A 57035-nucleotide genomic window follows, 5' to 3' on the forward strand; every position below is an offset into this window, starting at 1 on the left:
CGGCGCCGGCAATATGGATTCGATTATGACGTTCTTGCCGTTCTTTCTCGTTGGACTTGTCATCGCCATTTTTGCGGCACCATCGTTGAATATTTTAGGGCTTGGGGAAGAACTCGCCAAAGGACTCGGGGTTCGCATCGGCACGCTTAAACTGATCGCCTCGTTCGCCGGTGTGATTTTATGTGGGGCGGCGACGGCACTCGCAGGACCGATCGGTTTCATCGGGCTGCTCGCGCCACACTTGATTCGCTTGACGATTGGTCCAGACGAACGGCTCGTCATCCCGATGTCAGCGCTCGCCGGGGCAATCCTGCTCACATTCGCGGACGTGACGGGACGGCTACTCGGTAGCCCGGGCGAACTTGAAGTCGGGATCGTCACGGCCTTTATCGGGGCGCCGATTTTAATCGCGTTGACGATGAAAGTGAAGGTGCGTGACCTATGATGACAAAACCATATCAACCGATGATTCAAAATAGCAGACGGCGTCGGCAACGAACCGTCGTTGTGACGCTCGTTCTTAGTGTCCTCGCGCTCGCTTTAAGCGTGACGATGCTCATGCTCGGTAACACGATTTATCCGGTCGGGGATGTCGTTCGCGTCTTGTTCGGCGCGGACGTGCCAGGGGCATCGTTTGCCGTCAACACGATTCGCCTGCCGCGCATGCTTGCCGGTGTGTTCGCTGGGATCGCGTTCGGCGTCGCCGGGACCGTGTTCCAGACGATGCTACGTAACCCACTCGCCAACCCGAACGTCATCGGGATCACAACCGGTTCGAGCGCGGCGGCGGTGTTCGGCATCGTCGTCTTGCAGGCGAGCGATACGTTCGTCTCCATCATCTCGATTATCGGTGGACTGTTGACCGTCCTCGCCATCTACTTCTTGTCGAAAGGCGCTGCTTTCTCAATCGGCCGGCTCGTTTTGGTCGGAATCGGGATTCAAGCGATGCTCACGGCCGTCATCAACTATTTGCTCCTCATCAGTCGTCAAAACGACGTCGGGACGGCGATGCGTTGGTTGAGCGGAAGTTTGAACGGCGCCAAGATGGAGTCGCTGCCGCCGCTCATGATTACGGTCGCGCTCTGTCTGCCCGTCGTCATTTGGCTCAGTCGTCAGCTCCAGATTTTAGAGCTCGGGGAGATGACGGCAACGTCACTCGGTGTCCGGACGAACCAGACGCGGGTGCTCCTCATTATCGCCTCGGTGCTCATGCTCGCGCTCGCGACAGCGACGACCGGGCCGATTGCCTTCATCGCCTTTCTCGCGGGACCGATTGCGAAGCGGCTCGTCGGGGACGGGCGCTCGACGATTATTCCGGCGGGTCTTGTCGGTGTCGTCTTGGTGCTTGCCGCCGATCTGATCGGCCAGTTCGCCTTCACGGCCCGCTACCCTGTCGGGGTCATCACCGGCATGGTCGGGGCACCGTATTTGATTTTCCTCTTGATTCGGATGAACAAAAAAGGGGAGTTATAAGCTGAGAGTCATATCTAAAGATGTGACTCTTTTTTATGTGAAAGCGCCATCAAAAAGTCGTTGACTTTGCTTCGCTCGGGGTGTATGCTAAAAATCCTGCCCAAAAAAAGAGAGGCCGGGAACTGGCATCAGTTCATTTCGAGTCAGAGAGGACCATGATCCCATGAACCAACAACAATTAGTCGAACGCGCCCGCCAAGTGAAAGAGAACGCCTACTCCCCGTATTCGAACTTCCGTGTCGGAGCGGCACTCCTCATGAAAGACGGAACGGTCATCAACGGTGTCAACGTGGAAAACGTCTCGTTCGGTGCGACGAACTGTGCCGAGCGTACGGCGATTTATACAGCCATCGCGCAAGGTTATAAAAAAGGTGACTTCGAAGCCGTAGCGGTGTCCGGTGACACGGTCGACTTCTTGCCGCCATGCAGTATCTGCCGCCAAGTACTCGTCGAGTTCGGCGACCCGGACTTCAAAGTGTTGATGACGAACGGCGAAGCTGAGATTAAAGAAGTGACGCTCGACGAACTCGTCCCGTTCGCGTTCACAGAGCTTGAGATGTAAGTAAAAACGCTGAGTCGCGCGACTCAGCGTTTTCTTATTCATTTGGTTCCCACGGATTGAAAAAGTTGTAGGGGGGATGCACCCCATCTAACGTCCGGAACTCATAGTCACGTTCTTTCGCATAACGGATAATCGTGTCGAGCGCTTTTGGTGTCATTGAATGATCGTGCGCCAAGATGATGGAGGCGATATTCATCTCGTAATTCGCCTCGAGCCGGTTGAACACCCGTTGCTCGATCGGTGCGTTGTTTTTCTTATAGATGTGATCGAGACTGCCGACGTTCCAGTCCCAAATCTCGAAACCGGCCTCGTCCATCGCTTGCCAGTGCGCAGGTGTCATGCCTGCGTCACTACCGTAAATCGTGCGGGCCATATTCGTATGGATGCCGGTCACGTCGTAAATGAGTGCTTGCACTTCCTGCATCTGGCGCACGGCCGTCATCGGCGACGCATAAAACTCCTCACGCACGTGGGTCATCCCATGCAAGGCGATGAGATGGCCTTCGGCGACAATGCGGTGGAGCAGATGCTCATTCCCCTTGATGTTCTTCCCGAGGATAAAGAACGTCGCCTTCACTTGATGTTTCTTCAAGACGTCGAGCAATGCTGCCGTCTTCCGATTTGGTCCGTCATCGAGTGTCAAATAGATGAGGCTCCGGTCGTTATAAGCTTTCGGTTTTGGAATCGCCGCCTGTGTTAGGGAGCTGATTAACAAAAAGATGGATATGAGCAATAAGACGCGTTTCTTCATCCGAACAAAACTCCCTCGAGCCAAAAGTCAGGTGACGTGGTATCGGTGTGAAGGATAGATTACCACATCTCCGATGAAAGGATGAAGAGAAACATGAATCATCAAGGTATGTCATGTCGTGGTCCTTTATATCGGCTCACGTCGAATTGATAAATCCGTTCTTTATCCTCTGTCGTCAAGTAGACGAAGTTCAGCTTTTTCAAGAGTGCGATCGACGCCTCGTTTGTCGGAAGACAACCGGCTTTAATCGTCTCAACTCCTTGGTCGGACAAGTGACGAATCAGTCCTGATACGACCTCGGACGCGTAGCCTTGGCGTGCGCGGCGGGGTGAAATCGTATAGCCGATCCAGTACGTCGTCCTGTCTTGTTGCACATACAAATCACCAATTAATTCATTCGTCTCCTGGTCGATGATGGCGAGTTGCATGCCTTGCGTGATGGCTTGTTCGCCGAGTAAAGCGCGTTCATATGCTTCGTAAGTCAATCCTTTGAACGATTGGTGCTGCATCCATTCCAAGTCGTTCCGATATGCCATGAACGGTTCGATGTCCTGTTGCGCGAACGGTCGGATGAGGCAGCGGGTCGTCGTGAATGTCATGATGAACCCCCTCCTGATTTTCTTTATAATGAGTGAATTGTCATGGACGGCAAAAGGACCTGTGAATGAAACGATTCACGGGTCCTTCTTTTAATGTCTCCGTCCGGCGCGGATGATGAAGCGGTATTCCTCGCTCTTGAAATACGTCTCGGTGAACTCGAAACGGCTGCCGTCCATAAGGAACGAGTAGAGCTGGACTTTGAGCACGGGTGTCCGTTCGCTCACCCCGAGCATCTCGGCGATATCTTTTGATGGGAGCACCGGGATGAATTCTTGGACGCTGTCCGCGATTTTGAGTCCTTTCACGTCTTCGATATAAGCGTACTTCGACTGCGTCATCACTTCATACGTCAAGTCGGGGAAGAGTTTGAGCGGAAGGTACGTGTCCTCGACGATGAGCGGCTCGCCGTCGGCGAACCGTTGCCGTCGCACGTAAAAGACGAGGTCACCTTCTTCGAGTTCGAGTGCTTCCCGGACTTTCTCACTCGGTGGCTGCAAGGTGAACGTGAGCACTTTGTTCGTCACATCTTTCCCTTCACGCCTCATATCTTCGGTAAAACTTTTCAGCTCATACATATTGTGCTCGATCTTTTCGGACTGGACGTACGTGCCGCTCCCTTGGCGCTTCCACAATAGTCCTTCCTCTTGGAGAAGTTTGACCGCCTGACGGACGGTGACCCGGCTGACGCCGAACTCTTCGACGAGCTGTGCCTCGGTCGGGATTGCCTCGCCGGGCGCCCACGTGCCGGACTCGATGAACGCACGCATTCGTTGCGCGACTTGCTGATAAAGCGGTGACTTTGCTTTCATGGTGGATCCTCCGATGCGACTTGGATTCATACGTTCAGTATACACGAAATAAAACTTTTTCAAAATTAGTGTTGACGATTAAGATAATATGTATTAAATTTGTATTGTAATCAATGAGATATGTATTTGAAAGGGGAACGCACACATGAAACAAGGACAACGCCTCGTCGTCGTCGGTGGCGGCAGCACGTACACGATCGGTATGATCATGAGTTTGATTGAAGAGAAGGCTCACTTCCCACTACGTTCAATCACGTTTTACGATACGGACGGTGACCGCCAAGAGCGCGTCGCCAAAGCGACTGAGGTCATCTTGCGTGAGCATTATCCAGAGCTCGAGCTGTTCGAATATACGACGGACAAAGAGTACGCCTTCCGCGATAAAGATTTCTTCTTCGTCCAAATTCGGACGGGCGGTTTGGAAATGCGCGAAAAAGATGAGCAGATCCCGCTCCGTCACGGCGTGGTTGGACAAGAGACGTGTGGACCGGGCGGGATGTCGTATGGGATGCGCTCGATCGGGGACATGATTGATCTCGTCGCCGACATCCGTCAAGGTTCACCGGACGGTTGGATTTTGAACTATACGAACCCGGCCGCCATCGTCGCCGAGGCGTTGAAGCGTGCCTACCCGAACGATAAAAAGATTTTGAACATCTGTGACATGCCAGCCGCGATCATGGTCAGTTACGCGAAGATTCTCGGCAAAGAGATTTGGGACCTCGTGCCAGAGTACTTCGGACTCAACCACTTCGGTTGGTTTACAGGCATTTATGACAAAGAAGGCAATGAGCTGACAGAAGACATCAAGCGCGCCATCTTGGAGGACGGGTTCATCCCGGAAGACTCGGAGATCGCCAACGATCCGTCTTGGATCAAGACGTTCAAACAAGTCGAGAAGATGCTCACCGACTTCCCGGAATACTTGCCGAACACGTATCTCCAGTACTACTTGTATCCGTCGGACATGGCGGAGAAGGAAGACGTGGAAAACACGCGGGCCCGTCAAGTCATCAACGGCCGCCAACAGCGCGTCTTCTCGATGTGCGATCAAATCATCGCCGACGACTCGCTCGAGAACGCGCATCTTGAAGTCGATATTCACGGCTGCTACATGATCCGCGTCGCGGCGTCCCTTGCCTACAACAACGGCGACATCTTCATCGTCATGGTGAAGAACGACGGCATCATCGCCAACTTGCCGGACGATGCGATGGTCGAAGTGCCGGCGATGCTGACGAACCGAGGGCCAAAGCCGTTCGCGGTCGGGCACATCCCACGCTTCTATAAAGGGATGATTGAAGGACAACTCGCTTACGAACAGCTCGTCGTCGATGCCTACTTCGAGAACAGCTATGAGAAAGCGCTCCAAGCACTGACGCTCAACCGGACCGTCGTCGACGCGCCGGTCGCCCGTCAAATCCTTGACGATTTGATCCACGAGAACGAGAACTATTGGCCGGCCCTCAAACAACGGGAGACGGTCGCACGCTAAAGACGAAGGGGATATCTTCCCCTTTGTTCATTTTTTTGAATTGATAACGCTTACACATAAGGAGTGAATCAGATGAGTCAATGGTTCGGTGTGTTTCAAAAGTTCGGGAAGGCGCTTATGGTGCCGGTGGCGCTCTTACCGGCGGCCGGGATTTTGCTCGGTCTCGGGGCGGCGCTGACCGGTCCGCTCGCCGAGAGTTGGACGTTTCTACAAAACGGGACGATCGAGGCAATCAGTGCCGGGATGCTACAAATCGGGTTAAGCATCTTCGCCAACTTGCCAATCATCTTCGCACTCGGCGTCGCGGTCGGTCTGTCCGGTGGATCAGGGATTGCGGCACTCGCCGCCCTCGTCGGCTACGTCATTATGAACACGACAATCTCGATCGCGCTCGGAATCACGCCAGCGATGGCGGCCGAGAGCGGAGAGTACGGCATGTTGCTCGGCATCCCGTCACTTGAGACGGGCGTTCTCGGCGGGATCGCGGTCGGCTTGCTCGCCGTCTGGGTGTACAAGAAGTTCCATACGTTCAATCCGCCCGAGATGCTCGGATTCTTCGCCGGAGATCGCTCGGTCGGGATCGTCATGGTCTTCTTCTCGATCATACTCGGCTTTGTCATGATGCTCGTCTGGCCACCGATTCAGTCTGGGCTCACGGCGATGGCGAACGTCATCGCGAGCGACGCGACGAATCCGGCCTACGTCGGTCTATACGGGATGCTCGAACGGCTGTTGATTCCGACCGGACTGCATCACATTTGGTATGCCCCGTTCTTATGGACATCACTCGGGGGTACGGCGACAGTCGGCGGCTCAATCGTGAGCGGGGATCAATATATCTTCCTCGCCCAAATCGCCGAAGGTGTCGACGTCACGGCCGGTCGTTTCATGGCCGGGAAATTCCCAATCGTCATGTTCGGCCTCCTCGGTGCGGCGTTCGCCATGTACCGTCAGGCAGACCCGGACAAGCGCCCGGTCGTCCGTGGTCTGTTGCTTGCTGCGGGAGGGACGGCGTTCTTGACCGGGATCACGGAACCGATTGAGTTCACGTTCTTATTCATCGCACCACTCCTTTACGTCGTACACAGCGTGTTGACGGGAGTGTCGTTCGCACTCATGTACGCACTAGACGCCCATATCGGTTGGGCCGGCGGTTCGGGATTGATTGACTACGTCTTGGTGAACGTGTTGCCAGGGACGCCACGTTGGTGGATGAACCTCGTCGTCGGGGCAGGTTTCTTCCTCGTCTATTACGGCATCTTCACGTTCGCGATTAAAAAATGGAACTTGGCGACGCCAGGCCGGGGTGGACAAGAGACGAAACTGTTCACTCGGAAAGACTACAATGACAAGAAAGCAGTAAAGACGTCGATTCAGACGACGGCGCTCGCCATCCAAGAGGCGCTCGGCGGCCGGGAGAACATCGTCGACATCGACGCGTGCTTCACTCGGCTTCGCGTCGAATTGAAAGACGTGTCAAAAATCGATGAGGACGAGTTGAAGGCGCTCGGCGCGGCCGGGGTCATTAAGGTGAAAAACAATATTCAAGCCATCTTTGGGGGACGCTCGGACTTGTACAAGAATGAGTTGCTGAAAATGCATAAAGAGATGGATCAAGCGAATTGAACAAAGAACCTAACCGGGCCCCGGTTAGGTTCTTTGTGTGAAGTGGGTTAATCCGAAACGGAAGGGGTACGGCAAAATTGGATGACGTTGATGAGTGTCGATGCGACGAGACCGATGACGAGCGGTACCGTGATGACACCGATGCCTTGTTCGGTGACGATCATATTGCCTTTCTCATAATAGCCTTTCAAGTAGAATAGGCCTGAACCGATCGTCTCGTTCAGTTCGAACGTCGAGACGTTAAGGTACACCATGATGGCGCAGAGTCAGATGACGCTGATGGAGACGAATAGTGTGGAGAATGATAGTTTGTTCATCATAATAGCGCTCCTATACTGTTAGACTGAGTAACTCTATATTACCATTAAATTACAGTAAGTGTGTGAGCCAATGGATTCATCGTTTGTGAAATAGTAGTTACTATTTTAAATATGACTTGTCCTGATTCGGGTATAATATAATATAGATAAAAATTCACTCAAATAGGAGAGATGAATATGACCGCTATCTCTTTTGAAAAAGCTCGAAACAACTTGAAGCAAGTCCTTAATCAAGTTCACGAAAATAGTGAAACAATGACCATCGTCCGAAAAAATGGTCGCAATGCCGTCATCATGCCCGAGCAAGAATACAATCAATTGATGGAGGCGATGTATCTGTTGCAGAGCCCTAAAAATGCCGAGCGGCTTCTTCAGTCCATTCGTCAGCTTCAACAAAAATCAATCTGAAATGGACTCATACCGGGAAAGGTGTGAGTCCATTTTTTAACCATACATATCCCATAACTTGTGTGCCTGCTCCCGCATCATCTCCCGCAGTTCAATCGGCTCGACGACCTCGACTTCCGCTCCGGCGGCGAGTAATTGTCGGGACAAGAACGGAAGCTCGGCTTCTGGCACGTCCCACTCATTCTTCCTATCGATATCGGGTAATACGTCTTCAAGTAGACGGCGGCCGAGCGGCGTGAGCTCGAGTCGAACGGTCACCCCGATTCGTTCGTCACTTGTCTTGAGGAGCGTCGCCAAATCGTCCGCTTCGAATGTCTCATCGAGTAGACGCATCGCTTCAATCCGGTCAATCCGATATTGACGCAGTCCATAATCAGAGAGGCCATACACATACCACTTTAAATCGAGGAGCGCCATCCCGCACGGGGCGATCGTGAACGTACGTGATCCTTTCGTTGTTGCGTACGTCAGCTCGATTTTTTGTCTCTGTTCGACCGCCAGAAACACGTCTTTCGTGAACGGGGCGGGTGGTGCGGTCTTGTTCCCGAGCCAAAGAATGTTCTTCTCGAGCCGAGCAATTTTCGTCTCAAGATCGTGCGGCAATTCGTTCACGTACCAGTCGGACAACGAGTCGCGTAACTCCCCGAACGGCACGTCCGGAATCTGTTCCATCCATTTGAGCGTCAGGTAGAGTGCGACCGCTTCTTGCTCCCGAAGTTGGAGCGGCGGGAGCAATCGGTTCGGCAACATCTCATAACCGCCACCCGTGCCGGGGACGCTCCAAATCGGATAGCCGAGTTCTTCAAGCGTCAGCATGTCACGTTGAATCGTCCGGACCGAGGCGCCGGTCTCTTGGGCGAGTTCGTCCGCCGTGAACCGACGGCCCCGATTCAACAGTCGAATCAACTGCAAATGTCGTTTTTTCATTTAATCCATTCCCGTCAAGTTTTGTCGTGTTTATTGATTAAGCTAAATGTATCACGAATTAAGGAGGAATAAATCATGGGAAATGTCGTCTTATATATCGCGACAAGTTTAGATGGAAAGATCGCCCGAACGAACGACCAACTCGATTGGTTGTTTGCGGTCGAGGGGGAGGGAGACAACGGCTACGCCGACTTTTTCAAGACGGTCGGCGCTGTCATCATGGGACGGAAAACGTATGAGGAGGTGCTGGTGCTCGAGCCGAACGGCTATCCGTACAAGGACATCCCGAACTATATTTTGACGCGGAACCCGGACCGGGAAGCCGAACACGTCACGTTCACCGACGAGCCGATCGACCAGCTCATCGAACGGTTGAAGCAAGACGTCGATGGAGACATTTGGATCGTCGGAGGAGGTGAAATCATCAAGGAAGCGATGGCGCACGACTTGATTGACAGCTATGAGATTGCCATCGCCCCGGTCGTGCTAGGGGAAGGCATCCCACTCTTCCCAGAAGGCACGAAAGAGACGAAGTTGAGACTGACGAGCCAACGGGCGTCGGGACAGTTCGTCATGGTGACGTATGAGAAGTGAACGAAAGACCAAGTTCATCGCGAACTTGGTCTTCTCTCATACATGCTTCCGTTGAAAATCCGAAATGGCTTCGTATTCTTCCGCCAAGTGACGCGACAAGCGGATGTAAATCGGCAACAGCTCTCGGTAAACGGTCGTCGCTTCCATGTTTGGCGCATGCTCATGCGTCACTTGTGGCACGGCCGTGAAGTCATCCACGTCGCCGAACGCATACTCGCCGAGCATGACCGCGCCTAAGCACGAACTCTCGTGGCTTTCCGGCACGACGACCGGCGTATCGAAGATGTCGGCCATCATCTGGCGCCATAGGCTCGACTGGGCAAATCCACCTGTCGCATGAATCCGGTTCGGCGCACCCGTCAATTCATCGAGTGCCAGCATGACCGTATACAAGTTGAAGATGACGCCTTCGAGCACCGCGCGGATGAAGTGCTCGCGCTTATGATGGATACTCAAACCGAAGAACGAACCGCGTGCGTTCGAGTCCCAAAGCGGGGCCCGTTCACCCATCAAGTACGGGTGGAACAACAGCCCGTCCGCCCCCGGTTTCACCGTCTCGGCAATCCGCGTCAACACATCATACGCGTCCATCCCGAGCCGCTTCGCCGTCTCGACCTCGCTCGCCGCGAACTCGTCACGGAGCCAACGCAGGATGATGCCGCCGTTATTGACCGGTCCGCCGATGACCCAATGCTTGTCCGTCAACGCGTAACAGAAAATGCGACCTTTCGGGTCCTCGACTGGCTCCCGGACGACCGTGCGGATGGCGCCGCTCGTCCCGATTGTGACGGCGACGACCCCTTGCTCGAACGCCCCGACGCCGAGGTTTGAGAGCACCCCATCGCTCGCCCCGATGACGAGCGGGAAGTCCCAGCCGAGCGTTTCGGTGACGTCCGGTGTGAGTGTCAGAATCTCTGTCGTCGGCACGAGTTCAGACAGTTGACTCGGCGTCACACCGGCAATGTCGAGTGCTTCCGCTTCCCAGTCGCACGTCTTCAAGTTGAACAGCCCTGTCGCCGAGGCGATGGAGTGGTCGATGACGAAACGACCGGTCAAGCGATAAAAGACGTACTCTTTAATCGAGACGAATTTGGCTGCCTGATGGAACACATTCGGCTGCTCATGCTTTAACCAACGCAGTTTCGACAGAGGTGCCATCGGGTGGACCGGCGTACCGGTCCGCATATGAATCGCGCTCGCATCAAAATCGCGTTTGATTTCTTGCGTATACGGGTTCGCCCGACTGTCGGCCCACGTGATGCTCCTTGTGAGTGGACGGCCCGATGCGTCGAGCGCGATTAAGCTATGCATCGCCGAACTGAACGACGCGAAGCGGACGGGTCCGTCGGCATGTGCCCGAACGGCCGAAATGGCTTCAAGGACGGCCCCATAGATAACGACCGGGTCTTGTTCGGCCGTCTCTGTATCTGGGGTGAGGAGCGGGTACAGCACGTTATGGACCGCGAGTTGTTGCTGATTATGGAACAGGACGGCCTTCGTACTCGTCGTCCCGATATCGACGCCAATGGTGTACATACACATCACTTCCTAACTTAAAGAATGAATAGGCTAATCAAGAAGACGACCGCAAAGCCCGTCAAACCGATAATCGTTTCCATCACGGTCCACGATTTGAGCGTGTCTTTCACGTCGAGACCGAAGTAACGGTTGACGAGCCAGAAGCCCGAGTCGTTCACGTGCGAGAGCACGGTCGCACCAGAGGCAATTGCGATGACGATGAGGCCGAGCGCGGCCCCCGTGATATTTTGAAGTTCGAGGAGCGGCGTGATGAGTCCTGCCGCCGTGACCATCGAGACGGTGGCCGATCCTTGGGCGACACGGACGACCGTCGCGATCAAGAAGGCGAGGACGATCGCCGGCAGCGGTGACCCGGCCATCATCTCACCGAGCACGTCACCGACGCCTGAATCGATCAACACTTGCTTGAACACGCCACCGGCACCGGTGACGAGGATGATAATCCCGGCCGGTTCGAGCGCTTTCGTCGCGATCTCCTGCACTTCGTCACGCGAATAGCCGCGACGTGTGCCGAGGAAGATGAAGGTGAGGAGCGTCGCGATCGTCAAGGCGACGAACGGGTGACCCATGAACGTGAGGAACGTCCGGACGGCGTTGCCTTCTTCAAGTAGGACGGCAGATAACGTGTTCGCAAGAATCAAGACGAGCGGAATCGAGATGAGCGAGAGAATCATCTTGAAGCTCGGTAGCTCTTTCGACGTGTCGACTTCCTCGAACTCCATATAGTCTGGGATGTTGACGTGAATCTTCTTGGCGATATACTTCCCGAAAACCGGTCCCGCTAAAATCATCGACGGGATACCCGCTAAAATCCCGAACAAGATGACCCAGCCGAGCTCGGCGCCAATCAAGTTGGCGACAGCGATCGGACCTGGTGTCGGCGGGATGAAGCTGTGTGTGACAGCGAGACCCGCGAGGAGCGGGATACCGTAATAAAGGAGCGATCGGCCCGTCTTTTTGGCGAGGCCATAAACGATTGGAACGAGAATGATGAATCCGACGTCAAAGAAGACGGGGACGGCGACGATGAAGCCTGTGATGCCGAGCGCCCATTGCGCCTTGTCTTCTCCGAACTTCCCGACGAGCGTCTGCGCGAGCCGTTCGGCACCACCCGATACTTCGAGCATCTTCCCGAACATGGCCCCGAGACCGACGACGACGGCGACGAAGCCGAGTGTCCCGCCCATCCCGTTTTGGACGGACGCGATGACGTCACCGAGCGGCATGCCGGCGGCGACCCCGACGAGTAGACTGACGAGTAAGAGCGAGACGAACGCGTGGAGCTTCGTTCGCATGACTAAGAATAAGAGCGTGAAGATACCGGCGACGGCAATCAAAATAAGTGTAGAGCCAGACATAAGGTGTTCCCCCTTTAATGAAATATGTAACCGTTTACAGTTTTTAACAAAGGAAAAGGCCATCCCCCTGACCTTTTCCTAACATTATTTTTTCACGACGGCATGGCCGCCGAACTCGTTTCGAAGCGCCGCGACGACTTTCCCTGTGAACGTGTCGTCCTCGAGCGAGCGATAGCGCATCATGAGCGAGAGGGCAATGACCGGTGCGGCCGCTTGCAAATCAAGCGCCGTCTCGACCGTCCATTTTCCTTCGCCGGACGAATGCATGACCCCTTTAATCTCGTCGAGCTTCGCATCTTTTCGGAACGCGTTCTCCGTCAGCTCCATGAGCCAAGACCGGACGACCGATCCGTGGTTCCAGACGCGGGCGACTTGCTCGTAGTCGTAATCGAACGGGCTTTTCTCTAAGATATCGAACCCTTCGGCGATCGCCTGCATCATGCCGTACTCGATGCCGTTATGAATCATCTTCAAGAAGTGACCGCTCCCGGCTGGCCCCGTATACAAGTAGCCGTTCTCGATCGACAAGTCTTTGAAGAGCGGCTCGATGGTTGGCCAGGCGTCGGCGTCACCGCCGACCATCGTACAAGCCCCGTGTCGCGCTCCTTCTGTGCCGCCGCTCGTCCCGCAGTCGAAGAACGAGATGCCTTTCTTGCCGAACTGCTCGGCCCGTGCGACCGACAGCTTATAATTCGAGTTACCGCCGTCGATGACGATGTCTCCCGGCGACAGCCGTTCGTAAAGTTCCACTATGACGGCCTCGGTGATGTCCCCGGCTGGTACCATCGTCCAGATGACGCGTGGCGTCTCAAGCGCATCGACGACGTCTTCTAAGGTCGAGACGATCTCGAACGCATCGGTCGCATCGACAGTACCTGCGTCCGTCCCGACGACACGATGGTCGTGGTCGCTCAAGTTCAATGCCAAGTTGTATCCCATCTTGCCCAATCCAATTAAACCGATTTCCATATCGTCACCTCTAAAATCGAATTTTATTTCATCTCTGTCTCATCATATCAAAAATAATTCGAAAAACAACATCAGAAATGAAATTTATTTCGATTTACAACAAGAAGGCTCACCTGAGATTCAGGTGAGCCTTTTGTCAGACACTTTTTTTGTATTGATAAAGGAACGTGCCGAGCTCGTCGGCGGGCATCGGTTTGTTATAGTAGTAGCCCTGTGCCTGATTACATGCTTCGGCTTTTAAAAAGTCGGCTTGCTCTTTCGTCTCCACACCTTCAGCGATGACGTTTAAACCGAGTTCATGCGCCATTCGAATGATGGTCTTGACGAGGGCGGCGTCTTTCACGTCGCTTTCGATGTTTTTCGTAAAGTGCTGGTCGATTTTCAGCGTATCGATCGGGAAACGTTTCAAATAGCTGAGCGACGAGTAGCCGGTGCCGAAGTCATCGATCGAGAGATGGATTCCGAGCGCGACGAGCGCGTCCATCGTCTCGATGGCGCTTTGGGCGCTTTGGATGACCGTCTCGGTCAACTCGAGTTCTAGATAATTAGGGGCAAGACCGGACGTTTCGAGTGCCCGGGCGACGACGTCTGGCAAATCTTTTTGAGCGAACTGCAGGGCCGAAATGTTGACGGCGACGCGGAACGGTTCAACACCTGCGTCTTGCCATGCCTTGTTTTGACGGCACGCTTCGTTCAAAACGAATTCACCGAGTCGGTGGATACTACCGGTTTCTTCTGCGACGGGAATGAACTCACCCGGTGAAATCGTACCAAGTTCCGGATGTGCCCAACGTACGAGCGCTTCGACGCCAATCAATTCCTCGGTCGCAAGATTGACTTGCGGTTGATAGTGGACGGTGAACTCGCCTCGGTTGATGCCTTTTCGGAGCGCCATCGCGAGGCGCGACTTCCGGGCGATGAGTTCGTTCATTTCTTCCGTGAAGAACTGGAAACCGTTCTTCCCGTCTTCTTTCGCCCGATACATGGCGATATCGGCATTCTTCAACAAGTCGTCGGCGGTACGCCCGTCAGATGGATAGATGCTGATTCCGACGGACATACTCGTGAATACGTCCTCACCTTCAAGTGTGAACGGCTGGTTGAGCGCGTTCGTGATGTGCTGGGCGCGATGGGCGGCGAGGTTGCTCCCGGTATTCGGGGACAAGATGATAAATTCGTCCCCACCAAGCCGTGCGAGCGTGTCGGTCTTATTGATCGTCGTCAACAGGCGGTCTGTCACTTGACGCAAGAACACGTCACCGAGGGAGTGACCGAAACGGTCGTTGATGACCTTAAAGTTGTCGAGGTCGATATAAAAGAGCGAGAACGTCACCGTCTCCTCATGTGATAACAGCGCGTCGAGGCGATCGTTGAACAATCGACGGTTCGGGAGGCCGGTGAGTGGGTCCAAGTAGACGAGGTCGTTGATTCGGGACTCGACTCGTTTCCGTTCACTGATATCACGAATGATACTGCTGAAAAAGAGTCCTCTTTCCGTCTCCCACGTACCGAGCGACATTTCGAGAGGGAACTCCGAACCATCTTTTCGTAAGCCGACGAGTTCGATTGTCCGGCCGATGACGTTCGCCTCGCGGGTCGCGTGATACCGTTTCATTCCGGCCTCGTGCGCGTCACGGAAGCGCTCCGGGATAATCAAGGTGATGGACGATCCGATCACGTCTTGGGCGAGGTGGCCGAATAAATTTTCCGCCCCGTGGTTCCACTCGACGATCTTCCGGTCCGCATCGGCGACGATGATGGCATCGTTCGCCGATTCGATGACCGATTGGAACTTCGTCTCCGATTCTTTTGACTGTTGTTCAAGCTGCTTCTCGTTTCGGACCGAGATGAGCATTAATAAGAAGAGCGTCATGACACTCCCGCCGATCCAATAGGCGAGGAGGGCGCTGTCCATCGAGAACCCAGGTTCCGAGGTCGACTCGAGCGGGGTGAACTCGGCAGCGGACATGCCGACGTAATGCATGCCGGACACGGCGAGGCCAATCAAGACGGCGCTCGTCAGTTTTCGCCAATGGAAACGCGAGACATCAGGGAGCGAGAGCAAGAGATACAAGCCGACGAGGGAGGCGACAAACGCAATGACGGCTGATAAGCCCCACATGATGGGGTCATACGTGATGACAGCGTCCATCTGCATCGCTTCCATCCCGACGTAATGCATCGAGACGATACCGATACTGATGAAGACGGCGCTGATGACGAGGTCACGCAGGCGGGCCGTTTGTTGGCTGATGACGTAGAACGCGAATCCGGACGAGAGGATAGCCGGAATGATGGAGGCGATGACGATTCCGAGGTGGTACGTCACGGCCGTGTCGAGATGAAACGCCAGCATCCCGATGAAATGCATCGCCCATATCCCGAGACCGAGGCTGACGGCTCCGGCACTGATCCAACGAATGCGTGAGACATGTGTGGCATATTTTAATCGGCTACTGATATCGAGTGCGACGGTAGCGGAGAAAATAGCGACCGCAATCGACAAGAGCACGAGGGGAAGACTATATGTACTGTGTAGGTGGTGTTCCATAAAAACCAACCCTTTCTATCCATAAAAATTCAAAAAGTGCTTCCCTAGCGTAGCATAATCGTCTTGACGTTAAAGGAACATTTTAGAAGGAAGGTCAATTCTTTAGCACACTGAAGGATGGCTTGAAATTGGCACATCCATTGCGGAATTTTTTTCGACACGGTATCGTTAAATCAGAAAGGGGAGACGACTTATGGAGACCACGAACGGCCTCGCCCGTATTCGCGGTGCGTACTCGACTTTGGGGAAGAAAGAACAGCGCATCGCCGACTACATCTTGAAACATCCGGAGACGGTCATCCACCACACGATCAACCAACTCGCCGACGACTTGGACGTCGCCGAGTCGACCGTCTTCCGGTTTTGCCAACGAATCGGCTTCAAAGGCTATCAGGCGCTAAAAATCGCCCTCGCTGCTGACGTCGTCGCGCCGATGCAAGACATCCATGAGGATATCGCACCAGACGACACGCCACTTGAGATCGCCGAGAAGATCTTCACGACGAACGTGCGGACGATCGAGGCGACCCGACAAATCCTTGACGAGGAATCGCTCGAGCGTGCCGTCGACTTGTTGCTTTCGGGCCGACGGATTGAGTTTTTCGGCAGTGGGGGTTCTGCCGTCATCGCGCTCGACGCCTATCATAAGTTCGTTCGGAGCGGTCTCTTTGTTACGGCAAACCTCGAGGCGCATATGCAACTCATGTCGGCGTCTCAGCTTACAAAAGACGACGTCGCCGTCATCATCTCACACTCCGGCGCTTCAAAAGAGACGCTCGACGTTGCGAAGGTGTTGAGTGGGAACGTACCGGTTATTGCCATTACGAACTACGCCAAATCACCACTCTCGAAGCTTGCTGATGTATCGCTTTACACGGTATCTCAAGAGACGGAGTTTCGGTCCGAAGCGCTCGCCTCGAGGATTGCCGAGCTAAGCCTGATCGATGCGCTTTACACGATTGTCATGATCCGTCGTGGGGAAGCCGGGCATGAGGCGCTCCAAAAGATGCGTGAAGCGATTTCGCTCAGACGGATGTAACGAAAAAAACTGTCCCGCTCATCATGAGTGGGACAGTTTTTTTTGATTAACGGTTAACCGTGTCGTCACGGCGAGCCGTGCTCGAGCCGACAATGCCGGCAATCGATGTCAAAATCATCGTCAAGATAAGGGCGACAAAGCTCCAAATCGATACTTTCGAAGCCGTTTCTGTCGCTTGTTCAGTCTGAACGCGCAATTCTTCAATTTGTGTTTCTAACTGTTGTGATGTTTCTTGAAGTGTCTGTTGCGCATTTTGGATTTGTTCACTTGCTTGCGTCGTCGCTTGATTCAAGCTGTCGACGATATTCTGAGTCGCTTCTTCTGCCTCGGCTGGCGTCAAATCTGTGTTTTGCGCGACAGCGTCGGCAATCTCCTGCTCGTCGACCGATTGTTCAATCGTCTCGGCGCGCTCAGTCAACCGATCACCAAGGTCAGCCACGATTTGATCAAAGTTTTCCGGGTTCGTTAATACTTGTTTTCCTGCTTCAGTGGCGTCTTGGCGAGCTGCGTCGAGCTGGCCTTGCAGGTATTCCGGTTGCAATTCTTCGATATCGGTATCGCGCAGAATTTCTTCTACGTTGCCTTGAAGTTCCTCCGTGTTGACGTCTGATACATTGTCAGAGATAGCCGTGAAGCCACTCGTGACCGCATCCGATGCACCGCTTGCGACCGTGCTGATGCCGCTACCGGCTGCGCTACCGACTGTCCCGAGTACCGACCCGACCGTTTGGAACGTGTTAATCGTCGTGAACGTGAGGAGTGAGAATAAAAGAATGACGCTTGTCGCCCATGTCAAGAACCCGTGAATGAGTCCGGTCCGTGCCGACGTCACACCGGATACGAAACCAGCTGCGAATAAGGAAAGAATGAGCGTGAGGATTCCCCAAATGATTAACCCGGTGCCGACCCCATCAAACGGATTATCTGATGTGACATCCGTTACCCCGAATCCGATTGCAGAACCGATGAAGCTAAACGTTAAAAGAAGAGCGAAAAACGTGACGACCCCTGCGATGATGGATCCCCAAGAGACGTTTCTTCCTGCTGCGTCCGCCTCTGGACGCAAGTACTGACTGAACCGTGTGTTTCTTCTGTTTGCCATAATGTTCGTTGTCTCCATTCTCAAAAAAATGTATGACCGCCTCGGCCATGGACAGAATTTATCCACGTAAAAAAACTACAAACCTGTCAAACTGTTTCGAGAAATTTTATTTCACTTCCTAGAACGAAGAAATGGAAAGTGTTGTTTCTATAGATAAAGAAACGCTGTCATATCAACATTTTTGAAAGTTCGAATCCCAACTATCACAACGAGAAAATAATTTATACATCGAAATGTTTTAAGTTCGCATGAACGGGAATCACTCCAACTACCGATTGGTAAAATGCGACGATAAATCAAATACGTCGCTCATGCATGATATGAAAAGAAGGGGATTAACGTTATGAATGGATTCAATCGAGCCCTCTTGGTCGTAACGGGCGTCATCGGATTATTCGCTGTAGCGATTTTATTGCTCGGCGTGTATGACGTCCCGCAAATTCAAACGTATACAGATCAATGGCAAAATCAAGACTGGTATATCTATACGATTCTCGCAATCGGGATATTCCTCGCTGTCATTTTCCTGCTCATGCTCATGACAGGTTTGGCCGCCAAATCAAAACCGAGACGGTACACGATTCAAACGAACGAAGGCCGGATCACCGTGTCGAAAGACACGATTGAAAAGACGGTTTACGAGTCACTCAAACAATTCCAAGGACTGCGCAAGCCGAACGTCAACGTCGATATCGATTCGAAACGTGACGAGGTGCGCGTCCATATCGATTGTGCCGTGTTCAATCGGGAGAAGCTACCGACACTCGGAAAAGAGATTCAATCGCACGTCAAAGAGCGAATCGAGTCCCTCATGGAAGTGCCTGTGGCCACCGTGTCACTGAATATTCACGATACGTTGCTCAAGACGTCCGAGCGGGTCGTATAAGGAGGCTCTGGAATGGATACAAAAACGATGCTCATGCCGTACCGGTTCCGGCTCATCGGAGCGGGTATCGGCTTACTCATTGCGGTGCTTTTCCTCACGATCGGTTTCGGTCCGACGCTGTTAATCGTGACGCTTACGCTCCTCGGTTTCTTAATTGGGAAATGGCGTGACGGGGCACTGCACATGGAAGAGTGGGTCGCGTTCTTCACCCGAAATTAACGAAGGACACCAATCGGTAAAACTTGAACAGAAAAAAGGAGATTTTTAAAATGGCAAACGAAAATGTGAATGTAAATGCTAACCGTACAGAAGAGACAGTCCGTCAAAACAAGTTGACGTTTGAGGAGCAAGTCATCAAGAAAATTGCTGGACTCGCGACGAATGAAGTTCAAGGCATCCTCTCGATGAGTGGTGGCTTCATGAGCGGCCTCACAGACCGTTTCCGCAGCACCGAGGATATCACGAAAGGAATCGATGCCGAGGTTGGCGAACGTCAAGTCGCACTCGACCTTCGTGTCATCGTCGAGTACAACAAGAATATCCCGAGCGTCTTCAATGAGGCGGTCACGAAAATCAAGAAGGCGATGAGCGAGATGACGGGTCTTGAAGTCGTCGAGGTGAACATGCACGTCGAAGACGTCATGACAAAAGCCGAGTTCGACGCGAAAAGTCGGGCGACGGAAAACGAGACGGAACAGAGTCGAGAACTCGCATAATTGCATAAAAAAAGCGTCCGCACAGATTAGTGCGGACGCTTTTCATCATTTAGGTTTAATTTGATCGGCTACTTTTTTCACGACTTTCTCGACACCGCTCGGTGCATCCAAGTCGTGGTGGAGGGTCTTGTCTGGAATATCCATGACCGGCTTTTGGCCTTGTGGAGCCGGGTCGCTCAAATAGACAAAGTCGCCGGCACCGTCTGGCGCGGCACCAGTCGCCCATTTCCCTTGGCTCGACTCGTTGCCTTCCGACAGATCCCAAAACTCGAGTCCATGCTTCTCAGCTTCTTTTTCATCTTTCGCTGGGAATGTCGCCGGCACGATGACGCCATTTTTCTGCTCGAGCTCATCGATTGCCGCCATCCATTGGTATTGGTGATAGCGGTCACGGGCGAGCATCTTGCGGAATACTTTCCGTACACCTTCGTCTTTCGTCATATGATAGAGCCGTGCGACCTGGAGACGTCCTTGCGTTTCGGCATGAAGGTTCGAGCGCATGTCGGCGAGTAAGTTTCCGCTCGCGACGATATACGACCCGTTCCACGGTACCCCGTTCGAGTTCGTCGGCAGTCCACCAAGACCACTGACAATCAAGTGTTGCGGATTCATGCCCCCAAGAATCGCTGCCGTCGCTGGGTCTTTTGCCGCCTCGGCTTGGTCGTCCGGTGACGCGCCGTCCAGCAGTTGCGAGATGAGCGCGCACAACATCTCGACGTGCCCGATTTCCTCGGTCCCGATGTCCATCAACATGTCTTTATACTTCTCTTCCCCACGACAGTTGAAGCCTTGGAACAAGTACTGCATCATGACGGTCATTTCCCCGAATTGACCGCCGAGCACTTCTTGAATTTGACGTGCCAGTTGCGGATCTGGACGATCGACATTCACTTCGAACTGTAGTTCTTTCTGATGGCGAAACATAGAATTCCTCCTTGTTTTTGAACAAATGGTGAATTACACGACAAGTAAGTAGTTCCACTATCAAAAAAATCAAAACCTTTTTTAAAGAATAAAATTTCCAGATACAGGTAGGGGTATGGTGGATGAAACAATCTGTTCGTATGTAAATTTCCGTCGAAACAGGGTTACTCCCCTCGAAATGGTGGAATTATAAGACGAGAGTCTAACGGGACCTATAGACGAGAGAGGAAAAAGCCATGCATAACTTAGAATTTTTAACACCCGACCACTTTGAGACGTTTAAGCGACTCGCAAGGCAGCTCAACGATCCCGGCAAAACGAGTCGGCAATACTTCGCAGCCCTTTATTTAATTGCCGGGAATCAACAAGTACAGGACATTCTGTTACCGTACATCGAGCTAGAGAAAGGAATCATCCGCACCGGGACGATTATTGATGACAATACGTTTGAGAAGGAGGCGCTCACCCTCGTCAAGCTCGTCATCCACCTTTACAACAACAGGGAGTGGGTACTTCCGACGGAGCTCATCTCACTGTCCGAGCCAGACTACACGCTCGCGATGCAGGCGATCACCCTCTGCCGAGACGAACAATTTGAGGACATTACGATTCCGAAACAAAAGGAGGCCTGAAGCGTGGCCTCCTTTTGTTTCTGATTGGAAGAGGACGGGTATTTCAACCATGCACTGTATGCAATAAAGGATCTCGCTAAAGGAGGGAACGTTTATGTTAAAAGATTTTCCATCATCGTATTGGCGTGACGTCGCCAAGGATGACCCGACTACATCGGTCCATGAAGACATCTCGACCGAAGTCGCCGTCGTCGGAGCCGGAATCGTCGGGGTCGTCGCTGCGCTCCAGCTCGCTGAACAAGGAAAGCAAGTCGCCTTAATCGAAGCGGCACGGTTCGGTACCGGTACGACCGGCTACACGACAGCAAAAGTGTCGGCTCAACACGGAGTCATTTACGCCGAACTCATTAAAACGCTCGGTGAGGAGAAGGCGCGGCTATACTATGACGCCAATATCGAGGCGCTCCAATTCCTCTCTGATCAAGTCGAGTCACTCGGTATCGATTGTGACCTCGAACGGCAACACGCCTATATGTATGCTGACTCGTCAGGAAGCGCGGCCAAACTGCTCGAGAAGGAAGATGACGCGTACGCGAAGCTCGGGATCAACGGGGGCGATGCGACCGACGAGGTGAACAGTCTTCTGCCCTATCCGGTGGAAAAGGCGACGGTCATGCGCGATCAGCTCCAGTTCCACCCGGTTAAATACTTACAAGGTCTCATGAAACGGTTTCTTGAGCTTGGGGGGACGTTCTATGAGATGACACGTGTGACAGGTGTCGAGTACGGGACACCGAACCGGTTGACGACTGAGGCAGGCCACACGGTCACGGCACAAGACGTCGTCGTCGCGACCCATTACCCGTTCAATGACTTCAAAGGGCTCTATTTCTCGAAGATGGAAATCGAACGGTCGTACGTCGTCTCGGCTGAAATTCCGAGCGCTCAGTTCCCGGAAGGCATGTTCATCAGCGTCGATTCACCGAGCCGCTCGCTCCGTCATGTGAAACTCGACAACGGGCAAAAGATGGCGCTCTTTGGTGGAGAGAATCATTTAAGTGGACATAAGAAAGAGACGTTCAAATGTTATGAGAACCTGGGGGATTTCGCCCATCGCCATTTCGGGCTCGAGTCGTTCACCCACCATTGGTCGGCCCAAGATTTGATTACGCTCGACAAAGTGCCGTATATCGGGCGGATGACGAATGATACGCCGCACGTCTTCGTGGCAACCGGTTTTTCGAAGTGGGGGATGAGTCAAGGCATTATCGCGGCTCGCGTCATTACGGATCTAATTATGCAACGGACGAATCGATACGAGGATTTGTACGACCCGTCCCGTTCGAAATGGAAACTGTCTGACGCGGCCCGGTTCGTGAAGACGAACGCGGACGTCGCGAAAGAATTGATTAAAGGAAAAGTGAAACCGGCTGAGAAATCACTCGATGAGCTCGGGTTCGACGAAGGGGCGATTGTCGACCACGACGGCGAACATGTCGCCGCTTACCGCGACGTCGACGGCAACGTGACGCTCGTCGGGTCGGCCTGTACGCACATGGGCTGTACCGTGAACTGGAACCAGGCGGAAAGGTCGTGGGACTGTCCGTGTCACGGTTCACGCTTCAAACCGAACGGTGAAGTCATCGAAGGTCCGGCCGTGAAAAACTTGCCAAGTAAATAAGGGAAGAACGAGGCGTAGCAGACGTCTCGTTTTTTTGTTACACGTTTGTAAATTAGTGTGAAAAATCAAAGCTTCAAAGTATTTAGCTAACGAAAGTGCACAAAGTGATAGGCTGAGTATCAATTGTAAATGGGTCGATCAAAAATTTAGAGCACTTAATACTTTACCTCAATAAGGCAAGAAAACATTTTTGTTTAAGTTCAGTGGACTCGGGAACATCTGACTGTACGATACAGAAACATAGCTAGAGAATGCAAAACAGAAAGGAGGGTACGAACATGGAAGTGAATCATGGAAAAACAGTGGGGATCAAAATGTCGGCGTTAATCGTCGTGTTCATTGTCGTTTTGACACTCGGGTTTACCATCCCGTGGTATCACGCGGCTTGGATTGCCATCGCGATTGGAACAATCGCTTATTTCATCGGGGACATGCTCATTTTACGCAAGTTTGGGAACATCCCGGCAACGATTGCGGACTTCGGTCTTGTCTTTTTACTCACGTGGTTCTTCTTGTGGCTTTTAGATTTCGATTTGGCCGCAGACTCAAACTTTGCGCTCATGGCGCTCGTGACGGCAATTGCGACAGCAGTAGTGGAGTACTTCTTCCATATCTGGTTGTTGAAGCATAAACGAGGAGAAGCGCATGCCGATGCGCGACCGTCTACTCGATGAATGAAGGAGGATCAAAATGGCAGAGAAAAAACTAGCAATTCACGAGATTTTGGAGATTCATGAGGTATTGACGATGAAGCAAGCGGCGCTCGTAAAGGGGTACGTTAGCGAACCGCTCATCAAAGATGACCAGCTAAAATCCATCGCGCAAAACCACCTCTCCCACACGGAGAAAGCCATTAAAGAACTGAAAGAATTACTACCAGATCGTCAATGAGAAGGAGGTTGTTCTATGGGGATCACAGAGAATTTGAAGCGCGCCAGTAAACAACGAGACGAGCTGATCGCGACAGACTTACTCGTCACGGCAAAATCGGTCGTACGGGCCTATGCCGTCGCGGTCACAGAGACGGCCACGCCTGAAGTACGAAAAGTACTCGTCAAACAGTTGAATCAAGCGATTGAAGACCATGCAGAAATCGCCGAGTATATGATTAAACATGACATGTATATGGCGTACGATATCGAGAAGCAACTGAAGCACGATAAAGAAAAGGTCGAGAAAGCCGAACAATTGATTAAAGACTGAGGGAGGGCCAGCTGAAAAGCTGGTCTTTTTTTGTTTCAGGAGAAACAGACGCGGAAGATCGGATTAGTGGAAGACGGATGACTGCGGTCATTCGCCTTCTTTTGTAAGCCGAGTAAACATGTTTGCATAAAGTCCCATCCCGATGAGCGCGGACAGCAAGATGAGGGTGAAGACGACGAACGGAGAGACGAATCCCGAAGCGACCACCGTCACGGGAGCGAGAAACTTGCCAACCGTGTTTTGGAGCGTATCGGCGGCGAGATATTGGCCACGCGATGACGCCGGTGCGTATCGACTAATAAAACTTTGGCTGACCGGAGAGCGAATGAGCTCCCCGAACGTGAAGATGGTCGTCACGAGAAACAAAGACCAGAGGTTTGACGAGAAAGCAACGAGAAACGTTCCGAAGCCGGCGAGAAACGTTGACAATATAAAGACGCGCCGTTCGTCCCATGCCCGAAACACACGTGTGACCGGAATGATAAAGACGACGAACAAGAGACCGTTATAAGCGACGAGCCAACCGAACAAGATCGTGTTCGAGACGTCGGACATGGCCGGAGCTTGTTCAATCAAGTAGACCGGTAAGTATACGTCGAGCTGCATAATCGGGATGAGAGCGAACACACCGGCAATCAAATAGAGCCGAAACAATCGATCGCGTAGAATCAACCGATATGACTGTACTTGCGTGCGAAATGTCGTCTTCATCGTCTTCCCGGTCGAGGCTGGTTTTGTCTCATGGGAAAGGAACGCGAGTAGCGCACCATACCCGAACAGGACGAAGGCGCAACCGAAGAGGAGCGCTTGACGATGTTCGAAGAAAAGGAACCCGCCGAGAATGGGACCGAGTACGGCGCCGATATTGTTCGACGCCATAAACGTCGCGAACACATCACGTAACTGTTCCGTCGGCACGAGGTCAGCGACCATGGCCGAGCTGGCCGGTTTATAAATGGCGCCCATAAAGCCAATCCCGATATACGTAACGTAATCGACGTAAGCGTGCGTCGACAAGGCGAAGACAAGGAATAAGACCGCTTGTGCGAACGTCCCGACGAGCATCACAGGACGGCGTCCGACCTCGTCCGCAAGCGTTCCGCCGATCAAACTGCCGACTAAGAGGAACAAGGGCGGCACCGCCATGAGCAGCCCGGCCAGCTCGACGCCAAGGGTTTGAGCGAAATAAACAGTGATGAACGGGAAGTACATCCAAAACAATAAATTGAACAGACCTTCGCCGATTAAACGAACTTTCAGATTGAGGTCCCATCGATACGATTCCATTCGCGTTCTCCTTTCAAGAGTCTGCCTTAACTGTACGAATTCGGCTTGAGAAAGAATAGACTTATGTTGTCGGATTTGCTACGCTAAGAATAGAAAAAGCGAATAAATAGGCGCTTGTTTGCGCTGTCCCATAAAACGAACATATGTTTGTTAAAAGGTATTCGAACGACTCGTCATCATGGAGATGGCGGGTCGTTTTTAGCGTGCTCCGACGGTTATCCTTTCTTCAGACCGGGAACACCTAACTGTTGATTACTTAAGGAGGGATTCGATGAAGGCGTTATTTTTAAACTGTTCATTAAAAGGCGGCGACACGACATCGCACACAGAAGGGTTGATGAAAGACATCATCCCGCATTTTGATACGCTCGGGGTCGAGTCGGAAATCGTCCGCATCGTCGACTACAACGTCGCGTTCGGTGTGACCGAGGATGAAGGGGGCGGGGACGAGTGGCCACAGATCTTCGAGAAAGTGAAGGCAGCGGACATTCTCATCATTGGGACACCGCTTTGGCTCGGGGAGAAGAGTAGCGTCGCGACCCAAGTTATCGAGCGCTTGTACGGAGGGAGTAGCCTGACGAACGACTTAGGGCAGGCCATCTACTACAACAAGGTCGGTGGTGTCGTCGTGACGGGGAACGAGGACGGGGCGAAGCACGCCTGCGCGTCCATCCTATACGGCTTGTCACATATCGGTTTCACCGTGCCGCCAAACGTCGACACGTACTGGGTCGGGGAGGCCGGTCCGGGCGACTCGTATATCGACGCCGGGCGGGACAATGAGTTCACGAAGTCGAACGGGAAGACGATGGCGTATAACTTGGTTCACTTCGCCAAGATGTTGAAGCAGACGCCAATCCCGGCCGAAGGCAATACGATGGAGTAAAAAGAGGCACCGAAAAACATCCTTCCTCGAAATCGAGGAAGGATGTTTCGCGTCCATCTTATTTCTTCTCGACCGCATGCCCGCCGAACTCATTTCTAAGCGCGGCGACGACCTTGCCGGAGAACGTGTCCTCTTCGAGCGAGCGTTGGCGCATCATGAGAGAGAGGGCGATGACGGGAGCCGGCACACCGTACTCGAGCGCCGTCTCGACCGTCCATTTCCCTTCACCCGACGAGTGCATGACGCCTTTAATCTCGTCGAGCTTCGCGTCTTTATGGAACGCGCTCTCGGTCAGCTCCATGAGCCATGAACGAACGACCGACCCGTGGTTCCAGACGCGGGCGACTTGTTCGTGGTCGTAGTCGAACGGGCTCTTCTCGAGAATCTCGAACCCTTCGGCGATCGCCTGCATCATGCCGTACTCGATGCCGTTGTGGACCATCTTCAGGAAGTGCCCGCTGCCACTCGGGCCAGCGTACAAGTAGCCGCTGTCCGTCGACACGTCGGAGAAGATCGTCTCGATCTTGCCGAACGCTTCCATGTCACCGCCAATCATCGTGCACGCCCCGTGCCGTGCCCCTTCCATGCCACCGCTCGTCCCGACGTCGAAGAAGTAGATGAGTTTTTCTTTGAAATGCTCGGCACGTGCGATCGACTGCTTATAGTTCGAGTTCCCGCCATCGATCACGATGTCGCCTGGCGATAACAGCTGATGCAAATCCGCTAATACGTGATCCGTCACTTCGCCAGCCGGTACCATCACCCAGACGACGCGCGGTGTCTTTAGTCCTTCGACGACTTCCTCGAGCGAATCCTTCGTCTCGAACTGGCTCGTCGACACGTTGCCTGGATCGTAGCCGAGGACGCGGTAGCCCGCATCCGTCAAGTTGAGCGCGAGGTTCAATCCCATCTTTCCTAAACCGATCATTCCGATTTCCATATCGTCACCCCTTCAAGAATCTATTCTTTAATAGGGTTACCCGAAATGAAGTGGGTTCAAAAGAGTGGGGTCACTTCGTCGATGCGATAGGCGAGAATCGTACTGATCGGAATCTTCCACCCGTCGCTCAGTTCGACAAAGTCGTTCAACGGACTAGCTGTTTGTAACGTCTCTTTAAACGTGCGTTCAACATCAAAGATTGTACCGCCATAAGCATAAAATGTGACCGTCTGTCCTTCTCTCAAATAACATGTGACGACGTAGCGCATGGAGAACTCCTTTTTAATATGTCATTTACATTACAATTTCATTACACTAAAGTTAATTATGACAATAAATAATAATTCTGTCTCATTTTTTCAAAAGATGAAGTCAATAGTTTGTTCGGAGGTGTGACGATGACGAACAACGGCCTGTCGGATGTGGTCTCTCTTTGCGGGAAACGGGTTACTTAAACAAATTGTTGGACCTATAATCCATGACACCTGATTACTCGAACGTCTTTTTTGTGGGATAATAGAAAGAAAAAAGGAGGGCCTTCGTTGGTTGACCGCTTGATTTTGCTCGCGATCGATGTGCGCCATCGGTTCCGTGACCATCACATAAATGACTATAGCGCCACACTCGCCTTCTTTTGGTTTCTCGCCATCTTTCCGACCTTCTTCCTCATCTTTGCGTTCGCTGCATTTTTTAAAATTGAAGACTCTCTCTTAATCGAGCAAATCGAAATACTCGTCCCGGGAGAAACTGTCCGTGATTTGTTCGGAATTGTTTATGATGTGAGTGGAAACATCAATGTCGGCCTCGTCTCCTTTGGTGCGCTGATTGTCATCTGGTCGGCAACGAATGGGACGGCCCGACTCGTCAAACTGACCGTCTTCGCATATGGGGAGACGGAAGCACGCGGCTACTTGCATCGCCGGTTCATCGGATTGATCACGCTTGCCGCCTGGAGTGTCGGGGCCGTCATCCTCGTCGTATTTCATGTCTTTAGTCAAGAGTTCCTCGAGTTGTTATATCGTGCCGCACCGGCAGTCGAAGAGTTCTCTCGTCTTGCGACGCTCACCCGCTATACGATTTCGACAATCATTTTAATTATCGCGTTCTCTGCCTTCTATATGATTGCACCGCAACAGCGGGTACGATTTTATGACGCCTTGCCGGGAGCCGTATTTGCTGTTATTTTGTGGCAACTCATCTCGACCGGATATAGCGTCTATGTCGATCGGTTCACGATGTTCGGGGAGACGTATGGGACGATTGGTCTCGTCATCTTGCTTCAAATTTGGTTATATTTAACGGCTGTGACGATGCTGTTAGGTGCGGAAATTAATGCGGCCTGGACATATCATTTTTCGAAGCAACGAGGGAGAGTAAAGCGGAAAACACATTTCCCATAAAAACACACAAAGATATCCTTAGTATTTTTTGGTAAAGTACTATAACATAACACGAGGAAAGGGAACTCCTTTTGTAAAGAATATTGGAAAGAAGGTGGCTTTCGATGGCGAGACATCGTAAAAAGCGGGGCGGACGTCGCATCTTTTTCATCACACTTGGCATCCTCGTGCTCTTTTTAGTCGTAGGCGGAGCGATGACGTGGTCGATGTATCGGGATGTGAATGATACCGTCTCGAAAGTGAATCAAAACCTCGACGTACGAGAAGAGCGAAGAAACGTGGAAACAATCGAAGACGAAAAGTCCGTTTCGATTCTTCTGCTAGGCATCGACCGCGGTGAAGGCCAACGTGGTCGAAGTGACTCCATCATCGTCATGACGTTAAACCCGACGACAGACGAAGGGGCGATATTATCGATTCCACGCGATACGAAAACGGAAATCGTCGGATACGGTACACGAGATAAGGTCAACCATGCTTATGCGTTCGGCGGAACAGACATGGCGATGGATACGGTCGAAGCCTTGCTCGACATCCCGATTGATTACGTGGTCGAGGCAGACATGGAAGCCTTCACGGAAGTTGTCGACACGCTCGGCGGCGTGACCGTGACGAACACGTTTGCGTTCGAACAAGATAATCATACGTTCCCGGTCGGTGAGCTTGAATTGAACGGGGCGGAGGCACTCGCCTATGCACGTATGCGTTACGAAGACCCGAACGGGGACTTCGGTCGTCAAGAACGACAACGGGCCATCGTCGCGGCCATCGTCGAAAAAGGACGGAGCAGCTTCTCGGTCGATACCGTAACACGTCTTCTCGAGGTAGCGGGTGACCATGCGAAAACGAACCTAGAATTTAACGAACTTGTTTCCTTATCAACTGACTATATGAAAGCGTTCCGGAACGCGAGCACGTTACGAATTGAAGGGACCGGTGGAAAGGAAAGTAACGGCATCTATTACTGGAATCCGGACCCGGCCTCTTTAGCGGGAGTCCAAGATGAATTAAAACGATTGATGGAATGAGTCGCCCTTTAGGCGGCTCTTTTTGCGTTTAGAAGTGTATAAATGGTGGGACTGATAAGAAGAGAAGACAGGAGGGATTGGATGATTTGGGAACATGTAAAACCGATTGTCGATGAGCTCGTCGATAATCACTCCGTAGCGGAGTGGAAACAATTATTCATGAAATGGGATGCTCAGACGTGGCATGACGGTGAAGTACCGACAGAGCGGACAAACGTCCTCATGATCGATGCGAACGCCGTCACGACAGACGGGACACCCGACCTTGATGCACTTCATGAGTTGTTAAAAGACCATGTGCAAGCATCAATCAGCGATTTGTATCTCGTCTCGCTATTCCCATATGCTAAGGAGACGAGCGACACACGTGTCAATCCACGAATTCGTTTGCTCGAGGACCTCGGCCGATTTCACCAAGAGTTTGGACTCATGTATGATGTGGAGCCGGACGTCTATAACGAGACACAGTTCGATCTTCTAAAAGAGACGGATTTGTTTATCGAACGGCTCGCTCAAGGCGCAACGGCGCTTCGTGTCCATGTCCAGTCCTTCCGCGGGATGCCGGAAGAACGGATTCGACTTGTTCTGACCTTATGGCATCGCGTGCTTCATCATTATAAGGCGAACGGACAATTGATCCTTGCCTATGAAGGGGATACAAAACAAGTACCCGCTTATTTCGATGTCGCCGATGCGATTTGTCACTTCGATTTCGCCTCGCACGTCCTTCTCGCATTCGCCCAAGGCGATGCGACACGGTTACGCGATTGGACCGGCTATGATGCACCGCCTGAAGGGAAGACATATTATAACTTTTTATCTAGCCCAGAGCGTGACCCGTTCGAGAAAAACTTAATTAATCCGTTACCGGAACAAATTCTTGCAGCCCACAGTATCCTGTTGTCGTTACGCGGTATCCCGGCGATTGATTATCGAACGCTTCTTGGTGTGACGACACCTGTCGATCGAGATGCGCTCATCCAAGAGGTGAAAACGGACCCGCAACGGTTAAATGTCTTTTCTGGCATCCTGAGTCAATTAAACGTTAAACGGACGCACCCGGCGCTCTCGCCTTATGCGCGCGAACGAATCGTTTCAGTCGACAACCGGGTGTTTGCCGTCGAGCGAACGGACGGGCAAGAGACACTCACGCTCTACACGAACGTCTCGAATGAATCCGTGACGCTCTCTGTTCAGGGTACGAATGTATTCACGGAAGAGCCGGTCGAGACGATTGAATTAGAACCATATGGCTTTATATGGGTTCACTAACAGAAACAAGTCCCTGACCTTATGTCGGGGACTTGTTTTATAGTTCGGTCAAACGAACACGCGTCGAGCCGTTCGTCCCAATAAAAAGACGGAGTGAATAATTCTCACTCTCATAGACGACAGCATCTTCCGTTTCAAGCGTAGGTTCGCCAAGCGTCATAAAATTCTGTTTTGACACACTGGTGTTTGTCCAGTCAATGGCGTGGATTTGTTCGTTTTGAATTGTGAAAAATAAGCCATTATAAAATGCATATGTGTTTAACGAATCGCGTTCTTCTCCGTACGGGTTACCGATTGTGTCATATAATTCAGTCTCGGCCAATCCTAGAGTTTCACTCAAAGACAAGGCATAGGTTAAATCGAGATTTGATTTCACCCATGAAAGGAGGTCTTGGTTAGATAAGGTAGCTGCTTTCCATTCGGTTGTCATTGCCGTTTCAGGTGCCCACGCAGTCATTTTGCCTAAATCGACTTTGATAAAATTATCTTTTTTGCCAAGAACGGTATAGCGATCACCGATATCCCCGACATATGTAACGCTTGAACTATTTGGTGCACTGACTAAATCCGTAGTTTTTGAAGTCACCCACACCGTCTGCTCATTTGATTGATTCGTCTGGTCTGCTACTGGTTCAGGCTCTGGTGGCGCTTTAATAGGTTTGATCATTTTCGTTTCATTAGATTCAAACAAGGACATGAAAGATGGATAACTAAAATATGCTACTCCGCTCAAAAGCAGAAACGTGGCGACTAAAAAAAGTAATCCCTTTCGTTGTTTACGAGGTCGAGCCGGTTCAATAAGACGATGATATTGTGCACGTTCTGAAAGAGAAGGCAATTCACGTTCAGGCTTGTATCGACGCTTAGATGTTCCTTGTTGAGTAACGGGTAAATGATTATTAAGCTCTGTTGTAGAAATCGGATGTTGCATTTCATGATTCGATAAAATGTCATCGATTCGTTCTAGTAATGCTATGTAATAAGAAGAAAACGGACTGTCCGTTCTCATATCTAGTAACCATACTTCAAAAGTATGAACAGTTTGTTTCTTTTTAAAAATTGAAAAATTTACTTCTCCGGTTAATTCATTATAAGAATCATATAAAGTTTTTGAAGTGGATAAATTTTTTTTAATTAATTCTTGTAAAGCGATTTGTTTAGAAGTAGGCAACCCAGCAATCAGTTGGCGAATTTTGTCTTGTTCCTGCAAAATTACTTCCTCCTTTTCTAAAGTCGTACCTTTTAAAGTGTATCAGACTTTTAATTGTACATGCGCGAAATCGAATAAAACAAACGAGGAAAGTTAATTGCAGAAGCGAATAAGTAATGGATACATGACTATAGCACGAAAAGGTAGATAACGGATTCATATTCATTTTAAAGGAGATGTTACGTTGATTGATATTCATTGTCATATTCTTCCTTCTGTCGATGACGGTCCTCATATGCTAGAAGAATCGCTTCGAATGGGGAAGCTTGCGATGGAAGAAGGGGTAACCTCTATTGTCGCTACGCCCCATGCCTTTCACCCGCAATTCGATTCGAATAATGAATGGATTAAACAAAAATATTTAGAAGTCTGTGCAGGTTTTCAAGAAGAAGGAATTCTCATCGATCTTTATTTAGGACAAGAAATACGTGTTTCTGGTGAACTCACCACATTACTTCTAAATGCGAAAGCTATGACAATTGCAAATTCACGTTACGTTCTGATTGAATTTCAAAGCGATAGTGTACCTGCTTATGTGAATCAGTTATTGTTCAACCTTCAATTAGAAGGATATGTGCCTATTATTGCACATCCGGAACGAAATAAAGAGTTTGCACGAGAGCCCGGTCGCTTATTCGAGTTAGTAAACGCGGGTGCTCTTTCGCAAATTACAACAAGTAGCGTGACGGGAGACTTTGGTCGTCATGTTCAAGAGCTTGCGTTAACATTTTTAAGAAACGGATTGAGTCAACTTATTGCGTCCGATGCTCATAATACCGATTGTCGCTCATTTAACTGGACCCGGACAAAAGAGCAAATTGTTGACGAGTTAGGCGAGTCGATGTGGGAAATGTATAGAAAAAACGCCAAAGCGATTATTCAAGACGAACCACTTCAATTGCCTAAACCGGTACTTCCGGTAAAAAATTGGAGGGGGAAGTGGAAGAAGTAGCAGTCTGGTCATTATGAGAATCAATGAAATTTCTCTATTTTTTATAAGCGTTTTCACAAAAGTGTTACAATAAGAAAAAATAGAGAAATGGGTGGAACAGTTATGGGGAAGACGACACCACGGAACTCGAAATGGATGCGGACGTATAACCGCTCGCTCATCCTTCGGCTCATCCGGCTCCATCAGCCGGTGTCCCGGGTCGAGCTCGCCAAAGAGACGAGTTTGACGAAACCGACGATCTCGAACATCGTCAACGAATTGAAAGAAGAAGGACTTATCGTCGAGCGTGAACTCGGCGTCTCAAGCGGTGGGCGCCGTCCGATTATGCTTGAACTCGCTGCGAGTGACCGTTTCGTCATCGGAATTGACGCCACACAACGAAAACTTCATGGTGTCTTAACGAACATTCATGGCGAACTATTACATGAGGCGTGGCATGATGAACGGTTTGACACGAACGATGAATTCATTGAGGCGGTTGTCGCCCTCTACATAACATTAGCGCGTGCTACAACAGGGGATGTCATTGGGCTCGGGGTCTCGGTACACGGAATGGTCGAGGCACGCGAAGGGGTCGTCTTGTTTGCGCCGCGCTTCCATTTGCATGACATTCCACTGAAGCGAGAGCTCGAGACAAGGCTCAAACAGAACGTCTTCGTCGAGAACGATGTACGTACGCTCGCGCTCGGGGAGCTTTATTTTGGAGAAGCGATTGGGATTGATGAATTTTTTTACGTGTATGCGGGCTACGGGATTGGTGGCGCATACGTTCACGGAGGAGAGTTGATTGATGGGAAACACCATATCGCCGGTGAGATTGGCCATATGCGGATCATGCTGGATGGGCCCATCTGCTCATGTGGCAACCGTGGGTGCTTAGAAGCTGTCGCCGGGGAACGGGCGCTTCTGAATGAGGCACTTCAGTTGAATGACGAACTCACGCTCGAGACGCTCCGCGACAAGGTGAAGAATGATGTGCAGATTCGTGCTTTATATGAGCGGGCTGGGGAATATATCGGCATCGCTACGCTCAACATGATCCATCTGTTAAACCCGAATCGGATTCTCCTTGGCGGGCCGCTCTTTAGTTATGCACCACATGTCGTAGAAAACATTCAGGAACGCGTAGCTCAAACCGCACTCACCATTGATGCGAGACAGACTGATATTCGCGTTGTTGCTTGGAACGCCGATCACGGCGCACTTGGAGCGGCGGCCCTGATTACAAACCAACTGTTTCGTGAAATCCAATGATTTTTCATGTCGTCTTTCTCTCGTGGAAAGACGTTTTTTTATTTCTTTTTAAGAAAGCGTTTACAAAAAGAAAAGCGATATGCTATATTGTGATTGTAGTTAGATAATAAATTTAATTTACTAAGTAAGGGGTGACACTCTCGGGAACACGTCTGGAGGGGTAATGATGCAAAAAGAGACACCATTGAAAGATCAGTTTCACGACATATTCGGCCGTTACGGCGCGACTCGCATCTTCAGTCGGGACGAATCCATGTTTAGCGAAATGGAAGCGCTAACAGGAGGTGAGACCGATATCGTTATCACACGCTCGCGGCGAGACGGCATCTTCCGGCTCTATGACGAGGCGACCCGGGACATTCGCTTGTTCCGCGTATCGAACTTATCACGCGATGCGAAAACAGACGAGCCAGACGGGTTGTTCGAGTTGTTGCTCTGGCGCTTGAAGGAGCAAGACGCGTTGCCGTTCGGGGCGGACCTCTATGTCGTCGGGCCATACATAGAAGAGCCGAAACTGGATATTGAACTGATTGCTTATACATTGACGAGGCTCGGCGACAAGCCGATGCCGGCAACACTCATTCGGGAACTATGCCACCGACTCGTGGCGTGACTACACATTCAAAGGAGAATGAACATGAAGAAATCGACTATCGCACTCGCATCATCTGTACTCGTCCTCTCGTCGCTACTCGCAGCCTGTGGTGACAAAGAACAGGCGGCCGCTACGACAGAAGACGGCAAGCCGATCATCAACTGGTGGGGCTGGGCACCGCAACCTGAAGTCGGGGAGGCGCTTGCCCAAGCGTTCAACGAATCGCAAGACGACTATGTCGTTAAATTCAAGCGACTTGAAGACTATGAGCAACAGCTGCAAGTCGCGATGCTCGGTGGCGACGGCCCGGACGTCATCGGTCTTAAAGAACCGATGATTCCACAATATAAAGATCGTCTCGTCCCAGCGAAAGAGTACATGGACAAAGCAGCTGGCGAAGGCTGGAAAGAAAAGTTCATCGAACTCGGTGTCGAACAGACGACGGTAGACGGGGAACAGATGGCCATACCGGTCGGGTTTACCGGGCAAGCGTACCTTATGTACAACAAGACAATTCTTGACAAGTACGGGGTGACGCCGCCGAAGACTTACGATGAAACCGTCGCGGCGGTCGAGAAAATTAATGCATCGGGCGACAAAATCATCCCGCTTCAACTTGGCGCGAAAGATGCTTGGGTCGGCACGGACGTATTTAACGTGTTGAGCCATCAAGTTGCACCGGGTTACATCCAGAAAGTACTTGAAGGCGAAGCAAAGTGGACAGATGCCGAGATGGTCGAGACAGCTGAACTTTGGCAGAGCCTCTTCGCGGATAAAGTATTCCAAGAAGGTGCTTTAGGCCTCGCGACATACATGGACGGAATGAATAATTTCTTCGACAAAAAAGTAGGGATGTGGGTTATCGGCTCATGGGAAGCCCATTCGATGACGACAGTCGAGAAACGTGATAAGTGGAACAACTTCGAAGACGAGATTGGCTTCGTCCCACTCCCTAACCTCGCTGGCGGCACAGAGCAACCGGTCATCGCTTCGATTGACATGGCACTCGGCGTGAACAAAGAGTCGAAACAACAAGACGGCGCGGCCGCGTTCATCGCCTACATGACGCAAGGCGAAGGCCAGTCGCTCTACATGGAGAAGTTTGAAATGGCACCAGCCATCAACGACATCGAAGTCGACTACGAAGACAAGTTCACAAATGACGTCGAACGCGAATCGTATGAAATCTTGAACGAGACAGTGAAGAACGCTGTCGCAGGCCGCGGCATCCGTGACCCGCGCGTCTATGACACGCTCGGAAAAGAGCTTCAAAACATCGCTGCCGGCCAAGACGCAAAAGAAGCGCTCGAGCGCATCCAAGCGATCGCCGATCAAGGTAAATAATATTCCGAGCGCCAGTAGCCAGTCTCGCTGGCGCTCGATCTTTTGAAGAGAGTGAGGGATTCATATGCAACAAGCGACCGATTTGAAGGAGGGCGGGCAACCGACCCCGTTGATCCTGCCGCCGAAACAACCCGACCCGATGCGGAAAAAGGTACAGATGAAGAAAAACCTTGTCGGCTGGGCGTTTGTCGCCCCGACGGTCCTGTTCGTCATGGCTTTCATCTATTACGGGATTTTCTACAACGCGTACCATTCACTTTTCTCATGGGACGGAATCTCGTTTGAGAAAGTATTTATCGGCTTTGAGAACTTTGCGCGTATGTTCCGTGATCCGGAATTTTATAGTGCGTTGAAGAACACAGGGATTTTCACAGTATTGACCGTGACGATTCAAGCAGGCATCGGACTCGTCTTGGCATACCTTCTCCACACGAAAGGGGTCGGCCGGACGTTCTTCAAATCGGTGTTCTTCTTCCCGGTCGTCTTGAGTCCGGTCGTCCTTGGTGCGGCGTTCTCTCAGATTTATGACTTCCAGTTCGGTTACATCAACGAATTCTTGCGTGCGGTCGGTCTCGGCTCGCTCGCACAAAACTGGCTCGGCGATCAGGACGTCGCCCTCTACTCGATCATCTTGATTAACATTTTCCAATGGACGGGTTCATCGATGATTATGTACTACATGGCGATGCTCGCAATCGAGCGCGAAGTGTTCGAGGCGGCCAATATCGACGGCGCCGGCTTTTGGCGCACGCTTTGGAGCGTCGTGTTCCCGAACTTAAAAGGGACGACGTTCACGCTGACGATCCTCGGGGTCATCGGCGGACTGAAGACGTTCGACATCGTCTGGATCTCGACGCAAGGCGGCCCGGGTAACTCGACCGAGGTCATCTCGACATACTTGTTCCGGAAATCGATGCTCCACCAAGAAGTCGGTTACGCGAGCGCCATTGCGGTCATCTTGCTCATCATCGCGCTCAGCATCACGTATTTCCAGACACGCGTACAGAAGAAAATGGACTAAGGAGGCCCACACATGGAAATTCAAACGAAAAAAGGCAGATGGTTGACGAATATTGGCCTCTCGCTCATGGCTGTCATCTGGCTGTTCCCGATCTTCGTCATGTTCAAAGAGAGCCTCCGGGTGAACGGGTTCAGCAACTATATCGCGACGCTACAGAACCCGAACTTCCCACAGTTCGTCTTCAACAGTTTCTTCGTCGCTTTCTTTATGATCACCATCTCGATCACGTTCCTCGCCTTCGCAGCGTTCGGTTTCTCGAAGCTTGAGTTCGCCGGGAAACGGCTGTTGTTTAATCTCGTCCTCGCTGGCCTTATGCTTCCGGTCGCGTCGCTCATCGTGCCACTCTTCTTTACATTGCGGACGCTCGACGGATTGAACAGCTACTGGGGACTCATTGGCGCCGAAGTTGCATTCTTCCTCCCGTTCGGTTTAATGCTCATCAAGAGCTACTTCGACGAGTTACCGAACGAATTGATGGAAGCAGCCCATATCGATGGGGCGTCGACGTTCCAAATCTTCTACAAAATCATGATGCCGCTCGCCAAACCCGCACTCGCCACGGCGACGATTTACGCCTTCCTCAACTCATGGAACGAGTACTTAATGGTCCTCACGTTCATGACGGATCCGGCGAAACAGACGGTGACGATGGCGCCGACGTTCTTCACAGAAGCGCTCGGTGGAGACCCAGGGAAACTCTACGCCTCGCTCGTCTTAATCAGCTTGCCGACGATGGTGTTCTATATCTTCTTCCAACGCTTCCTACAGAAAGGCATGACGTCAGGGGCGGTCAAATAATCGATTGAGGTGAATGCAATGTATTTAGGAGTAGACTACTATCCAGAACAGACGGACCGTGCCCTTTGGGATGAGGACGTCCGTTTGATGAAAGAGCTCGGTGTCAACGTCATCCGGATGGCCGAGTTCGCATGGACGATGATGGAACCGGCCGACGGGGAGTTCGACTTCTCGTTTTGGGACGAGGTCGTCGACAAGTTCGGCGAACATTTCGACATCATCCTCGGCACGCCGACGGCGACGCCGCCCGCATGGATGATCGAGGCGCACCCGGACATCTTGCCAGTGACGGCGGACGGGGTCCGCATCAGTTTCGGTGCCCGTCGCCACTATACGGTGAACAGCCCGGTGTACCGCGAGTACTGCAAACGCATCACCGAGAAGATGGCCGAACGATACGGTAAACACCCGCGCGTCATCGGCTGGCAGACGGATAACGAATACGGCCATGAGAAATCGGACCGCTCGTACGGCGACGTCGACAAAGTCGCGTTCCAGACGTGGTTACAGGAGCGCTATGAGACGCTCGATGCGTTGAACGCCGCCTGGGGGACCGTCTTCTGGAGCCATACGTATACGGCATGGACACAGATTCCGGTCCCTCGCACCGTGTTCCAAGAACACAACCCGTCGCTCCTCGTCGATTTCGACCGTTTCTGTTCGGACGCATACCGCTCGTTCAACAAGCTCCAAGTTGACACGCTCCGCCCGCTCATCCATGACGATGCGTTCATCACGCACAATCTCGTCTATAGCGACATGGCGATCAACCAGCAACAGATGGCCCAAGACCTCGATTACGTCTCGTTCGACAACTATCCGGTCTGGGGCGGGTTGCCGGAACCGAACCGCTTCGAGAAGACGGCGCACGACCACGACCTGTGCCGTTCATCAAAACAAGGGAAAGGCTTCTGGGTGATGGAGCAGCTCAGTGGCGCCCAAGGGTGGAGCCGCATCGGGTACTTACCGCGCCCGGGGCATATCCGACTTTGGACACACCAAGCCGTCGCCCGCGGTGCCGAGGCAATCGTCTATTTCCGTTTCCGGGCTGCTGACTTTGGGACCGAGGAGTTTTGCCACGGCATCATCGACCATGATGGGAAGCCGAAACGGAAGTTCAAGGAAGTCCAGCACGTCATGTCAGAACTGCATGCGCACGGCGACATGATTAACGCTGCCGAATACAAGGCCGATGTCGCCGTCTACTTCGATCAAGAGAACTTGTGGGCGTGGACACATCAGCCACACTCGGACGCGTTCAACTTCAAACAAGAGTTCGTCCGCTTCTACGGGGCGGCCGTCCGCCAAGGCGTCAACACGGACATCGTCTTTCCGGGTGACGCGCTCGACCGCTATAAGCTCGTCGTCGTTCCACTCTATTTCCTCGGAAATGAGACGTTCGATGCGACGCTCCTCGACTATTTAGAGAACGGCGGCAACGTCATTTTCACGTATCGGACCGGCGTCAAAGACCCGCTCAACCGGTGCCATAACTTGACGTTACCGGGCAAATTCGCCAAATATGCCGGCATCGAGGTCGACGAGTACGAGAGCCTCCAAGCCGTCCAATCGAATGAGGTCCAGCTTGGCGACCAAGTGTCGACGGCGAACATTTGGTGCGACTTGATCACCCCACATGGTGCGGAAGTGCTCGCGACGTACGGCCAAGCGTTCTACAAAGGGACGGCCGCCATCACGCGCCATACGCACAAAGGGGACGTGACCTACATCGGCTCATCGGTCGACGACGCGATGCTCGATACGATTTATAACGAGGCGCTCACCCGCGCTGGTATCGACGCAAATCGACTCCCGGACGACGTTGAGAAAGTCGACCGCTTCGGCGACGGCTATACGGTTCGCTTCTATTTGAACCATTCGACGGAATTGACGTCATCGGTCGAGGTGACCGGGGACTGGAAGACGCTCGACGGCAATCACGTCTCAGGGGAGCTTGAGCTGAAGCCGCTCGACGTCGTCATCTTGAAGCAGGAGGTGGGCGTATGATTTACCGCTTCGACGACCGCTTCGTGATCGAAGGCACGAACGTCGCCTACGTGTTCGACGTCGACGCCCGTGGCCGACTCGTCCATCAATACCTTGGTGGACGTTTACATGAATCGGACTACGTCGAGTTGCCGGACGCACGTGTCCTGCACTCGTCGTTCGAGACACCAGAAGGCGTCGCCGCGTACGAGTTCGCCTCGTTCGGTGACCTCGTCTACACCGAGCCGACGCTCAAGAGCGAGACTTCGGGTGAACGGTTACACGCCTTCACGCTTCAACATGCCCGCATCGACGGCGACACGCTCGAGCTCGACTTGGTCGACGCCATCCAACGGCTGACGGTGACGCTCCACTTCACGGTGTATGCCGCGTACGACATCATCGCACGCAAGATGACGGTGAAGGCCGAAAACGAGACGACGCTCGAGAGCGCCCAATCGTTTAGCCTCGGCCTTATCGACCGCACGCTCCGCCTGAGCCACTTCAGTGGGCTATGGACGGGCGAGTTCCAGCTCCAGCAAGGCGAGTTGCTTTCGGGCAAAAAGACAATCGAGAGCCGCCGCGGGTTGACGAGTCATCAAAACAACCCATGGTTTGCCCTCGACGACGCGGCGACAGAAGAACATGGCGAGGTCATCTACGGATTCCTCGGCCATTCGGGCAACTGGGCCATCCACTTCGAGCGCGACCAGTTCGGCTTCACGCAAGTAACGGGCGGGATCAACCCGTTCGACTTCACGAAGACGCTACAGGCAGGCGATTCGTTCACGACGCCCTCGGCTTATATCGGCTATACAGAGCAAGGCTTCGGCGGCATGAGCCGGAACGCGCACGACTTCGAGCGCGACGTCATCATGCCCGAAGCGACGCGCGAGACGCTCCGCCCGGTCCTTTACAACTCGTGGGAGGCGACGTATTTCGATGTCAGCGAGGACGGACAGAAACGGCTCGTCGATGAAGCGGCCGCCATCGGCTGCGAGCTGTTCGTCGTCGACGACGGCTGGTTCGGCGAACGGAACTCGGACGCGGCCGGTCTCGGAGATTGGCACGTCAATACGAAAAAATTCCCAAACGGGCTCGACCCGCTCATCCGCTATGTGGAAGAGAAAGGTCTCCAGTTTGGCCTCTGGGTCGAACCGGAGATGGTCAACCCGGATAGCGACTTGTATCGGACCCACCCGGACTGGATTTATCACACGGAAGGACGCTCGTCGACGACGTCGCGCAACCAGTTCGTCTTGAACTTGGCGCTCCCGGAAGTCGAGGCGCACGTGACCGGTCTATTGGATGATTTGCTGTCGAAGCACGCGATCCGTTACATCAAATGGGATATGAACCGCGCCTTCTCCGAGCCGGACAGTCCGCATTTAAATAAAGCGAAAGAACTGTGGCTTCGTCATACGGATGCCGTCTATCGCATCCTTGATACGCTACGGGAACGACATCCAGGCGTCGCCTTCGAGTCATGTGCCGGCGGTGGAGGACGGATTGACCTCGGTGTGCTCACGCGCGTCGAACAAGTGTGGACGAGCGACAACACGGATGCGCTCGACCGGCTCACGATTCAAGAAGGCTTCTCGTACGCTTATAACGCCAAGATGATGAGCTGTTGGGTAACGGACGCGCCGAACTGGCTAAACGCTCGCGCCTTGCCGCTCGCCTACCGATTCGTCAGCGCGATGCAAGGTACGCTCGGCATCGGTGGCAATCTTCTCGAATGGAGCAAGGACGACCTGGCCGAATCGAAGCGCTGGATCGAGACGTACAAGTCGATCCGCCCGCTCGTGCAACACGGGACGAGCTACCGGCTCGCCTCACTAAAAACGGACGGCTTCCACGCGATGGGTTACACGGACGGGGAGGACTACGTCGCCCTCGTCAACGCTGATCGACGCCATTATGGTAAAAACAAGCTCCGCGTCAAACTCGCCGGGCTCGACCCGGAGAAGACGTATACGTATGACGGTAAAGCGTTAAGTGGCCGTTACTTGATGCAACAAGGGATCACACTCACACAACACATAGACTATGACGCTTATTGCCTGGTGATTCGCCCGGCGTAAGCGATGGAAGGGATGGAGCCGTATGCTTTCATTTGATTTACAACGCCTGCACGACCAATTCGAGACCGTGTTCGGGGCGGCGCATGAGCGAACGTTCTTCGCACCGGGCCGCATCAACTTGATCGGCGAACACACGGATTATAACGGAGGACACGTCTTCCCGTGCGCGATCACGTTCGGCACGTACGGACTCGTCCGGAAACGAGAGGACGACTTAATCCGCGTCTACTCGCTAAACTTCGAGGACGTCGGGCTCGTCACGTTCCCGGTTTCGGATGACGCCTACGCGGCGGCACACGACTGGGCCAACTACGTGAAAGGGGTCGTCACGTTCTTGAAGCGGGACGGACACGACGTCGGCGGGTTTGACTTCCTCCTCGCCGGCAATATCCCGAACGGGGCTGGCCTGTCTTCTTCGGCCTCGCTCGAACTCGTCACGGCGTTCATGATCAATGACGTATATGGGCTCGGCCTCGACAAGCTCGACCTGGTTCGTCTCGGCCAACGTGTCGAGAACGACTTTATCGGTGTCAACTCCGGCATCATGGACCAGTTTGCGATCGGAATGGGAAAGGCGGACCACGCCATCCTGCTCGATTGCGATACGCTCCATCACGACTATGCACCCATCAAACTCGACGGCTATGACATTGTCATCATGAACACGAATAAGCGTCGCGAGCTCGCTGACTCGAAATATAATGAGCGCCGCGCCGAGTGTGACCAGTCGCTCGAACGATTGAAAGCACACTTCGAAGTCAACGCGCTCGGTCAACTGTCGGTCGCCGAGTTCGAGACTGTGGCGGATACGCTCCCGGAGACGCTCCGGAAACGGGCGCGCCACGCTGTCTCGGAGAACGAACGGACGAAGCTCGCCTTCACTGCGCTCGAAGAAGGACGGCTCGAGGCGTTCGGTGCGTTGATGAACGCCTCGCACACGTCGCTACGAGACGACTATGAAGTGACCGGGATTGAGCTCGATACGCTCGTCACAGCGACGCAACAGTGTGACGGCGTCATCGGTGCTCGCATGACCGGAGCGGGCTTTGGCGGCTGTGCCATCGCCATCGTTGAAAAGTCAGCGACGGAAGCCGTCATCGAGACCGTATCGACCGTGTATGAGGCGGAAATCGGTTACGCGCCGACTTGTTATATCGCGTCTGTCGGAGACGGCGCGCATGAACTTGTAGAGGAGGAAGTGAAATGAGTGTACTCGTCGTCGGCGGGGCCGGCTATATCGGCTCCCACGCGGTCCGCGCCTTGCTTGCGCGAGGACGCGACGTCATCATCATCGACAATTTACAGACCGGCCACATCGAATCGGTGCCGGACCAGGTGAAGTTCTATGAAGGCGATATCCGCGACCGAGCGTTTATGGACGAGACGTTCCGCCATGAGTCAATCACGGACGTGCTTCATTTCGCGGCCAACTCACTCGTCGGCGAATCGATGGAAGAACCGCTTCAGTATTACGACAACAACGTCTTTGGCACGCAAGTGTTGCTTGAGACGATGCGCAAGCACGGCGTCGGTCGGATTGTCTTCTCCTCGACGGCCGCGACATACGGCGATCAGGATGAGATGCCAATCCGTGAAACGGCCGAGACGAACCCGACGAACACGTACGGGGCGACGAAGCTCGCGATGGAGACGATGATGAAGTGGTGCGACCGCGCCTTCGGTATTCGTTTCGTCGCATTGCGCTACTTTAACGTCGCCGGTGCGCACCCGTCCGGTGAGATCGGCGAGGACCATACGCCAGAGACACACCTCATCCCGCTCGTGCTCGAAGTCGCGAACAACCAGCGTGAGGCGATCACCGTTTTCGGAGACGATTACGCGACGGCGGACGGTACGTGCATCCGCGACTACATCCATGTCACTGACCTCGTGGACGCGCACGTGCTCGCTCTTGACTATTTGGAAGCGGGTGGTGTAAGCGATGTGTTCAATCTCGGGACGGAGACCGGCTTCTCGGTGCTCGACATCATCGAGGCAGCCCGTCGTGCGACCGGTCACGCCATACCCGTCAACATGGGCGAACGGCGACCCGGCGACCCGGCGATGTTGATCGCGTCCCCGGACAAGGCGAAGCGCGTCCTCGGCTGGAAGCCGGAACGCTCGACGATCGAGACGATTTTGGCGGACGCCTGGAACTGGCACGCGGCGCGTCCGAACGGCTACAAGGAAGGGGTGAGACGATGATTGATGCAACGATTGAAGGTCTCGTGAATGCGGCGATTGACGCCGGACTCATCACGGAGCAGGACCGCATCTATTCGCGAAACCGGGTTTTAGCGAAATTGCATAAGCTCGACTTCGAGGTCCCGACGTTCGTTCCAGTCGAGCCGATTCCGGATTTATTGGAGACGCTCGCCGATGCGGCGGTGCAATCTGGATTGATTGAAGACTTGCTTGAAGAGAAGGACCGGTTCACAGCTGAGGTCATGGGCGTGTTTGTCTCAAAGCCTTCTGAGGTGACGCGTACGTTCGAGGCGCTCCGGGCGACGGACGTGACGGCGGCGACGGATTTCTTTTATAGAATGAGTCAAGCGTCGAACTATATCCAAACGAAGCGAATTGCCAACAACATCAGCTATAAGACACCGACGCGTTACGGTACCCTCGACATCACGATCAACTTGTCGAAGCCGGAGAAAGATCCGCGTGAAATCGCGCGGGCTCGTCTGCAACCGACACCGGAGACGAACTATCCGGTCGGGTTGCTCGCCATCGAGAACGAAGGCTATAGCGGCCATTTAAACCATCCGGCCCGGGCGAATCATCGCATCATCCCGCTCACGCTCGGCGGCGAGGCGTGGTCGTTCCAATACTCGCCCTACCTGTATTACAACGAGCACTCGATCTTGTTGTCGAACAAGGTGCGCGACATGGTCATCGACCGTTCGGCGTTCGAACGGCTGCTTGACTTCACGACCCAGTTCCCGCACTACTTCGCGGGATCGAACGCGGACTTGCCAATCGTCGGCGGCTCGATTTTGACGCACGACCATTACCAGGCCGGCCGCTACCGGTTTGCGATGGACGACGCCAAAGTCGTCGAGACGTTCCGCTCGGACCGCTACGACCAAGTCGAGATTGAGACGCTGTTCTGGCCGCTATCGGTCGTTCGGCTCCGTTCACGACAAAAAGAGCAACTCGTCATGCTCGCGAACCAATTGCTCGGCCATTGGCGCGACTATACTGACGGCGACATCGTCCCGTATTCGGGTGAGACGCGCCACAACACGGTGACGCCGATTGCGCGGCGCCGGGACGGGCGCTATGAGCTCGATCTCGTCCTCCGAAACAACCGGACGAGCGAAGAACATCCGGACGGCATCTTCCACCCGCATGCCGACGTCCATCACATTAAGCGCGAGAATATCGGCTTGATTGAAGTGATGGGACTTGCCGTGCTCCCGGCCCGTCTGAAAGCCGAACTCGAACAAGTCGTCCGCTACGTGGACGGAGAAGACGTCATCGTTGCCGATATGCACAAGGCGTGGGCCGATTCGCTCAAAGCGCAGTCTGGTGACGCACGTCATATCGTCGAACAAGCCGTCGGTGACAAGTTCGTCAAGTGTCTTGAGGACGCTGGTGTGTTCAAGCAGACGGCCGACGGACAAGCCCGTTTCGCCGCCTTCATGCATGCATTCTTAAGTCACGTCGATAAAGTGGAGTACGGGACGACGACTACGGGAAGTAACAGGTAAACGAATCGAAGTAGGTGAGCGAGTGAGACAAGCAACGATTGAAAACGCGAACGGCATGCGCCTGTCGGCCATCGACTATGGCTGCGCCATGACCGAATTGACGGCTCCGGACCGGGACGGGAACTATGAATCCGTCATTTTGAGATATGCGGAGCCGGAACAATACTTAGAGAACCCAGTCTATATTGGGTCTGTCGTCGGGCGCATCGCCGGACGAATCCGCAACGCCGAGATTGACGGGGTGGCCTTGACCCCAAGCGAGGCCCCGCATCATATCCACGGCGGCGAGGAAGGTATCACGGCCCGATATTGGGACATGGACGTTGACGGACAAGCGATTGTCTTTACGTACTTAAGTCCGGATGGGGAGGAGGGTTACCCGGGAAACGTCCGTTTCAAAGTTATCTATGAACTGACGGACACGGACGAACTCGTCGTCACGATGACGGCCGATACGGACGAACGGACGTGGGTCAATTTGAACCACCACAACTATTTCAACCTCGGCGGACGGCCAACGATTCATGATCATGTGCTGACGCTACCAGCCGATCACGTCGCCGAGCTCGATGACGAGTCGCTGCCGACGGGTAAGTTGCTCGAGGTGGCGGACACACCGTTCGACTTCCGAAATGGGAAGGACGTCGGTGCGGCGATCACGTCGAATCATGAAGCCATCACGCATGCTGGTGGCCTCGACCATCCATTTCTTTTAAAGGATGGGGCGATTCGCCTGCATGACCCGGTAAGTGGACGCGTCATGGACGTCGAGACGAACCAGCCGGTCATGGTCGTTTATACGGCTAACTTCTTAAGTGAAGAGACCCCGGTGACGCTCGAGGGGCGGCAAAAACATAGCGCGATTTGTTTAGAAGCCCAGGCGTTCCCAGACGCGCCGAACCATCCGGACGTGGCGACGTCAATCGAGTTGAATCCGGGCGAGTTGTATCTTTCGCGGACGGTATATCGGTTCCACGCAGAATAATCAAATCCCCATCACCGTAAAGTCGGCGATGGGGATTTTTTGTCGGAAATCGGTTTACTTGATCCCGGAGTTTGTGACGCCTTTGACGAAATACTTGTTCGCCCAAAGGAAAATCAACAGGGCCGGGACGGTCGCAACGACGGTCGAGGCCATCATCGCGGCCGGATTGACGAAGTTCGACCCTTGGACGAGCGTCGCGACCCCGAGCGTGAGCGTCTTCATCTCGTCATTGTTCGTGACGAGAGACGGCCACAAGAAATCATTGTAGATGGCGAGGAACGTGACGACACCGAGCGTCGTGACCACGGGCTTAATCGATGGAAAAATGACTTTCGTCAGCACTTGCCACTGGGTGGCCCCGTCGAGATACGCCGCTTCCTCCAATTCTTGCGGGAAAGAACGAAGGAAATTGTAAATCAAGAACACACCGAGCGTCCCGGCCGAATATGGCAAGATGAGCGGATAATACGTATCGAGCAAATTGACGCCCTTGAACAGATAGAAGGCGGGGAACAAGGTCACGATCCCCGGTACCGTCAAGGCGATGATGACGATGGCGAGCACAATCTTTTTACCGGGGATGTTCAACCGCGCTAGCGCATAAGCGGCCAACACATCAACGAAAATGACGAGCGCCGTCCCGACGAGCGTCACGAGCGCCGTATTGAACGTCCATCTCAGCATATTGGAGTCGGCCGAAGCGGAAAAGATGGCCCGGTAGTTCTCGAGTGTCCATTCGTTCGGGAAAAGCCCCGCGCTCGAGAGTGACTCGCTTAAGGTTTTAAAGGACGTGAACACCATCCAAACGAGCGGGAACAAAAACAGAATTGCTAAGATTGATGTGATGACGACAAGGAGGACGGATTTCATGCGTTTCTTTTTCATGTGATTTTCCGCTCCTTTTTCTCGACGGTCGTGGCGGGCTGTTGACTGACGTTCGTCGGTCCCGCGTTCAGCGCCCGCTTCAATCGTTGTTTCGGTTCGCGGCGTTGTCCCGTCTCTTCACGTTTGTTCCGATAGGATGCCCAGTACTGAAGGCCGGTGATGAGCATCATAATGATTCCCATTAAGAGAGCCATGGCCGAGCCGATTCCGAGTTGATTATTGCCGAAGACCGTAGCATGAATCCCCATGATTAACGAACTTGTGGATTGCCCCGGTCCCCCGCGCGTGATTAACAGCGATTGTCCGTATAGATTGAACGAGGCGATAACCGTCGTGATCATGACAAAGATGGAGATGTTCCGGATGTCCGGTAGTGTGATGTAGCGGAACTTGTTCCAAGCCGAGGCACCGTCTAAATCTGCCGCTTCATACAAGTTCACGTCGACTTCATCGAGCGCGTTCACGAAGAGGAGCATGTTGAATCCGACCGTCCACCATACCGTCGCGACGACGATGACGAACCAGGCGTACGGTTGATCGCCTGTCCAATTAATGGCCGAAGAGATTAAACCGGTCTTGAGCAGAATGTTATTGATGAATCCGCCGTTCGCCCCGAAGAGCCATAAATAGAGGGCGGAGACGGCCGTGACCGAGATGGCATACGATAGAAAGAATACGGTTCGAAAAAACGTCTTCAGTCGATTCGGTAAGTGATCAATCAATAAGGCAAGCCCTAAACTGATCAACACGAGCGGTGGGACACTTAAGGCGATGAAGAGTAAAGTATTTTTCAACGTATTCATGAAGACGTCATGATAGAGCGTCGTTGGAGTCAAGATGGCCACATAGTTTTGGAGGCCGATGAAACCGTTGTTGCCGACAGACAGGCGAAAATCGTGCAAGCTTATCCAAATCCCGTAAAGGAGGGGCGTCAGCCAAAAGATTAGAAAACTAATTAAAAACGGGATGACAAACACAAAGCCGAACCATTTCGTGCGTTTCGTCATATACATGAGGAGAGCCTCCTTTCTAAATAGACAGTGTAGGTCGAACCTACACTGTCTAGATGGATTATTCCGGCTGGGTGTCCGCTACTTGTTTCGAGGCTTTTGTCGCTTTCTCGAGTTCCTTCATCAAGTCTTCTTTCGTCAAGTTCGGTTCGTTCGTGAGTTTCGTGAACACGACTTCGTTCATATAGCGCATTTGTTCGTCGAATTGATAGACGCGTGGGGCAGGGGTGTACATCTCCAACTGCTCTTGGTTCACGTTCGCCAAGTCATATTTCTCCGGATCTTCTGAAATGTAGTCCAACGTCTCAAGGTGGGTCACTGTTTGACCTGACTCCGCCCAATTGGCCAAGTTTTCAGGAGTATACATAAACGTCAAAAACTCGGCGATACCGTCTTTGATCGCGTCATCGTCAACGCTCGCCGCGACCGCGATCGTATGCGCGTTCCCTGTCGTGGCCGGTGTTTCGAACAGCGTCGGCATCTTGCCAATGCCTAATGAGTCGCCATACTTCTCTTTCACAGCTTGATAGTACCACGGACCGGTCATCGTGACGGCGGTCTGTTTCGCCCCGTCGTCGGCCGATTTCATGAACGCCTGGAACTCCCCGTCGAGCCCTAACTTCTCAGGAGAGACGTTGTCTTCAAAAATCATCGAATGATACTGCATCAAAGCGTCCGCATAGGCGTCGTCCGTAAAATTCAAATAGCCTTCTTTCGCCAAATCGATATTGTTTTGTGCGGCAGCGACCGTGAAGTAGAACGTCGTCAAGCCTGTCGACGGGAGGCCGAACGCGTATAGATTTGAATTTTCCGATTGGAGCGTCTCGCCGAGTTGTTTCAATTGTTCATAGTCGGTCGGTGCCTCTTGGACCAATTCTTCGTTATAGAACATCGTCAAAGGATGAATGTCGAGCGGGACGCCAAACATCTGCTCTTCAATCAGGCCGGACTGGATGCCCGCTTCATTGAAGTCGTCTTCAGAAATGCCGGCCGCCTCCATGAACGGTCCTGCCTCTTGAATCAATTGATCTTTTTGATACGTCTCGAGGTTTGTCTCATGCATCACGACTAAATGATAGTCACCTGATTTGAACTTCGTGTAGTGCTCTTTTTCTTGCGATTGAACGATGGTATATTCATCTTGGCTCTCATTGAAATCGTTGACGATTTTCGTCATATAATCGCCGTCACCACCTGTAAATCCGTTAATGAATTTGATTTCCGTCTTCCCACTGTCGCCCCCGGATCCCCCAGGGGTGCATCCCGCGAGCGTCGCCAAGACGAATCCGGCCGCGAGAAAAGAATATCGAGATTTTTTAGACATGTTTGTGCCTCCTTTTAAGTAAGCGCTTACAATTTCGTGTTCGACGTTACGTTTACATATGAGCACCCCCAATCCTCACGTTCAAAAAAATAAACCTCACTTTACACATCAGAAACACATTCAAGTGTGGTTTTCCCTAAATCGTCACATTTCGAAACATTTCATATTAAGAATAAAAAACATGCCCTCTGATTCGTGGGGGCATGTTGTTGGGTTAGGTTTCTTTTATACACGTACATGATACAAATCGGTCAACACGTCGGTCACGATTGCATTGAACGCGTGGAAGGCGGGAGCATGAAAGAGTGTCGTCATCGCGTCTTTCACGTTAGCTGCATTCGTCCAATCCGAAACGTCGAGGGTCTCGGTATAGATTCGGGTGAACTTTTTCCCTTCTTGTTTACCAGATTTCCAGAACGAGATGTCTTTGGCTTCGAGCGCCTCGAGGAGTGGGAGCCGTTCCGTATAGTCAATCGGACCGACTTCGACATACAGTTTGAGCCGCTTGCTGCCTTTTCGTTCAAACCAGATGATAAGACCATAGTTGAGCCAGTAGCGTTTCAAACGATGCATCTGTTCTAACGATGACAGCCACTCATTCATCACAAAGTTTGGCACACGTGTATGTGCGGCATACGTCGTGATGTGTTGTTCGCTTACGAACTCGAGAAACGCTTGTCGCAGGATATTGCCACCGGTTTTGAAAATGTAGTCGATTGTTTGTCGTTTTCGATTGTAGATGAGGAGGAGATGGCGTTTCGTCTCCGTGTCAAACGTCTCAAGCGTTTTAATCGCTTGTTTTAACTCGATTTGTTTCTGTTTTGCAGGGTTTGCATTTGCATATAGTAAATGAATCGCCGACGCATAGTCCTGATAAAGCTGTAGTGCGGTCTCCATCGTTGCCTCGTCATCGACGAGCCGCTCTTCGAGGAGTGCGACATAGTACGACAGAAAGTCGTGAATGTTATCGGCGATGGTCGCCCGATTCAACTCGAGTTCTTGCGTAATAATACGCAATACGTCCTCATAGTCGAGGAACCAATAATCCTCATGAGACGGTGCATCGCTCGAGAGCGTTAAATAGACCGGCAAGATGGTACGACCGGGGAAGGTCGCATGGACGTGGTCGTAATAGTGACGAAGCTGCCCATCTGATTCGGTCGAATGAAACTTGTTTTCGATCAACAGCATCAAGTTCAGTGATGGAATATCAATCAACAAGTCGATGGACCCGCTTCCGGTCCACCACTCGCGATGGACAATCGCACCGGAAAGCGAGGCGTGCAAGAACGGAAGATAGTCAAGAGATGCAATCTTTTCCTCGTTCTCCGGCTTCGTGATTAAGTTCATCAATACTTTCCGTAAAAAGAAGCTACCGAGTCGATGGTTCTCGTTCGGGTCGAACAGCCAAGCAAGAACGTTTGAGTGACGGATCTCGTACTGATCGACGCGGAGCACTTTGAGCGGATTGAATTGATGGAACTGTTGATGCAGTTGATTGAACTCGGTTGAGTTTTCAAGTTGTAAGATTGTGTCGAGCGAGTAGGTCATGTAGGACTCCTTTATTCGTGATGTCTCAATTAAATCAAAGATTGAGTATGAAGATGTGTAAAATAAATTACAAGGTGGATATTTGAGGGAATCATCTTTAATTAATGGGTTATAATGGGAATAATAACACGTATAGAAGGAGCGCATTCATGGGTTACTTACTAGCCATTCTCGTTTTGATTTCACTTGCATTAAGCTATTGGCTTTACCGGACGTTCATTCGCCAATGGACGGTACAGCGGGCGTTACGGCAAGAATTATCGAAGATTGAGGCTCTATTGCGTCACCATGAACATAACCCGGCCAAGCAGTTCGAGTTGCTCAATCCCATCTATCGCTCTGTCCTCTTTCGCGTCCATCCAAAGTTAAAGATGGAACGAGGGAAGCTCGAGGAATTCGTCAGTGACGAACTGAACCGTTTGATTACAAGCAAGCGCTCTTCGCTCTGGTCTTCTGTGACGGTTTTCGGTCGTGGTGTGCTGACGGTATTCATGTTAGGGATTGGCGTTACGAGCGGATATGTCGCCTATACGCAGACCGATCTGACCGCGCGCTTTGGTCCGGTGGCGGTTGAGAGCGAGGCGAAGCCATTACTCGGTGAGACGTATGCGTTGCCGAGTCAAATCGCTTCACCTGAGGAGCTCGGGATGGCACTCGCCTATCACATGAGCCGTTTCGATGAGGCGTTCAGTATCCGTTACATCGGGAAGACGAAAGATTTTGAGGAGACGATGGATGCCGCGTGGGACTGGCTCGAGGTGAACCATATCTACGTCTTCCGCTTGTCGCGCGGCGGGGAGAGTCAATATCGGAATCACGGCGGCTATATCGACCTCGACATGACGATGGCGTACGACATGACGACAGAACAGTCCCATCAGATTGCGGCGCGCGTCGAGCGTATCGTGCAAGATATGCCGATCGGGTTGAACGATTTTGAGAAAGTGAAGTACGTGAACGACTTCGTTGTCTTGAACACGGCGTATAACTTGGAGAGCGTTGCGAGCCCGTACACGCCGTACTCGATATTGTTCAACGGGCAAGGCGTCTGTGAAGGGTATGCGTTGACGACGTTGCTTCTATTAGAAGCGGCCGGTGTCGAAACGCGCTACATCTCAGGAGAAGTCGAAACCGGTCTTCACGCGTGGAACCTTGTCAAACTCGATGGGGAATGGTACCACTTGGACACGACGTGGAACGATCCGGTGCCGAATCAGCCAGGAAAAGTCCGATACGACTATTTCTTAGTGTCCGATGCGACATTGCGAGCGGACCATACGTGGGAGGAAGGGAAGTATCCAGTGACGGCGGTGGTCGATTTCCAATAAAAAATACATAGCCCGAGCAAGGCAGGTCTATGGTCCGATACTAGAATCTAAATGTCGATACGGCGAACTTCTTAAGTGAAGAGACGCCGGTGACACTCGAAGGATAGCAAAAGCATAGGGCGAGTTGTTTAGAAGCCAAAGCGTTACCGAATTTACCGAATCATCCGGACGTGTTAAATGAACGCTTGGCCGTATTTTGTGTTTGAAAAACGAATTCCCTTGATTCTGAAAAAGTCGTCCGATACACTTCGGACTTCTTGATAAAATGAATGGAGACAAATCGGAAGTCGAGGGAGATTACTATGAAAAAGTATTTGGTATTTTGCATAATTGTTGCGCTCTGTTTGACGGATGTGCCGTCTCATACGAGCCTGCCATTCCATGAAGCTGGTGTCGTCGAGGCGTCAGGGAACAAGCAGTTTAACAAAGCCGGAAAAATTTATGCTTCAAGGAGTCAAAAAGCAAAAGTCGTCGCCACTGTGAAAAAAGGTCAAACGGTCACACTCCTCGAAACAGTCGGTAGCTGGAGCAAAGTTCGCTATGGCAAAAAGACAGGTTGGACGGCAAATCGGGATTTGAGTGCTGTAAAGCAACGAGTTAAAGTGAGTCGACTTGCCCCGAGTGTATTCTTCGAAAAGGTGAAAAGTAATCCGCTTTTCGTCGAAGCGAAAAAATTGAATCGAGACGAACCGATCTCTTACAAGTATCAACTCGGGACGGGGGACAAACTTCACATCTTCTTGCATGACGATGGGCGGATGTCGATTTCCAATTGGTTTATTGATGCATATAAACCAGGCGTGACCCCGAAAATGCGTGACGTACTCATGGAAAAACATTATGAGTCTTTGAACTTGACCGGTGAATTGCTATATGGCGCCGGAACACAAGAAGCCATTGATTACGCTACGGTGATGAAGGAGCATGTTGTAAAGCTCGAGAAAGAAATTCAAGCTGACTGGCATAAGCGGATGCGAATCTATAAGCAAGGGACGTTCCAAGTGAACGGAGATACATTCGAGTATTACATGCTTGGCCCAAGTATTGAAGTTGTATTCGAGTAGAAAATTGGATTGAGCATGTAGGTTGACTTAGCGATATGAGACGTATCCACAGTTTGGCATGCCATTTTAATTCGATTGAATATATGTTTTCCACTATAAAAAACACCTCCGATTAGCACTTTAAAAAAAGTGAACTACTTCGAAGGTGTTTTTATGTTGTCTCACAAATTAAGGGTTAGCTTATCGTGAGACCTGGAAAAAAGCACGTTTTGTTCATTTTGGGGTGACCGAAGAAGACATCGCTTCTTCAAACCGTGCCGTAATCTGTTGCGGCCGCGTGATGGCCCCTCCGACGACGACGGCGTGTGTGCCGAGGTCCATGCACCGTTTCGCCATCTCAGGTGTCAAGATGTTGCCTTCGGCGACGACCGGTTGCGTGACGCGATCGAGTACGTCCTTCAAAAACTTGAAGTCGTCGTGGAAGAGGCGTGAGCCGCTCGTCTCGTTTGTATAACCATGGAGCGTCGTCGAGATGTAGTCGAAGCCGAGTCGGTCTGCTTCGATACAGTCCTCAAGCGTCGCACAGTCAGCCATCAACAGTTGATTCGGATAAATCGAACGAATGGCATGTACAAATTCTTGGAGCGTCATGTTGCCAGGGCGAATGCGGTGTGTCGCATCAAGGGCGATGACATCGACACCGACCTCCATTAATTCTTCGACCTCCTTCATCGTCGCTGTGATGAACACGTCACTGTCCGCATAGTCGCGCTTGACGATCCCGATAATCGGGACATTCACTTGTCGTTTGATTTCACGGATGTCTTTCGCCGAGTTGGCACGAATCCCTTTGGCACCGCCTTGGACAGCCGCGATGGCCATCCGACCCATAATGTAGTCGCTATGGAGCGGTTCATCTTCGAGTGCCTGACAAGAGACAATCAATCCGGTTGGTAAATCGGTCATGTTTAATCACTTCTTTCTTTAAGGCGGTCGAGCGCTTTCAAGGTTTGTAAATAGTGCGCTTTCAATTCTTCATTCGTTTCCATTAACGTTTTCGTTACCGCGTCCGCCGTGAAGAGGAGCGGGAGTTGTGTGTTAATCAAGAACGCCTCGCCCGATGCACCGGCCGTCAACAGTCGATGATCGACGAGTTCAGCGAGCGGTGAGTGCTGATAGCCGACGAAGGCGATGGTTGTACACCCTGATTCTTTTGCGAGTTGGACCGCTTGAACGACTTCGCGGCTCTCGCCACTGTTTGAGAAGGCGATAATTAAATCGTCTTTCGTCGCAATTGAGGCGTCCATGACCATACTGTGGCTGTCGAACGCCGTCGTCGCGAGCAGTCCCATCCGCCGCAAGCGATACTCCATCTCTTGGGCGACGAGACCGGCGTTACCGAGTCCATACAAATGGATCGAACGACTCCGTCGAATATGGTCGCAGATGGCTAACAGTTCGTCTTGGTCGATCAAGTGAGCGGTCGTCTGAATCAATTCGATGTACGACCGCTGCATCGGTTCGAGCGATGTCGCCGTCTGGGGCAAGGTTGTTTCCGTCAATGTCTTTTGCATCATGAGTTTCAGTGCCGAATAGCTCCCGACCCCAATCGTTTTACAGAATCGGGTCACGGTCCCAGGTGACGTCTGGATGGCTTGTGCCAACTCGGTGATCGTCAACTCGATGGCATCGTTCATATTTGTCATGAGGTAATCGGCAATCTTCTTCTCACTATCCGTCATCTCTGGATAGACGTCTTTCATTTGTTCCCACACGGCTGTTCCCTCCAACACAATTCGTTATTCGCCCCGGCCTAACGCCTCCTGGACTTCATTCTTAATAATTGTAACAGAAGGACCGTAAATTACTTGAATCCCATTTCCTTTTTGCACAACCCCATGAGCGCCCGTCGCCTTTAACAAATCCTCGCGGACGTGTTGGTGGTCGTTGACAGTAACGCGGAGGCGTGTCGCACAGCAATCGACCGTGTCGATATTCTCATCTCCACCGAGCGCGGCGATGATGGCCGTCGTACGGTCCGATGCGTCGACGTCTGCGGCTTTTGTTGCTGTCTCGTCAGAGCGTCCCGGCGTCATGAAGTTGAACTTCGTGATGAGGAAACGGAACGTCACGTAGTAGAGCAAGAACCAGAAGGCACCGATGACCGGCACGAGCATCCAGTTCGTCTTGTCATTCCCTTGCAAAATCCCGAATAAGATAAAGTCGATGAACCCACCTGAGAACGTTTGACCAATTGTGATCTCAAAGATGTGAGCCATCATGAAGGCGAGTCCGTCAAAGATGGCATGGACCAAGTAGAGGACCGGTGCCACGAATAAGAAGGCGAATTCGAGCGGCTCCGTGATTCCCGTCAAGAACGACGTGAGCGCCGCCGAGAACAAGAGACCGAACACGACTTTCTTCTGCTCGGGCTTCGCGCAGTGGTACATGGCAAGTGCGGCACCGAGGAGACCGAACATCATCGTAATGAAACGACCTGACATAAAACGAGACGTCCCTTCATAGAACTGCGTCGTGCTCGGGTCAGCGAGCTGGGCGAAGAAAATCTTTTGCGTCCCTTCGATCAATGTCCCGTCGATGACCATCGAGCCCCCGAGGCCGGTTGTCCAAAACGGGATATAGAAGATGTGGTGTAATCCAAACGGGCCGAGCATACGTAAGACGAATCCGTAAATGAACGTCCCGATATAGCCTGTTTTGTCAACGAGTCCACCAAGCGAGAAGATACCGCTTTGGACTGTCGGCCAGATGAAGTAAAGCCCGATTCCGACACCGATGGCGACGAATGACGTGATGATCGGCACGAAGCGCGATCCGCTGAAGAAGCCGAGGAACTGCGGGAGCACTTGCTTGTTGTAACGGTTATGCAAGAGCGCCGTCACAATCCCAATCAAAATCCCACCGAAAACACCGGTCTCGAGCGTTTGAATTCCGAGTGCCATCCCTTGTCCGGCACTAGCGAGATCTGTCTCCATCAACTCGCCAGTGATTTGAAGCATGGCGTTGATGGTCGCGTTCATAATCAGATAACCGAGCATGGCGGCAAGGC

General features: G+C 52.3%; 56 protein-coding genes (2 of these 56 only partly in view). 34 read left to right on the forward strand and 22 right to left on the reverse strand.

The features are described from left to right. The 3 genes from KNP92_RS01805 to KNP92_RS01815 all read left to right on the forward strand — a co-directional run. Positions 1 to 445, forward strand: the 3' end of a protein-coding gene (locus KNP92_RS01805) for a FecCD family ABC transporter permease (protein WP_214836094.1). It extends 575 nt beyond the left edge of the window; the window shows 445 of its 1020 coding nt (coding positions 576–1020); its start codon lies beyond the left edge, outside the window; it ends in the stop codon at positions 443 to 445. Further along, positions 442 to 1473 carry a FecCD family ABC transporter permease gene (locus KNP92_RS01810; protein WP_214836097.1) on the forward strand — a complete coding sequence of 344 codons (1032 nt, stop codon included), beginning with the start codon at positions 442 to 444 and terminating at the stop codon, positions 1471 to 1473. Before KNP92_RS01805 ends, KNP92_RS01810 begins: the two co-directional genes overlap by 4 nt. Before the next feature lie 163 nt (positions 1474 to 1636). Further along, a complete protein-coding gene (locus KNP92_RS01815) occupies positions 1637 to 2035 on the forward strand; it encodes a cytidine deaminase (RefSeq protein ID WP_024370776.1) in 399 nt (132 codons plus the stop codon). 34 nt (positions 2036 to 2069) lie between these two features. On the opposite strand, the gene KNP92_RS01820 is transcribed toward KNP92_RS01815, so the two are convergent. From KNP92_RS01820 to KNP92_RS01830, 3 genes are all read right to left on the reverse strand, one after another. Further along, the gene (locus KNP92_RS01820) at positions 2070 to 2786 is read right to left on the reverse strand and encodes a polysaccharide deacetylase family protein (protein WP_214836100.1); all 717 of its coding nucleotides are present in this window, start codon (positions 2784 to 2786) and stop codon (positions 2070 to 2072) included. A 101-nt stretch (positions 2787 to 2887) separates the two neighbouring features. After that, positions 2888 to 3385, reverse strand: a complete 498-nt coding sequence (locus KNP92_RS01825; RefSeq protein ID WP_214836103.1) for a GNAT family N-acetyltransferase — start codon at positions 3383 to 3385, stop codon at positions 2888 to 2890. A 90-nt stretch (positions 3386 to 3475) separates the two neighbouring features. Then, the gene (locus tag KNP92_RS01830; RefSeq protein WP_034809901.1) at positions 3476 to 4195 is read right to left on the reverse strand and encodes a GntR family transcriptional regulator; all 720 of its coding nucleotides are present in this window, start codon (positions 4193 to 4195) and stop codon (positions 3476 to 3478) included. A gap of 145 nt (positions 4196 to 4340) precedes the next feature. On the opposite strand from KNP92_RS01830, the gene KNP92_RS01835 reads away from it, so the two are divergent. Then, the gene (locus tag KNP92_RS01835) at positions 4341 to 5690 is read left to right on the forward strand and encodes a 6-phospho-alpha-glucosidase (RefSeq protein WP_211780521.1); all 1350 of its coding nucleotides are present in this window, start codon (positions 4341 to 4343) and stop codon (positions 5688 to 5690) included. Between the two features lie 72 nt (positions 5691 to 5762). Next, complete coding sequence (locus tag KNP92_RS01840; RefSeq protein WP_214836106.1) at positions 5763 to 7316, forward strand: PTS transporter subunit EIIC; 1554 nt, start codon at positions 5763 to 5765, stop codon at positions 7314 to 7316. 47 nt (positions 7317 to 7363) lie between these two features. Here the strand turns inward: KNP92_RS01840 and KNP92_RS01845 are convergent, their stop codons facing one another. Beyond that, positions 7364 to 7570 carry a hypothetical protein gene (locus KNP92_RS01845; protein ID WP_214836120.1) on the reverse strand — a complete coding sequence of 69 codons (207 nt, stop codon included), beginning with the start codon at positions 7568 to 7570 and terminating at the stop codon, positions 7364 to 7366. Positions 7571 to 7813: 243 nt separating this feature from the next. On the opposite strand from KNP92_RS01845, the gene KNP92_RS01850 reads away from it, so the two are divergent. Further along, positions 7814 to 8044 (forward strand): type II toxin-antitoxin system Phd/YefM family antitoxin, encoded by a 231-nt coding sequence (locus tag KNP92_RS01850; RefSeq protein WP_214836125.1) that lies wholly within the window; start codon positions 7814 to 7816, stop codon positions 8042 to 8044. Between the two features lie 36 nt (positions 8045 to 8080). On the opposite strand, the gene KNP92_RS01855 is transcribed toward KNP92_RS01850, so the two are convergent. Next, positions 8081 to 8971, reverse strand: coding sequence for a helix-turn-helix transcriptional regulator (locus KNP92_RS01855; protein ID WP_214836128.1), 891 nt, complete (start codon positions 8969 to 8971; stop codon positions 8081 to 8083). A 75-nt stretch (positions 8972 to 9046) separates the two neighbouring features. Between KNP92_RS01855 and KNP92_RS01860 the strand changes: the two genes are divergently transcribed. After that, positions 9047 to 9565 carry a dihydrofolate reductase family protein gene (locus KNP92_RS01860; RefSeq protein WP_214836131.1) on the forward strand — a complete coding sequence of 173 codons (519 nt, stop codon included), beginning with the start codon at positions 9047 to 9049 and terminating at the stop codon, positions 9563 to 9565. Positions 9566 to 9601: 36 nt separating this feature from the next. Here the strand turns inward: KNP92_RS01860 and gntK are convergent, their stop codons facing one another. The 4 genes from gntK to KNP92_RS01880 form a co-directional block, all read right to left on the reverse strand. Beyond that, positions 9602 to 11101 (reverse strand): gluconokinase, encoded by a 1500-nt coding sequence (gntK, locus tag KNP92_RS01865; protein WP_214836136.1) that lies wholly within the window; start codon positions 11099 to 11101, stop codon positions 9602 to 9604. Between the two features lie 17 nt (positions 11102 to 11118). Then, positions 11119 to 12462, reverse strand: coding sequence for a GntT/GntP/DsdX family permease (locus tag KNP92_RS01870; protein ID WP_214836139.1), 1344 nt, complete (start codon positions 12460 to 12462; stop codon positions 11119 to 11121). A gap of 84 nt (positions 12463 to 12546) precedes the next feature. Continuing rightward, on the reverse strand, positions 12547 to 13431 hold the full coding sequence (gene gnd, locus KNP92_RS01875) for a phosphogluconate dehydrogenase (NAD(+)-dependent, decarboxylating) (protein WP_214836142.1): 885 nt from the start codon (positions 13429 to 13431) through the stop codon (positions 12547 to 12549). 136 nt (positions 13432 to 13567) lie between these two features. Further along, on the reverse strand, positions 13568 to 15982 hold the full coding sequence (locus KNP92_RS01880; RefSeq protein ID WP_214836145.1) for a bifunctional diguanylate cyclase/phosphodiesterase: 2415 nt from the start codon (positions 15980 to 15982) through the stop codon (positions 13568 to 13570). 193 nt (positions 15983 to 16175) lie between these two features. Between KNP92_RS01880 and KNP92_RS01885 the strand changes: the two genes are divergently transcribed. Beyond that, a complete protein-coding gene (locus tag KNP92_RS01885) occupies positions 16176 to 17021 on the forward strand; it encodes a MurR/RpiR family transcriptional regulator (protein ID WP_214836148.1) in 846 nt (281 codons plus the stop codon). A gap of 46 nt (positions 17022 to 17067) precedes the next feature. Here KNP92_RS01885 and KNP92_RS01890 read toward each other — a convergent pair whose 3' ends face one another. Next, the gene (locus KNP92_RS01890; RefSeq protein WP_251136359.1) at positions 17068 to 18123 is read right to left on the reverse strand and encodes a YrzE family protein; all 1056 of its coding nucleotides are present in this window, start codon (positions 18121 to 18123) and stop codon (positions 17068 to 17070) included. A 343-nt stretch (positions 18124 to 18466) separates the two neighbouring features. Between KNP92_RS01890 and amaP the strand changes: the two genes are divergently transcribed. Genes amaP through KNP92_RS01905 form a run of 3 tightly spaced genes read left to right on the forward strand, consistent with a single transcriptional unit; the run spans position 18467 to position 19725 of the window. After that, complete coding sequence (gene amaP, locus KNP92_RS01895; RefSeq protein ID WP_214836151.1) at positions 18467 to 19009, forward strand: alkaline shock response membrane anchor protein AmaP; 543 nt, start codon at positions 18467 to 18469, stop codon at positions 19007 to 19009. Positions 19010 to 19021: 12 nt separating this feature from the next. Then, positions 19022 to 19228 carry a DUF2273 domain-containing protein gene (locus KNP92_RS01900; RefSeq protein WP_214836153.1) on the forward strand — a complete coding sequence of 69 codons (207 nt, stop codon included), beginning with the start codon at positions 19022 to 19024 and terminating at the stop codon, positions 19226 to 19228. Positions 19229 to 19278: 50 nt separating this feature from the next. After that, on the forward strand, positions 19279 to 19725 hold the full coding sequence (locus tag KNP92_RS01905; protein WP_214836156.1) for an Asp23/Gls24 family envelope stress response protein: 447 nt from the start codon (positions 19279 to 19281) through the stop codon (positions 19723 to 19725). Between the two features lie 45 nt (positions 19726 to 19770). Here KNP92_RS01905 and KNP92_RS01910 read toward each other — a convergent pair whose 3' ends face one another. Next, complete coding sequence (locus KNP92_RS01910; protein ID WP_214836159.1) at positions 19771 to 20649, reverse strand: manganese catalase; 879 nt, start codon at positions 20647 to 20649, stop codon at positions 19771 to 19773. Positions 20650 to 20885: 236 nt separating this feature from the next. Between KNP92_RS01910 and KNP92_RS01915 the strand changes: the two genes are divergently transcribed. From KNP92_RS01915 to KNP92_RS01935, 5 genes are all read left to right on the forward strand, one after another. Then, positions 20886 to 21281: a hypothetical protein gene (locus tag KNP92_RS01915; protein WP_214836162.1), complete on the forward strand. Its 396-nt coding sequence runs from the start codon at positions 20886 to 20888 to the stop codon at positions 21279 to 21281. A gap of 94 nt (positions 21282 to 21375) precedes the next feature. Next, complete coding sequence (locus KNP92_RS01920) at positions 21376 to 22902, forward strand: FAD-dependent oxidoreductase (RefSeq protein ID WP_214836165.1); 1527 nt, start codon at positions 21376 to 21378, stop codon at positions 22900 to 22902. A gap of 278 nt (positions 22903 to 23180) precedes the next feature. Further along, a complete protein-coding gene (locus KNP92_RS01925) occupies positions 23181 to 23576 on the forward strand; it encodes a DUF2512 family protein (RefSeq protein WP_214836168.1) in 396 nt (131 codons plus the stop codon). Between the two features lie 16 nt (positions 23577 to 23592). Continuing rightward, on the forward strand, positions 23593 to 23793 hold the full coding sequence (locus KNP92_RS01930) for a hypothetical protein (protein ID WP_034818052.1): 201 nt from the start codon (positions 23593 to 23595) through the stop codon (positions 23791 to 23793). Between the two features lie 15 nt (positions 23794 to 23808). After that, positions 23809 to 24105 carry a spore coat protein gene (locus KNP92_RS01935; protein ID WP_214836173.1) on the forward strand — a complete coding sequence of 99 codons (297 nt, stop codon included), beginning with the start codon at positions 23809 to 23811 and terminating at the stop codon, positions 24103 to 24105. Positions 24106 to 24192: 87 nt separating this feature from the next. Here the strand turns inward: KNP92_RS01935 and KNP92_RS01940 are convergent, their stop codons facing one another. Beyond that, entirely contained in the window at positions 24193 to 25392 is a 1200-nt protein-coding gene (locus KNP92_RS01940; RefSeq protein WP_214836177.1) for an MDR family MFS transporter, read from the reverse strand. 271 nt (positions 25393 to 25663) lie between these two features. On the opposite strand from KNP92_RS01940, the gene KNP92_RS01945 reads away from it, so the two are divergent. After that, positions 25664 to 26278: a flavodoxin family protein gene (locus KNP92_RS01945; RefSeq protein ID WP_214836179.1), complete on the forward strand. Its 615-nt coding sequence runs from the start codon at positions 25664 to 25666 to the stop codon at positions 26276 to 26278. Positions 26279 to 26336: 58 nt separating this feature from the next. On the opposite strand, the gene gnd (KNP92_RS01950) is transcribed toward KNP92_RS01945, so the two are convergent. Both gnd (KNP92_RS01950) and KNP92_RS01955 read right to left on the reverse strand, forming a co-directional pair. Beyond that, positions 26337 to 27218: a phosphogluconate dehydrogenase (NAD(+)-dependent, decarboxylating) gene (gnd, locus tag KNP92_RS01950; RefSeq protein ID WP_214836195.1), complete on the reverse strand. Its 882-nt coding sequence runs from the start codon at positions 27216 to 27218 to the stop codon at positions 26337 to 26339. Positions 27219 to 27274: 56 nt separating this feature from the next. Further along, complete coding sequence (locus KNP92_RS01955) at positions 27275 to 27487, reverse strand: hypothetical protein (RefSeq protein WP_214836198.1); 213 nt, start codon at positions 27485 to 27487, stop codon at positions 27275 to 27277. Positions 27488 to 27760: 273 nt separating this feature from the next. On the opposite strand from KNP92_RS01955, the gene KNP92_RS01960 reads away from it, so the two are divergent. The 3 genes from KNP92_RS01960 to KNP92_RS01970 all read left to right on the forward strand — a co-directional run bounded on the left by KNP92_RS01960 (position 27761) and on the right by KNP92_RS01970 (position 30918). Then, a complete protein-coding gene (locus KNP92_RS01960; RefSeq protein ID WP_214836201.1) occupies positions 27761 to 28618 on the forward strand; it encodes a YihY/virulence factor BrkB family protein in 858 nt (285 codons plus the stop codon). Positions 28619 to 28722: 104 nt separating this feature from the next. Beyond that, complete coding sequence (locus KNP92_RS01965; protein WP_214836204.1) at positions 28723 to 29646, forward strand: LCP family glycopolymer transferase; 924 nt, start codon at positions 28723 to 28725, stop codon at positions 29644 to 29646. A gap of 81 nt (positions 29647 to 29727) precedes the next feature. After that, positions 29728 to 30918 (forward strand): alpha-amylase family glycosyl hydrolase, encoded by a 1191-nt coding sequence (locus KNP92_RS01970; protein WP_214836208.1) that lies wholly within the window; start codon positions 29728 to 29730, stop codon positions 30916 to 30918. Between the two features lie 37 nt (positions 30919 to 30955). Here the strand turns inward: KNP92_RS01970 and KNP92_RS01975 are convergent, their stop codons facing one another. After that, positions 30956 to 32128: a hypothetical protein gene (locus tag KNP92_RS01975; protein WP_214836210.1), complete on the reverse strand. Its 1173-nt coding sequence runs from the start codon at positions 32126 to 32128 to the stop codon at positions 30956 to 30958. A gap of 184 nt (positions 32129 to 32312) precedes the next feature. Here KNP92_RS01975 and KNP92_RS01980 point away from each other — a divergent pair, with 184 nt between their 5' ends. From KNP92_RS01980 to KNP92_RS02035, 12 genes are all read left to right on the forward strand, one after another. Continuing rightward, positions 32313 to 33080 (forward strand): tyrosine-protein phosphatase, encoded by a 768-nt coding sequence (locus KNP92_RS01980; RefSeq protein ID WP_214836213.1) that lies wholly within the window; start codon positions 32313 to 32315, stop codon positions 33078 to 33080. Between the two features lie 102 nt (positions 33081 to 33182). Continuing rightward, a complete protein-coding gene (locus tag KNP92_RS01985) occupies positions 33183 to 34334 on the forward strand; it encodes an ROK family transcriptional regulator (protein ID WP_214836216.1) in 1152 nt (383 codons plus the stop codon). Positions 34335 to 34500: 166 nt separating this feature from the next. Further along, on the forward strand, positions 34501 to 34947 hold the full coding sequence (locus tag KNP92_RS01990) for a hypothetical protein (protein WP_214836219.1): 447 nt from the start codon (positions 34501 to 34503) through the stop codon (positions 34945 to 34947). Positions 34948 to 34971: 24 nt separating this feature from the next. Further along, entirely contained in the window at positions 34972 to 36273 is a 1302-nt protein-coding gene (locus KNP92_RS01995) for an ABC transporter substrate-binding protein (RefSeq protein ID WP_251136360.1), read from the forward strand. A gap of 64 nt (positions 36274 to 36337) precedes the next feature. Further along, entirely contained in the window at positions 36338 to 37294 is a 957-nt protein-coding gene (locus KNP92_RS02000; RefSeq protein WP_214836226.1) for a carbohydrate ABC transporter permease, read from the forward strand. 12 nt (positions 37295 to 37306) lie between these two features. Beyond that, positions 37307 to 38092: a carbohydrate ABC transporter permease gene (locus tag KNP92_RS02005; protein ID WP_214836229.1), complete on the forward strand. Its 786-nt coding sequence runs from the start codon at positions 37307 to 37309 to the stop codon at positions 38090 to 38092. Between the two features lie 18 nt (positions 38093 to 38110). After that, positions 38111 to 40099: a beta-galactosidase gene (locus KNP92_RS02010; RefSeq protein WP_214836232.1), complete on the forward strand. Its 1989-nt coding sequence runs from the start codon at positions 38111 to 38113 to the stop codon at positions 40097 to 40099. Next, positions 40096 to 42162, forward strand: coding sequence for an alpha-galactosidase (locus tag KNP92_RS02015; protein WP_214836236.1), 2067 nt, complete (start codon positions 40096 to 40098; stop codon positions 42160 to 42162). Before KNP92_RS02010 ends, KNP92_RS02015 begins: the two co-directional genes overlap by 4 nt. Before the next feature lie 22 nt (positions 42163 to 42184). Next, positions 42185 to 43369: a galactokinase gene (locus KNP92_RS02020; protein ID WP_214836240.1), complete on the forward strand. Its 1185-nt coding sequence runs from the start codon at positions 42185 to 42187 to the stop codon at positions 43367 to 43369. Beyond that, complete coding sequence (galE, locus tag KNP92_RS02025; protein ID WP_214836243.1) at positions 43366 to 44367, forward strand: UDP-glucose 4-epimerase GalE; 1002 nt, start codon at positions 43366 to 43368, stop codon at positions 44365 to 44367. Before KNP92_RS02020 ends, galE begins: the two co-directional genes overlap by 4 nt. Next, positions 44364 to 45878: a UDP-glucose--hexose-1-phosphate uridylyltransferase gene (locus tag KNP92_RS02030; RefSeq protein WP_214836246.1), complete on the forward strand. Its 1515-nt coding sequence runs from the start codon at positions 44364 to 44366 to the stop codon at positions 45876 to 45878. The genes galE and KNP92_RS02030 overlap by 4 nt, the downstream gene beginning before the upstream one ends. A gap of 22 nt (positions 45879 to 45900) precedes the next feature. Then, positions 45901 to 46863, forward strand: a complete 963-nt coding sequence (locus KNP92_RS02035; RefSeq protein ID WP_214836249.1) for an aldose epimerase family protein — start codon at positions 45901 to 45903, stop codon at positions 46861 to 46863. A gap of 54 nt (positions 46864 to 46917) precedes the next feature. On the opposite strand, the gene KNP92_RS02040 is transcribed toward KNP92_RS02035, so the two are convergent. The 4 genes from KNP92_RS02040 to KNP92_RS02055 all read right to left on the reverse strand — a co-directional run bounded on the left by KNP92_RS02040 (position 46918) and on the right by KNP92_RS02055 (position 51633). After that, the gene (locus tag KNP92_RS02040) at positions 46918 to 47748 is read right to left on the reverse strand and encodes a carbohydrate ABC transporter permease (RefSeq protein ID WP_214836252.1); all 831 of its coding nucleotides are present in this window, start codon (positions 47746 to 47748) and stop codon (positions 46918 to 46920) included. Continuing rightward, entirely contained in the window at positions 47745 to 48761 is a 1017-nt protein-coding gene (locus KNP92_RS02045; RefSeq protein ID WP_214836255.1) for a carbohydrate ABC transporter permease, read from the reverse strand. Before KNP92_RS02045 ends, KNP92_RS02040 begins: the two co-directional genes overlap by 4 nt. A 58-nt stretch (positions 48762 to 48819) precedes the next feature. Next, positions 48820 to 50082, reverse strand: coding sequence for an ABC transporter substrate-binding protein (locus KNP92_RS02050; protein WP_214836258.1), 1263 nt, complete (start codon positions 50080 to 50082; stop codon positions 48820 to 48822). A gap of 225 nt (positions 50083 to 50307) precedes the next feature. Beyond that, positions 50308 to 51633, reverse strand: a complete 1326-nt coding sequence (locus KNP92_RS02055; RefSeq protein ID WP_214836260.1) for a PDDEXK-like family protein — start codon at positions 51631 to 51633, stop codon at positions 50308 to 50310. A 149-nt stretch (positions 51634 to 51782) separates the two neighbouring features. On the opposite strand from KNP92_RS02055, the gene KNP92_RS02060 reads away from it, so the two are divergent. Together KNP92_RS02060 and KNP92_RS02065 are read left to right on the forward strand one after the other, a co-directional pair. Then, positions 51783 to 52961, forward strand: coding sequence for a transglutaminase domain-containing protein (locus KNP92_RS02060; protein ID WP_214836263.1), 1179 nt, complete (start codon positions 51783 to 51785; stop codon positions 52959 to 52961). Positions 52962 to 53263: 302 nt separating this feature from the next. Continuing rightward, positions 53264 to 54025 carry an SH3 domain-containing protein gene (locus tag KNP92_RS02065; protein ID WP_214836266.1) on the forward strand — a complete coding sequence of 254 codons (762 nt, stop codon included), beginning with the start codon at positions 53264 to 53266 and terminating at the stop codon, positions 54023 to 54025. Positions 54026 to 54238: 213 nt separating this feature from the next. Here KNP92_RS02065 and KNP92_RS02070 read toward each other — a convergent pair whose 3' ends face one another. The 3 genes in view from KNP92_RS02070 to ptsG are tightly spaced (at most 24 nt apart) and all read right to left on the reverse strand, a layout consistent with a single transcriptional unit that may run on beyond the window. After that, the gene (locus tag KNP92_RS02070; protein ID WP_214836269.1) at positions 54239 to 54931 is read right to left on the reverse strand and encodes an N-acetylmannosamine-6-phosphate 2-epimerase; all 693 of its coding nucleotides are present in this window, start codon (positions 54929 to 54931) and stop codon (positions 54239 to 54241) included. A 2-nt stretch (positions 54932 to 54933) separates the two neighbouring features. Next, positions 54934 to 55740 (reverse strand): MurR/RpiR family transcriptional regulator, encoded by an 807-nt coding sequence (locus tag KNP92_RS02075; RefSeq protein WP_214836271.1) that lies wholly within the window; start codon positions 55738 to 55740, stop codon positions 54934 to 54936. Between the two features lie 24 nt (positions 55741 to 55764). Continuing rightward, on the reverse strand, positions 55765 to 57035 hold the 3' portion of the coding sequence (ptsG, locus tag KNP92_RS02080) for a glucose-specific PTS transporter subunit IIBC (RefSeq protein WP_214836274.1). Its footprint extends 271 nt past the window's final position; only the last 1271 of its 1542 coding nucleotides appear in the window; its start codon lies beyond the right edge, outside the window; its stop codon occupies positions 55765 to 55767.

The sequence above is a fragment of the Exiguobacterium sp. s122 genome (assembly GCF_018618475.1).
Lineage (GTDB): Bacteria > Bacillota > Bacilli > Exiguobacteriales > Exiguobacteriaceae > Exiguobacterium > Exiguobacterium himgiriensis.

What these genes read in the sequence shown, in the direction of transcription:
- KNP92_RS02000 (WP_214836226.1), top strand. Translation starts at nt 36,338, where the DNA reads ATGCAACAAGCGACCGATTTGAAGGAGGGCGGGCAACCGACCCCGTTG.
- KNP92_RS02030 (WP_214836246.1), top strand. Translation starts at nt 44,364, where the DNA reads ATGATTGATGCAACGATTGAAGGTCTCGTGAATGCGGCGATTGACGCC.
- KNP92_RS01855 (WP_214836128.1), bottom strand. Translation starts at nt 8,971, where the DNA reads ATGAAAAAACGACATTTGCAGTTGATTCGACTGTTGAATCGGGGCCGT.
- KNP92_RS01995 (WP_251136360.1), top strand. Translation starts at nt 34,972, where the DNA reads ATGAAGAAATCGACTATCGCACTCGCATCATCTGTACTCGTCCTCTCG.
- gnd (WP_214836142.1), bottom strand. Translation starts at nt 13,431, where the DNA reads ATGGAAATCGGTTTAATTGGATTGGGCAAGATGGGATACAACTTGGCA.
- KNP92_RS01935 (WP_214836173.1), top strand. Translation starts at nt 23,809, where the DNA reads ATGGGGATCACAGAGAATTTGAAGCGCGCCAGTAAACAACGAGACGAG.
- KNP92_RS01815 (WP_024370776.1), top strand. Translation starts at nt 1,637, where the DNA reads ATGAACCAACAACAATTAGTCGAACGCGCCCGCCAAGTGAAAGAGAAC.
- KNP92_RS01850 (WP_214836125.1), top strand. Translation starts at nt 7,814, where the DNA reads ATGACCGCTATCTCTTTTGAAAAAGCTCGAAACAACTTGAAGCAAGTC.
- gnd (WP_214836195.1), bottom strand. Translation starts at nt 27,218, where the DNA reads ATGGAAATCGGAATGATCGGTTTAGGAAAGATGGGATTGAACCTCGCG.
- KNP92_RS02040 (WP_214836252.1), bottom strand. Translation starts at nt 47,748, where the DNA reads ATGAAAAAGAAACGCATGAAATCCGTCCTCCTTGTCGTCATCACATCA.
- KNP92_RS01890 (WP_251136359.1), bottom strand. Translation starts at nt 18,123, where the DNA reads ATGGCAAACAGAAGAAACACACGGTTCAGTCAGTACTTGCGTCCAGAG.
- KNP92_RS01830 (WP_034809901.1), bottom strand. Translation starts at nt 4,195, where the DNA reads ATGAAAGCAAAGTCACCGCTTTATCAGCAAGTCGCGCAACGAATGCGT.
- KNP92_RS01810 (WP_214836097.1), top strand. Translation starts at nt 442, where the DNA reads ATGATGACAAAACCATATCAACCGATGATTCAAAATAGCAGACGGCGT.
- KNP92_RS01925 (WP_214836168.1), top strand. Translation starts at nt 23,181, where the DNA reads ATGGAAGTGAATCATGGAAAAACAGTGGGGATCAAAATGTCGGCGTTA.
- KNP92_RS01985 (WP_214836216.1), top strand. Translation starts at nt 33,183, where the DNA reads ATGGGGAAGACGACACCACGGAACTCGAAATGGATGCGGACGTATAAC.
- KNP92_RS01845 (WP_214836120.1), bottom strand. Translation starts at nt 7,570, where the DNA reads ATGGTGTACCTTAACGTCTCGACGTTCGAACTGAACGAGACGATCGGT.
- KNP92_RS01880 (WP_214836145.1), bottom strand. Translation starts at nt 15,982, where the DNA reads ATGGAACACCACCTACACAGTACATATAGTCTTCCCCTCGTGCTCTTG.
- KNP92_RS02050 (WP_214836258.1), bottom strand. Translation starts at nt 50,082, where the DNA reads ATGTCTAAAAAATCTCGATATTCTTTTCTCGCGGCCGGATTCGTCTTG.
- KNP92_RS02010 (WP_214836232.1), top strand. Translation starts at nt 38,111, where the DNA reads ATGTATTTAGGAGTAGACTACTATCCAGAACAGACGGACCGTGCCCTT.
- KNP92_RS01900 (WP_214836153.1), top strand. Translation starts at nt 19,022, where the DNA reads ATGGATACAAAAACGATGCTCATGCCGTACCGGTTCCGGCTCATCGGA.
- KNP92_RS02045 (WP_214836255.1), bottom strand. Translation starts at nt 48,761, where the DNA reads ATGTATATGACGAAACGCACGAAATGGTTCGGCTTTGTGTTTGTCATC.
- amaP (WP_214836151.1), top strand. Translation starts at nt 18,467, where the DNA reads ATGAATGGATTCAATCGAGCCCTCTTGGTCGTAACGGGCGTCATCGGA.
- KNP92_RS02015 (WP_214836236.1), top strand. Translation starts at nt 40,096, where the DNA reads ATGATTTACCGCTTCGACGACCGCTTCGTGATCGAAGGCACGAACGTC.
- KNP92_RS02060 (WP_214836263.1), top strand. Translation starts at nt 51,783, where the DNA reads ATGGGTTACTTACTAGCCATTCTCGTTTTGATTTCACTTGCATTAAGC.
- gntK (WP_214836136.1), bottom strand. Translation starts at nt 11,101, where the DNA reads ATGTACACCATTGGCGTCGATATCGGGACGACGAGTACGAAGGCCGTC.
- KNP92_RS01930 (WP_034818052.1), top strand. Translation starts at nt 23,593, where the DNA reads ATGGCAGAGAAAAAACTAGCAATTCACGAGATTTTGGAGATTCATGAG.
- KNP92_RS01905 (WP_214836156.1), top strand. Translation starts at nt 19,279, where the DNA reads ATGGCAAACGAAAATGTGAATGTAAATGCTAACCGTACAGAAGAGACA.
- KNP92_RS01840 (WP_214836106.1), top strand. Translation starts at nt 5,763, where the DNA reads ATGAGTCAATGGTTCGGTGTGTTTCAAAAGTTCGGGAAGGCGCTTATG.
- KNP92_RS01825 (WP_214836103.1), bottom strand. Translation starts at nt 3,385, where the DNA reads ATGACATTCACGACGACCCGCTGCCTCATCCGACCGTTCGCGCAACAG.
- KNP92_RS02055 (WP_214836260.1), bottom strand. Translation starts at nt 51,633, where the DNA reads ATGACCTACTCGCTCGACACAATCTTACAACTTGAAAACTCAACCGAG.
- KNP92_RS01910 (WP_214836159.1), bottom strand. Translation starts at nt 20,649, where the DNA reads ATGTTTCGCCATCAGAAAGAACTACAGTTCGAAGTGAATGTCGATCGT.
- KNP92_RS01885 (WP_214836148.1), top strand. Translation starts at nt 16,176, where the DNA reads ATGGAGACCACGAACGGCCTCGCCCGTATTCGCGGTGCGTACTCGACT.
- KNP92_RS01860 (WP_214836131.1), top strand. Translation starts at nt 9,047, where the DNA reads ATGGGAAATGTCGTCTTATATATCGCGACAAGTTTAGATGGAAAGATC.
- KNP92_RS02020 (WP_214836240.1), top strand. Translation starts at nt 42,185, where the DNA reads ATGCTTTCATTTGATTTACAACGCCTGCACGACCAATTCGAGACCGTG.
- KNP92_RS01970 (WP_214836208.1), top strand. Translation starts at nt 29,728, where the DNA reads ATGATTTGGGAACATGTAAAACCGATTGTCGATGAGCTCGTCGATAAT.
- KNP92_RS02005 (WP_214836229.1), top strand. Translation starts at nt 37,307, where the DNA reads ATGGAAATTCAAACGAAAAAAGGCAGATGGTTGACGAATATTGGCCTC.
- galE (WP_214836243.1), top strand. Translation starts at nt 43,366, where the DNA reads ATGAGTGTACTCGTCGTCGGCGGGGCCGGCTATATCGGCTCCCACGCG.
- KNP92_RS01820 (WP_214836100.1), bottom strand. Translation starts at nt 2,786, where the DNA reads ATGAAGAAACGCGTCTTATTGCTCATATCCATCTTTTTGTTAATCAGC.
- KNP92_RS01955 (WP_214836198.1), bottom strand. Translation starts at nt 27,487, where the DNA reads ATGCGCTACGTCGTCACATGTTATTTGAGAGAAGGACAGACGGTCACA.
- KNP92_RS01870 (WP_214836139.1), bottom strand. Translation starts at nt 12,462, where the DNA reads ATGTCTGGCTCTACACTTATTTTGATTGCCGTCGCCGGTATCTTCACG.
- KNP92_RS01920 (WP_214836165.1), top strand. Translation starts at nt 21,376, where the DNA reads ATGTTAAAAGATTTTCCATCATCGTATTGGCGTGACGTCGCCAAGGAT.
- KNP92_RS01915 (WP_214836162.1), top strand. Translation starts at nt 20,886, where the DNA reads ATGCATAACTTAGAATTTTTAACACCCGACCACTTTGAGACGTTTAAG.
- KNP92_RS01835 (WP_211780521.1), top strand. Translation starts at nt 4,341, where the DNA reads ATGAAACAAGGACAACGCCTCGTCGTCGTCGGTGGCGGCAGCACGTAC.
- KNP92_RS02065 (WP_214836266.1), top strand. Translation starts at nt 53,264, where the DNA reads ATGAAAAAGTATTTGGTATTTTGCATAATTGTTGCGCTCTGTTTGACG.
- KNP92_RS01990 (WP_214836219.1), top strand. Translation starts at nt 34,501, where the DNA reads ATGCAAAAAGAGACACCATTGAAAGATCAGTTTCACGACATATTCGGC.
- KNP92_RS01965 (WP_214836204.1), top strand. Translation starts at nt 28,723, where the DNA reads ATGGCGAGACATCGTAAAAAGCGGGGCGGACGTCGCATCTTTTTCATC.
- KNP92_RS01945 (WP_214836179.1), top strand. Translation starts at nt 25,664, where the DNA reads ATGAAGGCGTTATTTTTAAACTGTTCATTAAAAGGCGGCGACACGACA.
- KNP92_RS01940 (WP_214836177.1), bottom strand. Translation starts at nt 25,392, where the DNA reads ATGGAATCGTATCGATGGGACCTCAATCTGAAAGTTCGTTTAATCGGC.
- KNP92_RS02070 (WP_214836269.1), bottom strand. Translation starts at nt 54,931, where the DNA reads ATGACCGATTTACCAACCGGATTGATTGTCTCTTGTCAGGCACTCGAA.